This window comes from Streptomyces sp. NPDC093795 (genome assembly GCF_044764665.1).
GTDB lineage: Bacteria > Actinomycetota > Actinomycetes > Streptomycetales > Streptomycetaceae > Streptomyces.
The window spans coordinates 56,835-111,830 of the sequence record NZ_JBIWIO010000015.1 but is presented as its reverse complement, the minus strand read 5'-3'; the positions used below and the strand labels follow the sequence as shown (position 1 = coordinate 111,830).

Below are 54,996 nucleotides of genomic sequence, written 5' to 3'. Positions count from 1 at the left end.
CGGACTACATCGACCCCGGCTACCACGCCCTGGCGACCGGCCGGCCGGGCCGCAACCTCGACGCGTACATGTGCGGTACGGGGCTGGTCGCGCCGCTCTTCGAGCACGGGGCGCGCGGCTGTGACCTGGCCGTGGTCGAGGGCGTGATGGGCCTGTACGACGGGGCCGCCGACCAGGGCGAACTGGCCTCCACCGCGCAGGTGTCGAAGCTCCTCAAGGCGCCGGTGGTGCTCGTCGTCGACGCGTCGTCGCAGTCGCGGTCGGTGGCGGCGCTCGTGCACGGGTTCGCGTCCTGGGACCCGGAGGTGCGGATCGGGGGCGTGATCCTCAACAAGGTCGCGACCGATCGGCACGAGCATCTGCTGCGGGAGGCGCTCGGGGAGTCGGGGGTGCCGGTGCTCGGGGTGTTGCGGCGGGCGCCGGCCGTTGCGACGCCTTCGCGGCATCTTGGGCTTGTGCCGGTGGCCGAGCGGCAGGCTGCGGCGGTGTCCGCGGTGGCGGCGCAGGCGGAGCAGGTTCTTGCCGGGTGCGACATGGAGGCGCTGCTGGCACTTGCTCGGTCGGCGCCGGAACTGCGCGCCGAGCCGTGGGTGCCTGAGGTGGTGGGGCGGCTGCACGCCGGTGGTTCCGGTGTGCCCACCCGTTCCGCCCCGGCGGAACGCATGCCCACACCGGTGATCGCCGTCGCCGGCGGCGCCGCCTTCACGTTCTCGTACGCCGAGCACACGGAGCTGTTGCGGGCTGCGGGTGCCGAGGTCGTCACCTTTGATCCGTTGCGGGACGAGGCGCTTCCCGAGGGGACGAGTGGGCTCGTCATAGGGGGTGGGTTTCCCGAGATGTACGGGGCCGAGCTGTCCGCCAACGAGCCGCTGCGGAAGGCCGTCGCCGAGCTCGCCGCCTCCGGGGCGCCGATCGCCGCCGAGTGCGCCGGGCTGCTGTACCTGGCGCGGTCGCTCGACGGCACGCCCATGTGCGGGGTGCTCGACGCGGACGCGCGGATGTCCTCGCGCCTCACGCTCGGGTACCGGGACGCCGTCGCCGTCAGCGACAGCGTGCTCGCCCCCGCCGGGGCGCGGATGCGGGGGCACGAGTTCCACCGCACGGTGATCGAGCCGGGCTCCGGGGCGCAGGCCGCCTGGGGGCTGCGGCAGCCGGAGCGGCGCGTGGAGGGCTTCGTACAGGGGGGTGTGCACGCCAGTTACGTCCACACGCACTGGGCGGGCGCCCCCGAGGTGGCCGCGCGGTTCGTCGAGCAGTGCGTCGAGCGGTCCGCGGGCGGTCCGGTCGCATGAGGTCAGCCGCCGGAGACGCCCACCACGAGCCAGATGAAGGCCACGCCCGCCACCGTGCACAGCACGGTGGAACGGGCGGGGTGTTCGTGGTGGGCCTCCGGCAGGATCTCGGCGGCCGCCAGATAGAGCAGGGCGCCGCCGAAGAAGCCGAGATAGCTGCCGAGAAGTTCCTCCGGAAGGGTGAACAGCAGGGTGGAGGCGGCGCCGACGATCGGGGCGAGGGCGTCCGCGACGAGCATCCCGACGGCCCTGCGGCGCGCGTTCCCGTAAAGGCTCGTGATCGTGTACGTGTTGAAGCCGTCGGCGAAGTCGTGGGTGATGACGGCGACGGCGACGGTGGCGCCCATGCCGCCGCCGACCTGGAAGGCGGCGCCCAGGGCGATGCCGTCCATGAGACTGTGTCCGACCATCGCCGCGGCCGCGGTGAGACCGACCTGCGGGACCCTCTCGTCGGCCCCGACCCCGTGCGCCGCACGGCGGACGGCGAGCAGGCGCTCCACGACGTGGGCGAAGAGGAAGCCGCCGACGAAGAGCAACAGGGCCTCGGGGACGCCGAAGACCGCGGCGCCCGCGGCCTCCAGCGCCTCCGGCAGCAGGTCGAGTCCGACGACGCCGAGCATGAGTCCGCCGGCGAGACCGAGGACGAGGTGGCGCCGGTCGGTGACGCGCCCCGCGACCCAGCCGCCGAAGAGCGTCATGAGGAACGCGCCGAGCGCGACGACCACAGCCATGGGGCTTTGGTACCGGATCGGGGGGCGTCCGCGCACCTCGGTGTCGGGGCCCGGCCGGGTGCCCCGGTGGACGAGGTGCTCGCCCTGGTCGACGCGGTCCTGCGGGAGGCGGGGCTGAGGCGCGCGGACGTCCGGTCGCTCGCCACGCTCGACGCGCGGGCGGCGGAACCGGGCCTGGCGGGGGCGGCGGCGCTTCTCGGCGTTCCCGTACGGGGGTTCGCGGCCGAGGAGCTGGCGGCCGTGTCCGTACCGCATCCGTCGGCGCTGCCGCTGGCGGCGACGGGCACGGCGTCGGTGGCGGAGGCGGCGGCGCTCCTTGCAGCGTCGGCGGCGGAGAGCGACGGGGGCACGCGGGCGCGTGGGGGTGGCGGGGGCGGGCCCGGCGGCGGGGCCGTGGGCGGGGCGGTCGTCAGGGCCGGCGGCGGGGGCACCCGCAGAATCGTCGGCGGGGCCGTCCTGCTCGTGCCGAAGCGGAAATCCCGGCGCGTAACGTGCGCCCTCGCCGCTTCCGTCCCGTTTCGTCCGAACGAAGACGCCTCAGGCGTACGGTTGTTGCCCCTGGCGCACGGGTACATCGCAGGCGAGCCTGGCTCACCCCCCACCATCCCCACCCCCCACACGACGGCGGCCATGGACATGCATACGCATACCGACGCCCACGACCTGCGCCACCACGGTGACGCCGAGGTCCGGGACGACAAACTCATCGATCTGGCGGTCAACGTCCGGACGAACACCCCACCGGACTGGCTGCGGGAGCGCATCGCCGACTCCCTGACCGGACTCGCCGCCTATCCCGACGGCCGGGCCGCGCGGGCGGCGGTCGCCGAGCGGCACGACCTGCCGTCGAACCGGGTGCTGCTCACGGCCGGCGCGGCGGAGGCCTTCGTGCTGCTCGCCCGGGCGCTGCCGGTGCGGCGGCCCGTGGTGGTGCATCCGCAGTTCACCGAGCCGGAGGCGGCGCTGCGGGACGTCGGTCACGACGTGGGGCGGGTGCTGCTGCGCGAGGAGGACGGTTTCCGGCTGGATCCGGCGGCGGTCCCCGAGGACGCGGATCTGGTGGTGGTCGGGAACCCCACGAACCCGACGTCCGTGCTGCACCCCGCCGCCTCGATCACCGCGCTCGCCCGCCCTGGCCGGATCCTGGTGGTGGACGAGGCCTTCATGGACGCGGTGCCGGGCGAGCGCGAGTCGCTGGCCGGGCGGACCGACGTGCCGGGCCTCGTGGTGCTGCGCAGCCTCACCAAGACGTGGGGGCTCGCGGGGCTGCGGATCGGGTACGTACTGGCCGAACCGGACACGGTCGCGGCCCTGGAGCGGGCCCAGCCGCTGTGGCCGGTGTCGACGCCGGCCCTGGTGGCGGCGGAGGCGTGCATGTCGCGGGGGGCGCTCGCGGAGGCCGAGCACGCGGCGCACCGGATCGGGGTGGAGCGGGCCCATCTGCTGGCGGGGCTCGCGGAGTTCGACGAGGTGCGGACGGTGGCGGGGTCGGAGGGCTCCTTCGTGCTGATCCGTATCGACGGGGCGGACGCGGTCCGGGAGCGGCTGCGGTCGCTGGGGTTCGCGGTCCGCCGGGGCGACACGTTCCCGGGGCTCGACCGGAACTGGCTGCGGCTCGCGGTGCGGGACCGGGTGACGACGAACCGCTTCCTCCAGGCCCTCGACCAGGCTCTGTTGATCGGCGGATAACCGCGGACAGCGGGCAGGTGCGGGGAGGGCGACGTCGTCACCGTCGCCCTCCCCGCAGCCGTCCCGCGCCCCCCGGCGCCGTCCCCTTTCGGCCGTCCCCCCTCGGGCCGGTCAGCCCCGGGCCGTCCCTCCTCGGACCGTCATCCCGGGCCGTCAGCCTCGGGAGCGGGCGCGCGAGCGGGTCAGTGCGAGGGCGCCGCCGCCGGCCACGACGAGGGCGAGCGCTCCGGCCGCGATGTACGGGGTGGTGGAGCTGCCGCCGGTCTCGGCGAGGTTCTCGGTGGGCGTGGTGCCGCCGTTGTTGGTCTTGATGCCGCCGGCGTCGCTCGGCCTGGCCGAGGGCTGCTGCGTGGGCTGCTCGGAGGGCCGCTCGCTGGGCTTCTGGGTGGGCCGCTCGGTTGGCTTCTCGGTGGGCTTCTGCGTGGGCTTCTCGGTCGGGGCCGTGCCCTTCGGCGTCTCGCAGGTCGCCTCGGCCAGCGTCACGGTGCCGTTGACCTCGGCCACGCCGAGCTTCAGCGGGTCGACCTCCACCTTGAGTTCGAGGGCCGTCGCCGCGGCCGTACGGGAGGTCGTGGAGTTACGGGAGAGGTCCAGGGTGACCTGGCCGATGCCGGGCACGGTGACCTGGGTCCGGCCGCCGGTGGACAGGGTGGTCTTCTTGCCGAAGACCGTCACATGGCCGAGGACGTTGGACTCGGCGACCGGCCGCTCGCCGACCTCGCACAGCGCCTTGGACGTGACCTTCTCGACCTCGATGAGCGAGAGCAGCGGGATGCCGGGGACGTGCACCCGCGCCTTGACGAGGTTGACGTACCCCTCGGCCTTCTCCTTGTCCACGGTGGCCTTCGAGGTGGCCACGTCGGCGGCGAGGATGTCGATCGGCTTGCCGCCCTCGGCTCCCTGCACCTTCACGGAGAGCGCGGTCTCGCTCTCGGTCTCCGGCGCCTTGACCTCGTTGAGGGAGGCTCGCACGGGCACGTCGACGGTCTTGCCGAGGAGGGAGACGTCGAGGGCGGTCCGCAGGACGACGGCGGTGGCGCGTCCTTCGTCGCCCGTGGCGTGCGCCGCCGGCGCCACGAGGAGCACGGGGCCGACGGTCAGGGCGGCGACGGTCGCCGCGGCGGCGGTACGACGTACGGGCAGGCGGAAGGTGTTGCTGTTCAAGGTGGTGGAACCCCCACAAGAGACATGGCGTCGCCGGCCGCTCACCACGGGGACGGTGGGTCGGCGCGGCCTCGGCGACTTGAGACACCGGAATCTTTACGCACGGAGAGTGAACCGGCAGTCGCCTGGCGTGAGTTCACTCCAAAGGGGGGTTTCCGTGTTCATATTCGATTTTTCTCGGCACAACCGTTCACCGGCGCCCCGCGTCTCTCGCACGAGCGAGCGGGAGCGGGGGCGCGCGGGAGAAGTGAGAACGATCCGCACTCCGCCGGAGTAACGGATCGTCAACGCGATGCGTTCAGCTCGCGCGCCAGTACCCGAGCGCGTGGACACGCTCCTTGGGCAGGGCGAGCTCCTTGCGCGCGTACGTGGCGAGGGTGCGGGTGGTCGCGGTGTCGCAGGCGATCCAGACGTACGAGGTGGGGTCGGCGAGCGCGGGGAGCTCGGCCTTCACCCGGGCGACGAGGTCGGCGCCGCCGTCCCGGCGGGGCACCCGGCGCAGTTCGTGCCGTGCCGCGTCGAGCCGGACCGGCAGGTCCTCGTCCGAGGCGTGCTGGGTCTCGAACCAGACGGTGGCCGGGACGTCCGGAAGCGCGTCGAGGAGGGAGTTCACGGCGGGCAGGGAGGCCGGGTCGCCGACCACGAGCAGCCGGCTCGGAAGCGGGTCGGGGGCCTCGAAACCGGTGCCCTGGAGGGTCGCGTCCACGGTGTCACCGGGGGCGCAGGTACGGGCCCAGTGGCTGGCGACGCCGTCGTGGAGGGCGAACTCCAGGCTGAACGTGCCGGCCTCCGGGTCCGGGTCGACCAGGGTGTACGCCCGCTGGTGCGGCTTGCCCGCGTCCTCGAACCAGAGCCGTACCCACATCGTCGGATGGACCCCGGCGGCGGCGAGCAGGCCGCCGTCCGTGAAGTGCACCCGGCGGTAGTCCTCCGTGACCTGCTCGGCGCCCGTCACGGTGAACGTGAAGTCCTTGCCGCGCATCAGCTTGAGAACGGCACCCTGCCAACCGTGACCCACCGCGATCCCCTCCCCTGAACTCCTGTAGATTAATTTAGGTCAGCCTAACCTAAGAAAATCTCAGCGGACATGGACGGGATCGGGGTCTGTCGTGAGCATCGAGGTCTACCGGGACGCCTGGGGCGTCCCTCATCTGCGCGCCGCGGACCCGGACGAACTCGCCTTCGCGCAGGGCCGGGTCACCGCCCGCGACCGGGCCTGGCAGCTGGAGGTCGAGCGGCACCGGGCCCAGGGCACCACGGCCGCCTTCCTCGGCGCCGCCGAACTCGGCTGGGACACCTTCGCCCGCCGCTCCCGGCTCGCGGACACCGCCCGCCGCTGCTTCGAGCGGCTCGCACGCGAGGACGCGGAGACGGCCGCGTGGGTACGCGCGTACGTGGACGGGGTCAACGACGGTCTGGCGGAAGGGGCGCGGCGCGCACCCGAGTTCGCGGAGACCGGCCTCGCGCCCGGACGATGGGAGCCGTGGACCCCGCTCGCCGTCTGGCTCTCGACCCACATCCTGTTCGCCGGCTTCCCCACCAAGCTGTGGCGCGAGGAGGTCGCCCGGCGGCTCGGCGAGGAGTGGACGGAGCTCTTCGCGACCGACGGGCCCGGGACCGCCGGCTCCAACGGCTGGATGGTCGCGGGCGAGCGGACCGCGAGCGGGGCGGCCCTGGTGGCCGGCGACCCGCACCGGTTCATCGAGGCGCCCGGCGTCTACCAGCAGATCCGGCTCGCCTGCGACGCGTACGACGTGGTGGGCATCGCCGTGCCCGGCATCCCCGGGCTCGCCCACTTCGGCCACACCGGTCCGGTGGCGTGGGCGATCACCAACGCCATGGCGGACTACCAGGACCTCTACCGGGAGCGGCTGCGACGCCTCCCGGACGGCGGGGTGGAGGCGTACGGCCCCGAGGGCTGGCGCACGGCGGCCGCGCACACCGAGACGATCGAGGTCGCGGGCGGGGAGCCGGTCGTGGTCGAGGTGGTCGAGACGGACCGGGGCCCGGTGATCATCGGCGTCGACGACGCGCCCGAGGGCGGGGCGGGGGCCGGGGTCGGGGACAGGCTCGGGGACGCGCCCGAGGACGGGCCTGAGGGCGGCTCCTCCCCGTGGGAGGCCGTCAGCCTCCGCTACCCGCCCCGCGTCACCGGCGAGCTCGGCTTCGGCGTGCTGCCCGCGCTGCTGCGCGCCCGGACCGTCGCCGACGTGGACGCGGCACTCGACGGCTGGGTCGAGCCCGTGAACGTCGTCCTGGCCGCCGACACCCAGGGCGGTCTGCTGCACCGGGTCGCCGGCCACGTACCCGTACGGGACCGGGCCAACTCCCTGCGGATCGTGCCCGCCTGGGACCCGGCGCACGCCTGGGAGGCCGCTCCGGCGCCGCTGCCCCGCGCCGAGGTGCGCGGGCACGCCGTGATGGCCAACGCCCGGGGCCTGGCCGCGCCCCTGGGCATCGAGTTCGCCCCGCCGCACCGCGCGGCACGGATCGACGCGCTGCTCGGCGCCTCGGCGGAGTGGACCCCTGAGACCACGGCCGCCGTCCACCGGGACACCGACAACGCGTCGGCGGCCCGTCTCCTGGCGGCGGTGGCACGGGCGGGCGAGGCGCGGGCGGGTGGCTCCGGGGCGGACGGCCCCGGCGCGGACGGCCCCGGCGCAGGCAGCCCCCTCACGGACGGTCCCGGCGCCGAGGCCGTCGGCCTCTCCCCCGCCGCCTCCGCCGTGCGGGACCGGCTGCTCGCCTGGGACCGGCGGATGGACGCGGAGAGCGTCGGCGCCGGGCTCTACGCCGCCGTGCGCGGTGCCGTGGTGCGCCGGCTCGCCGGTCACGAGGCCTTCGCGGCGTTGCGTGAACCCGCCCCGTACCCCGAGGTGTTCCGGCCCTGGCTGGCCCTCGGGCCGCGCGTCGCGTACGCCCTGGAGACCCTGCTCGTGGCCGGGCCCGTGCCCGCCGAGGACGTCGACCGGATCGTACGGGAGGCGCTCGACGAGGTCGGCGCCGGTGAGCCGCCCGCCGCCTGGGGCGTGACGCACCGGCTCGCGCCCTGGCAGGCGCTGCCCGATCCCGACGACGCGCAGTGGCCGGGGCTCGGCGGGGACCACGACTGCGTGCTGTCCTCGTCCAGCGTGCCCGGGTGGACCGACCGCAGCGCCCGCGCCTCCGCCGCGCGTTACGTCTGGGACCTCGCCGACCGCGAACGGAGCGGCTGGATCGTGCCGTTCGGCGCGTCCGGCGTCCCCGGCGACCCGCACCACCGCGACCAGCTTCCCCTGTGGCTGAGGGGCGAGCTCGCCCCCGTCACCACCGACTGGCAGTACCTCACCAAGGAGCAGGGATGACCACCGCCGTATACGTCCACCACGTCGAGGACTTCGGCACCGTCACGGTCCGGCCCGTCGAGCCCGAGCGCGACGCCCCCCTCCTGCACGGCTGGGTCAACGAGGAGCGGGCCGCCTTCTGGGGCATGGTCGGCACCACCGTCGAGCAGGTCCGGGACATCTACGCGCACATCGACTCGCTCACCACCCACCACGGCTACCTGGTCAGCCTGGACGACGAGCCGGTCGCGCTCTTCCAGACGTACGACCCCGAGGCCGACCGTGTCAGCGAGTGCTACGAGGCGCTGCCTGGGGACATCGGCGTGCACCTCCTCGTCGCCCCGGGCACCGCCCCGCGGCCCGGCTGGACGGGCCGGCTGCTCACCGCGCTCGTCGCCTTCGCGCTGCGGGACCGTACCCGGGTGGTGGTCGACCCGGACGCGGCCAACGAGAAGGCGATCGCGCGGATGGTGCGGGCGGGGTTCGAGCTGGGCCCTGAGGTCGTGCTGCCCGAGGTGGACCTGCCGGAGGTCTTCATCCCGGAGAAGAAGGCCCGGCTCGCGTTCCTGAGCCGGTAGACGGTGTACTCGGTGTACTAGCCCACGATCCGCCCGTTGACGACGACCCGGCGCGGTGCCGCGAGGACACGGACGTCCGCGCGCGGGTCCTCGCCGTAGACGACGAGGTCGGCGGGGGCGCCCTCCTCGAGGGACGGGCGGCCCAGCCAGGCCCTGGCCCCCCAGGCGGTGGCCGCGAGCGCGTCGATCGGCGGGATGCCGGCCCGGGTCAGCTCCTCGACCTCCTCGGCGACGAGCCCGTGCGCGAGGGAGCCACCCGCGTCGGTGCCCACGAAGACCGGGATGCCCGCGTCGAAGGCGGCGCGCACGGTGTCGTACCGGCGCTCGTGCAGCCGGCGCATATGGGCCGACCAGCGGGGGAACTTCCCCTGGCCGCCGTCGGCGAGGTGCGGGAAGGTCGCGATGTTGACCAGGGTCGGCACGATGGCGACGCCCCGCTCGGCGAAGAGCGGGATCGTGTCCTCGGTGAGCCCGGTGGCGTGCTCGACGCAGTCGATGCCCGCCTCGACCAGGTCCCGGAGCGAGTCCTCCGCGAAGCAGTGCGCGGTGACGCGGGCGCCGAGCCGGTGCGCCTCCGCGATGGCCGCCTCGACCTCGGGGCGCGGCCAGCAGGCGGTGAGGTCGCCCGCGTCGCGGTCGATCCAGTCGCCGACGAGCTTGACCCAGCCGTCGCCGCGCCGGGCCTCGCGGCCGACGTACGCCACGAGGTCGGCGGGCTCGATCTCATGGGCGTAGTTACGGATGTAGCGGCGGGTGCGGGCGATGTGCCGGCCCGCGCGGATGATCTTCGGCAGGTCCTCGCGCTCGTCGATCCAGCGGGTGTCGGAGGGCGAGCCGGCGTCCCGGATGAGCAGCGTGCCCGCGTCCCGGTCGGTGAGGGCCTGCTTCTCGCTGGTGGCCTCGTCGACGGGGCCGTGCCGGTCGAGCCCGACGTGGCAGTGGGCGTCGACGAGGCCGGGCAGCACCCAGCCCTCGACGGTGACCGCCTCGGTGGCGGGCCGGTCGAAGGTGATCCGCCCGTCGACGCACCACAGTTCGTCCCGTACGTCCTCGGGGCCGACGAGCACCCGTCCCTTCACGTGCAGCACCGCGTGATCACTCATGTCTGCACTGTACGAGGACGGGACCCCGGCCGGGGAGGGCCCCTCGGTACCCTGATCCGGAGTTCCGCCCGCACGAATCCGATCCGAAGAAGGCACCACCGTGACCGTGACGCATCCGCTCCTGGACCTGGCCCCGCTGACCGCCGCGCACTTCGCGTCGATCGAGCGGCGGGTGGCCGCGCTGCTCTCCACGGAGCAGGACGTGGTGATCACCCAGGGCGAGGCGCTGCTGCCCCTCGAGGGGTGCATCCGCAGCGGGGCGCGGGCCGGTTCGACCGCGCTGAACGTCGTCACCGGTCCGTACGGTCAGACCTTCGGCAACTGGCTGCGGGACTGCGGGGCGACCGTCGTCGACCTGGAGGTGCCCTTCCACACCGCCGTGACGGCGGAGCAGGTGGAGCGGGCGCTCGCCGAGCACCCGGAGATCGACTTCGTGTCCCTGGTGCACGCGGAGGCGGCGACCGGCAACACCAACCCGGTGGCGGAGATCGGTGAGGTCGTACGGGCGCACGGCGCGCTGTTCTACCTGGACGCGGTGGCGTCGATCGGCGCCGAGCCGGTGCTGCCGGACGCGTGGGGCGTGGACATGTGCATCATCGGCGCGCAGAAGGCGATGGGCGGGCCGGCGGGGGTGTCGGCGGTGTCGGTGAGCGCGCGGGCCTGGGAGCGGTTCGCCGCCAACCCGGCCGCGCCGCGCCGCTCGTACCTCTCCCTCCTCGACTGGAAGGAACGGTGGATCGACGGCGGCCGGAAGACGCTGCTGCACGCGCCCGCGCAGCTGGAGATGCTGGCGCTCGAGGCGTGCGTGGAGCGGATCGAGGCGGAGGGGCTCGACGCCCTGATGGGTCGGCACGCCTCGGCCGCGGCGGCGACGCGGGCGGGTGCGCTGGCGCTCGGCGGCGGTCTCGGACCGTACGTGTACGAGGCGAAGGACGCGGCCCCGGTCGCGACGACGCTGCGTACCCCGGCCGGGGTGGACGCCTCGGAGCTCGTGGCGAAGGCGCTGGCCGCCGACCCGTCGCTGCCGCTGATCGCGGGTGGCGGGGCGCTCGCCGGGGAGATGATCCGGGTCAACCACTACGGGGTGGACGCGACGCCGGGCGCGGTGCAGTCCTCGCTGGCCGCCCTGGGGGCGGCGCTCGGCGAGACGGGCCGTGCGGTGGACCTGGAGGGCGCGCGCCGGGCGGTCACGGAGGCGTGGGCCTGATCGGCGGTACGGGGAGGGGCGGGGTTCCGGGGTCCGGAATCCCGCCCCTTCGGAGTTCCCGGGTCCGGATCCGCCCCTTCGCCGTGCGCGGGCCCGGCCTGATCCGGAGGGCCGGGTCCTACAGCGCCGGGTAGTCCACGTAGCCGCGCTGGTCGCCGCCGTACATGGTGGCGCCGTCCAGGGGGTTGTAGGGGCCGTCGGTCCGCAGCCGGGCGGGCAGGTCGGGGTTGGCGATGAAGAGCCTGCCGAAGGCCACGAGGTCGGTGGTGCCGTCCTCGATCAGGGCGAGGGACGCGGCGTCGGTCGGGGCCTCGCCGGTGGCCGGGTTGAGGATGAACGTGCCGGCGAACCGCTTGCGCAGGTCGAGGACGTACGGGCGCTGCTCGGGGGTGCTCTCCAGGACGTGGAGGTAGGCGATGCCGACCGGCTCGATCGCGTCGAGCAGGGCGAGGTACAGCTCGTCGGTGTCGGTCTCGGTGATGTCGTTGAAGGTGTTGGCCGGGGAGATGCGCAGGCCGGTGCGCTCGGGGCCGATCTCGGCGGCGACGGCCCTCACGACCTCGACGGCGAAGCGGATGCGGTTCTCGACGGGGCCGCCCCACTCGTCGGTGCGGTGGTTGGAGCCGGAGGCGAGGAACTGCTGCACGAGGTAGCCGTTGGCGCCGTGGATCTCGACGCCGTCGAAGCCGGCCTCGACGGCGTTGCGGGCGGCGGAGGCGAAGCCGGCGACGGCCTCGCGCACCTCGTCCCCGGTGAGTACGCGCGGGGTGACGAAGTCCTTGGGCCCTTCGGGGGTGAAGACCTTGCCGGCGGCGGCGACGGCGGAGGGGCCGACGGGGTGGAGGCCGCCGTCGAGGAGGTCGGGGTGCCCGATCCGGCCGGAGTGCATCAGCTGGGCGAAGATCCGCCCGCCGCGCTCGTGGACGGCGTCGGTGACCCGGCGCCAGGCGGCGATCTGCTCCCGGCTGTGCAGTCCGGGGGTGAAGGGGTAGCCCTGGCCCTCGGGGACCGGCTGGACGCCCTCGCTGATGATGAGTCCGGCGGAGGCGCGCTGGGCGTAGTACTCGGCGACGAGCGCGGTGGGGGTGCGGCTCCCGGCGTCGGCGCGGCTGCGGGTCATGGGCGCCATGGCGATGCGGTTGGCGAGCCGGGTCCCGGCGAGGTCGATGGGGTCGAAGGCGGTGGTCATGGCTGTCCCCTCACATCATTATGTGGTCGGCCAAGTAAATGGGCCGTTGCCACTGTAACCCATTGCTTGGCCGGCCAAGGTAATCTGGGGAGAGCCTCCCGCGGATCCCGGGAGAGCCGTCCCGAGGAGCGCGCATGTCAGGAACGACCGACCCCGTCTGTACGGAGACGACGCCGTCCGCCGCCCGTGGCGGCCCCGTCAGCATCGCGCTCGCCAAGGTGGCCCGGATGCACCGGATCGCCGCCGGACGACGGCTGCGGGAGCTCGGCCTCTACCCGGGCCAGGAGATGATGATGATGCGGCTCTGGGACTGCGGTCCGGTCCGCCAGTCCGAGCTGATCCAGTCCCTCGGCCTCGACGCGTCGACGGTGACCAAGATGGTCCAGCGCCTCGAGCAGTGCGGCCACGTCCGCCGTGGCCCGGACCCGGCCGACCGGCGCGCGGTCCTGGTCGAGGCGACGGACGAGGGCCGGACACTGCGGGCCGGTGTCGAGGGCGTCTGGTCGGACCTGGAGGCGCTCTCGTTGAACGGACTCGCCCCGGACGACCGGGCGGAGCTGGCCCGGCTCCTCGGCCTCGTGGCGGAGAACCTGCGCGAGGAGGCGGGCGAGGCGGGCGCGTGCCCGGCGCCGCCGGGGGGCTGCTGAGGCGGGCGCCTGCCCGGCGCCGCCCGGGGGCCGCTGAGGAGGGCGGGGCCCTCCCCCCCAGCCGGGCGGGTACGCGCTCAGCCCGCCAGGACGTCCAGGGCCCGGTCCACGTCCGCCGCCGTGTTGTACAGGTGGAAGGACGCGCGCAGGTTGCCCGCGCGGGCGGAGAGCAGGATGTCGGCCTCGCGCAGGGCCTCCGCCCGGTCCCCGAGGCCGGGGACGGCGACGACCGTCGAGTCGTCCGTGACCGGCTCGTGGCCCAGGGCGAGGAGCCCGGAGCGGAAGCGGGCGGCGAGCCCCTTGTTGTGGGCCTCGATCCGCTCGATGCCGACCTCTTCGAGGAGCGCGAGCGAGCGGGCCGCGCCGTGGTACGAGAAGAAGGCGACGGGCTCGTCGAAGCGGCGCGCGGTACGGGCCAGTTCGCGGACCGGGCCGTAGCTGTTCACCCACAGCTCCTCGCCCGTGACCCAGTTGGCGTGGATCGCGAGGAGCGAGTCCTGCGCCTCCTCGGTGACGGTGAGGAAGGACGCCCCGCGCGGGCAGAGCAGGTACTTGTAGCCGCCGGCGACCGTGTAGTCCCACTCCCCCGCGCTCAGCGGCAGCCACCCCGCCGACTGTGTGGCGTCGAGGAGCGTACGGGCGCCGTGCGCGGCGGCCGCGGCCCGGATCGCCTCGAAGTCGGCGGTCCGGCCGTCCGCCGACTGCACGGCGGAGAAGGCGACGAGCGCGGTCTCGGGGCGGACGGACTCGGCGAGCCGCTCCAGGGGCACGTAGCGGGTCTTGAGGTCGCCGCGGATCGTGAAGGGGGTGACGACGGAGGAGAACTCGTTCTCGGGGAAGAGGATCTCGGCTCCGGCGGGCATCGACTGGGCGATCATCCCGCAGTGCACGGCGACCGAGCTGCCGACGGCGACGCGCTCGTGCGGGACACCGGCGAGACGCCCGAAGGCGGAGCGGGCCTCGTCGACGATGTCGAAGCTGCCGGCGCCGTCGGCGCGGCCGTCGGCGGTCTGCTCGGCGAGGAGCGTCACGGCCTCGATGGTCCGGCGGGGCAGCAGCCCGCAGGCGGAGGTGTTCAGGTAGGTCTTCTTGGGCGCGAACTCGGCGCCGCCGAGCGGCTGGTCAAGGGAATCCATGCCCTCACCCTGGATTCCCCGCGATCACCCGTCAATGGCGATCGAATCGCGGGAGAACCCAAGGCGCGCTTATCTCCGCAGGTCAGAAGGCCCGGCCAGGCGGTCAGGCCCCCGGAACCTCGCAGGCGCCGTCCGGGCCGCAGACCTCCGCGTCGGAGCCGACCGGCTGGAGGACGCGGCCCTGCCAGGCCTGGTCGAGGGCCTGGGTGAAGACCTCGGCGGGCTGGCCGCCGGAGATGCCGTAGCGGCGGTCGAGGACGAAGAACGGCACGCCGTTCGCACCGAGTTCGGCGGCCTCGCGCTCGTCCTCGCGTACGGCCTCGGCGTAGGCCGAGTCGTCGGCGAGCACGGCCCGGACCTCGGTCTCGTCGAGACCGGCCTCGACGCCGAGCGTCACCAGGGTCTCCGGGTCGAAGACGGAGCGCTCCTCGGCGAAGTTGGCGCGGTAGGCCAGGTCGAGGAGCTCGTTCTGGAGCCCGCGGTCCTTGGCGAGGTGCAGCAGCCGGTGGATGTCGAAGGTGCTGCCGTGGTCGCGGCCCTCGGTACGGTAACCGAGGCCCTCGGAGTGCGCGTTCGAGGCGACGTGCGCCTCCATGGCGCGGGCCTCGTCGAGCGTACGGCCGTACTTCCTGGCGAGCATCTCCAGGACGGGGCCCGAGTCGCCCTTGGCGCGGTTCGGGTCGAGCTCGAAGGAGCGGTGCACGACCTCGACGTCGTCCCGGTGGGCGAAGGCCGCGAGCCCCTTCTCGAAGCGGGCCTTGCCGATGTAGCACCAGGGACAAGCGATGTCGCTCCAGATCTCGACGCGCATGTGACTTCTCTCCGAGGGTTGCCGGTGGGTGTTCGGGCGGGGGTGTCCGGTCGCGACAACGCCCCCACCGGCCGGGTTCATTCCGTTTCCGGTGCCAGTGTGAGCCGGAGCACGAGGTGGCTGCCGTCGCGCGGGTTCTCCGGGTCGGGGGTCCAGCCGTGGGTCGCGTAGAAGGCCTGGGCGCGCTCGTTCTTCTCGAAGACCTCGAGCCGGGCCTCGGTCACTCCGGCGGCCCGCCAGGCGTCGGTGCAGGCCGTGTGGAGCTCGGCGCCGACGCCCGCGCGCCAGCGGGCGGGGAGCACATGGAGCTGGGTGAGGTGCATGAGGCCGTCGCGCTGTCCGTACGCGGCGACCCCGGCGACCTCCCCGTCCCGTACGGCGCAGAGGACGGCCCCGCGGTCGACGGCCGCCGCCCAGCCCGCCCGGGAGCGGGCGACCTCCTCGGGGCCGAGGAAGTCGGCGTCGGGGACGTGGCCCCGGTAGTAGGTGGCGCGGGCCTCGGTGTGGAGGGCGACGATGGCATCCAGGTCGGCGGCGGTCGCGAGTCTGATCATGATCCTTCAGGACGCGCGGGAGGGTGGGGCGGTTGCGGTGCGCGGGTGGGTGGGGCCTCCTGCGGGGCTGCGGAGGGCGCGGGCAGGCGGGTGAAGGACGACCGGTAGGCGCTCGGGGTGAGGCCCGTGCGGCGCAGCAGGTGGTGGCGGAGGGAGTCCGCCGTACCGAGGCCGCCGGCGCGGGCCACCGCGTCCACGGAGAGCGTGGTCGTCTCCAGGAGTTCCTTCGCCCGCTCCACGCGCTGGTGCAGCAGCCACTGGAGCGGGCTGACCCCGGTCTCGGCGTGGAAGCGGCGCGAGAGGGTGCGGACGGAGACCCCGGCGTGCCGGGCGAGGTCGGCGAGGCCGAGCGGTTCGTCGAGGTGTTCCATGGCCCACGCGCGCGTGTCGGCGAAGGAGACCCCGCGCTCGGGCGGCAGCGGGGTCTGGGTGAACTGGGTCTGGCCGCCGGGCCGTACGGGCGCGACAAGGGCCTGGCGGGCCACGGTGTTGGCGACGGCGGCGCCGTAGTCGGTCCGGATGACGTGCAGGCAGAGGTCGATGCCCGCCGCGTACCCGGAGGACGTCAGCACGGGCCCGTCCTGGACGAACAGGACGTCGTCCTGGAGGTCGACGGCCGGGTGGCGGGCGGCGAGCAGCGGCCGGTACGTCCAGTACGTCGTCGCCGCCCGCCCGTCGAGCAGCCCGGCCTCGGCGAGCGCGAAGGCACCGGTGCAGATGGAGGCGATCCGCCGGCCCGCGGCTGCGGCGGCACGCAGCGCGTCGAGGATGCGCGGGTCGGGGTCGGTGGAGGAGCCGCTGCCCGCGAGGACCACGGTGTCGGCCCCGGCGACGGCGTCGAGGCCGTGCGGGACGACCAGGTCGAGCCCGCCGGTGGTGGGCACGGGCCCCGGGTCGGGGGCGCAGATGACCGTCTCGTACCCGGGTGCGCCGTCGATCTCGACCTTGCCGAACAGCATCTCGGGGATGGCCAGGTTGAACATCGAGACGGGCGGGGCGGCGATCACGGCGACGCGCTGGACACGGGACGGGACCGTCATGGCCAGAACCTCCGGACGTATGGCATTCGGGCCGCTACTGTACGGCTCGGCCGATCATGAAGCTGGGGGCATGTCCTCCACGCTCCTCACCGAGACCCCCGTCGACCGGCCCACCTCCCCCCGTCCCGCCCAGGTCGCCGCGATGCTCGGCTTCGCCCTCATCACCCTCGACACCTCCGTCGTGAACGTCGCCCTGCCCGCGATCGGCGCCGACCTGCGGGCCGGGATGTCGGGGCTGCCCTGGGTGGTCGACTCGTACACGCTCGTCCTCGCCGCGCTGCTGCTGTCCAGCGGGGCCCTCGCCGACCGGGTCGGGGCGAGCCGGGCGTACGGGGCCGGGGTCGTCGTCTTCGTCCTCGCCTCCGCGGTCTGCGGTCTCGCCCCGGGTCTTCCGGCGCTCCTGGCGGCCCGGGCGGTGCAGGGCGCGGCGGCGGCGGTGATGCTGCCGGCCTCGCTGGCGCTCGTACGGGAGGCGTACGGCGATCCGGTGCGGCGGGCCCGCGCGGTGTCGCTGTGGGCGGCGGGCGGCACGGTCGCGGTGGCGCTCGGGCCCGTCGTGGGCGGGGCGCTGACCACGGCGTGGAGCTGGCGGGGTGTCTTCTTCCTCAACCTGCCGCTCGGACTGCTCGCGCTCGCCCCGCTGACCCGGGTGGCGCGGTCGGCGCGCGGGACCGCCCCGATCGACCTGCCGGGGCAGCTGACGGCGATGACGGCGCTCGGGGCGCTGACGTTCGCCGCCATCGAGGGCGGTACGGAGGCCTGGTGGGCGCTGGGGGTCGCGGGCGTCTCCTTCGCGGCCCTCCTGGTGATCGAGGCGCAGCGGCGGCATCCGATGGTGCCGCTCGGGCTCTTCAGGAACACGACGGTGGCCGTGGCGGTGGCGGCGGGCTCGGCGAACAGCGTGGCCTTCTACGGGATGCTGTTCGTGTTCAGTCTCTTCTTCCAGCAGGTCCTCGGGCTCTCCGCGCTGGCGGCGGGGCTGATGTTCCTGCCCATGACGGGGCTGCTCGCCGGGGTGAACCTCCTGTCGGCGCGGGTGGCGGCGCGGTACGGGGCGAGGCTGCCGATCGTCCTGGGCCAGGCGGTCGCGGTGGCCGGGCTGCTGGGGTTGCTCACCGTGGACGCGGAGTCCTCCCGGGTGGCGCAGGCGCTGCTGCTCGTGCCGCTGGGGGTGGGGGCGAGTTTCTCGCTGCCGCCGCTGATCGCCTCGATGATGGAGGCCGTCCCCGCGGAGCGGGCGGGCACGGCGGCGGGGCTCCTCAACGCGATGCGGCAGACGGCGGGCGCGCTCGCCGTCGCGGTCTTCGGGTCGCTGGCGGCCCGGTCGATGGAGACGGCGCTGCCGACGAGCATCCTGATCAGCGCGGGCCTGCTGACCCTGACGGCCCTGGCGTCGCTGCGCCTGCCGGGCCGCCGCGCGTGAGCGACCGGGCTACCGGGCCTGCGTCCGCCGGGCCGGCCGGGCTGCCGGGCCTGCGTCTGCCCGGCCACCGGCCCGGGCGGGTTCAGGCGCCCTTGCGGTACTGACCCGGCGCCACCCCGTACTCCCGCTTGAAGGCCTTGGCGAAGGCGAACTCCGAGGAGTACCCGGAACGTTGGGCGACCGCGCGGAGCGGCAGGTCGTCGGTGCGGAGGAGGCGGCCCGCGGCGGTCATCCGCCACCAGGTGAGGTACGCGAGGGGCGAGCGGCCGACGAGGGCGGTGAACCGGCGGGCGAAGGCGGCGCGGGAGAGGCCGCCGAGGGCCCCGAGCTCCTCGACCGTCCAGGACTTCGCGGGGTCGCCGTGGAGCGCGCGGAGGGCCCCGGCGACGGCCGGGTCGCCGAGGGCGGCCGACCAGCCGGTGGACCGGTCGGCGCGCTCGGTGAGCCACCAGGTGCGCAGCAGGTAGAGCAGCAGGGTGTCGAGGAGGGCGGGCACGACGGCGTCGGATCCCGGCTGGGGTTCGGCGAGTTCGGCGCCGAGGAGGTCGACGGCGGCACGCAGCCGGGGGTGGGCCCCGACGCGGGCGGGGAGGTGGACGTACGGGGGCAGCTCGGTGAGGAGGGGGTGGGCGCGGGCGCGGCTGAGCTGGTAGGCGCCGCACAGGAGCAGGGTCTCCTCGGCGCCGACGGGCCCCCGGTCGGGCGGGCTGGGCCAGGAGCCGTCGGCGGCGGGCAGGGCGTCGACGAGGGGCGTGTCGGGGCGGTCGGCGAGGCCGTGTCCGGTGCCGTGGGCGAGGAGGACGACATCGCCGGGGCCGAGCCTGACGGGGGCGGCGTCGTCCGGGGGCAGCAGCCAGGCGGTGCCCTGGAGGACGACGTGGAACCCGGCGCCCTTGCTCGGGAGGAAGCGGAAGCCCCAGGGGGCGAAGCGGACCGTGCGGGAGGAGTGGGGGCGGCCGGTGCGCATGGCGGCGATGGCATCGCTCAGTACGTCCATCAGGGCACCGTACCCGTCGTTCAGCCGCGCGAGACGATCGGACATCGGGGGGAGCCATGGAGACATGGATCGTCTCGCCGCGCCCTCCTAACGTCGAAGCCATGACGACGACACGCGGGACGACGACAGACACGACGGCAGACACGACGACGACGGACACGGCGACAACGGGCATGACCACGAAGGCCGTTCTCTTCCACGAGCTCGGTGGGCCGGAGGTGCTCACGGTGGAGGAGGTGCCGCTGCCGGCCCCCGCGCCCGGTGAGGTGCTCGTACGGGTGGAGGCGATCGGGCTCAACCGCGCCGAGGCGCTGTTCCGCGCGGGCACGTACTACTACCCGCCCACGCTGCCGGGTTCGCGGCTCGGTTACGAGGCGGCCGGGGTGGTGGAGGCGGTCGGGGCGGGGGTCACCGCGTACGCGCCGGGCGATCCGGTGATGGCCGCGGCCAACTTCGACTTCGGGGTGCACGGTGTGTACGCGGAGCGGGTGGTGCTGCCCGAGGAGTACGTGGTGGCCCGGCCCGAGGGCGTGGACGCGGTGACGGCGGCGGCGGTCTGGCTGACGTACTTCACGGCGTACGGCGGCATGGTGCTGACCGGCGGGCTCGGCGCCGGCGACCATGTGGTGATCACGGGGGCGTCCAGCGGGGTGGGGACGGCCGCGATCCAGACCGCCCTGCGGGTCGGGGCCGTGCCGATCGCCACCACGCGCGGCGAGGGCAAGCGGAAGCGGCTCCTGGAGCTCGGGGCGGCGCACGTGATCGTGACGGAGTCGGAGGACGCCGACGACCTGGTCGCGGAGGTGCGGGGGATCACCGGTGGGGCGGGCGCGGACCTGGTGTTCGACGCGGTCGGCGGGCCCGGGTTCGCCCGGCTCGGTGACGCGCTGCGGCCCGGCGGCACGGCCGTGCTGTACGGCTGGCTGGACCCGGAGCCGGTCGCGCTCTCGATGAACTGGCCGCAGACCGTCCACACGTACGCGAACGGCGCGCTCGCCGAGACCGGGGAGGGGCGCCGCCGCGCGGCCGGCTTCATCGGCTCGGGGCTGCGGGACGGCTCCCTCGCGCCGGTGATCGCCGAGACCTTCGACGGTCTGGAGCGGATCACCGACGCCCATCGGCTGATGGAGTCGAACACGCACCTCGGGAAGATCGTGGTGCGCGTGGGGACCTGAGGCCGGGGAGGGTCAGCGTCTCGGCAGCCCCAGCGGATTGCCGTCGCGGAGTTCCGGCGGGAGCAGGTGGTCGGGGGTCGACTGGTAGGTGAACGGGCGCAGCCAGCGCTCGATCGCGGTCGCGCCGACCGAGGTGGCGGTGGACGTGGTGGCCGGGTAGGGGCCGCCGTGGTGCTGGGCCGGGGCGACGGCGACGCCGGTGGGCCAGCCGTTGACGAGGACGCGGCCGGCCAGCGGGGTGAGTTCGGCGAGGAGCGAGGCGGCGTCGGCGTCCCCGCCGGCCTCCGTTGCCCCCGTGGCCTCCGTGGCTTCCGCGGTCTCCGTGGCCTCCGTGGCTCCCGTGGCCTCCGTGGCGATGTGGAGGGTGGCGGTGAGGTTGCCGGGGAGCCGGGACAGGACCTCGGTGATCTCCGTACGGGAGGAGTAGCGGGCGACGACGGTGACCGGGCCGAAGCACTCCTCGAGGAGCAGGTCGTGCCGGTCGCCCTCGGCGAGCAGGGCGGCGTCGACGGCGAGGACGCCGGCGCTGACCGTGTGCGCGTCGCCCGCGCCGGGGGCGACCGGGGTCCCCACCCCGGCGAGCGCGGCGCGCTCGGTGACCCCGGCGACGAAGGCGTCCCGCATCCGCCGGTCGAGCATCACGCCGGGGCCGGTCGCGGAGAGCCCGGCGCCGAGGGCGTCGACGAAGCGGTCGCCCGCCTCGCCCGTGGGGGCCAGGACGAAGCCGGGCTTGGTGCAGAACTGGCCCTGCCCCAGGGTCATGGAGCCGGCCAGGCCCGCGCCGAGCTCCTCGGCCCGCTCGGCCACGGCCGCCGTGGTGAGCACGACCGGGTTGAGGGAGCCGAGTTCGCCGTGGAAGGGGATGGGGACGGGCCGGGCGGCCGCCGCGTCGAAGAGGGCGCGTCCGCCGCGTACCGAACCGGTGAAGCCGGCCGCGGCCACGAGCGGGTGGCGGACGAGTGCCACGCCCGCGTCGAAGCCGTGGACGAGGCCGACGACGTCCTCGGGGAGGCCCGACTTGGCAGCGGCCCCGCGCAGCAGGGAGGCGCAGAGTTCGGAGGTGGCCGGGTGGTCGGGGTGGGCCTTGACCACCACGGGGCAGCCGGCCGCGAGGGCGCTCGCCGTGTCGCCGCCGGGGACGGAGAAGGCGAGCGGGAAGTTGCTCGCGGCGTAGACGGCGACGACGCCGAGCGGGATCTTCCAGCGGCGCATGTCGGGCCGGGGCGGGGTGGCGCCGGGGTCCGGCGCGTCGATCCGGATGTCGAGGAAGGACCCCTCCTCGACGACCTCGGCGAAGGACCTCAACTGGGCCGTGGTGCGGGCGAGTTCGCCGGTGAGGCGGACGGGCCCGAGGGCGGTCTCGGCGTCGGCCGTCTCGACGATCCGCTCGCGCGCCCCGTCGAGGAGGTCGGCCGCGGTACGGAGGAAGGCGGCCCGTACGGCCCGGTCCGCGAGACTCTCGCGGACGCCGTGGGCGGCCCGCACGGCCCGGTCGACGTCCTCCGCCCCGGCCTCCACCGCGACCTGTTCGCGCGGCTTCCCCGTCCGGGGGTCCACACTCCACACTGGTTCTGCCGCCACCGCCACGCCCCTGTTCGCTATTCTGAACACAGTTCCCGTAGATGAACGCATCTGTACGGGACTCTAGGGACGGCCCGGCCGTCTCCACAAGGGGCCCCGTTCAGCCAGGTGGCCCACTCGGACGACCGGACGACGTGAAAAGGGGCGAGGGTCATGGCGACTGCCGACGCGGGCGGAGCGCAGGTGAAGTCCGCGGTGCGGACCGTGGAGCTGCTCGAATACTTCGCCGGGCGCCCCGGGATGCACTCGCTGGCCGCCGTCCAGGAGGCCGTCGGCTATCCCAAGTCCAGTCTGTACATGCTGTTGCGCACCCTGGTCGAGCTGGGCTGGGTGGAGACCGACTCGACCGGCACGCGGTACGGCATCGGGGTACGGGCGCTGCTCGTCGGCACCTCGTACATCGACGGCGACGAGGTGGTGGCCGCCTCCCGGCCCACCCTGGACCGGCTCTCCGACGACACCACCGAGACCATCCACCTGGCGCGGCTCGACGGCACCAACGTCGTCTACCTGGCGACCCGTCAGTCGCAGCACTACCTGCGGCCGTTCACCCGCGTCGGACGCCGGCTGCCCGCGCACTCGACCTCGCTCGGCAAGGCGCTCCTCGCCACCCACACCGACGAGCAGGTGCGCAAGCTGCTCCCGGAGACCCTTCCGGCGCTGACCGAGCACACGATCACCGACCGCGAGCAACTCATCGAGGAACTGCACACCATCCGCGAGCAGGGCTTCTCGGTGGACCGCGAGGAGAACACGCTCGGGCTGCGCTGCTTCGGCATCGCGATCCCCTACCGGACCCCGGCGCGGGACGCGATCAGCTGCTCGGTGCCGGTGGCGCGGCTCACTCCGGCCCACGAACAGATGATCAAGGACGCGCTCTTCGACGCGCGGGACCGGCTGACCCTGGCGACCCGCCGCCTCTGACGGCCGGCGAGGGGGCGGGTCAGCGCTCGGCCAGGGCCGCCTGCCAGACCGGGCTGTCCACGTAGTGGTTGTCGTACTGCTCCGAGGAGGCCTTGATCTCCTCGAAGCTCGCCTCGCCCCGCATGACCCGGCCGAGGAGCCGCAGGTAGTCGAAGCGGGCCATGCCGGGCGTGAAGACGAACAGCACGTCGGCCTCGGCGCCCGGGGCCGCCGCGAAGGCGTGCGGGGTGTGCGGCGGGACGAGGAGGAAGTCGCCCTGCTCCAGGACGGACAGCTCCTCGCCCACGAGGACCTGGAGCGAGCCGCCGAGGACGAAGAACATCTCCGAGGCCTTGGTGTGGAAGTGCGCCGGGGCGCCGACCGCTCCCTTCGCGAAGGAGGAGCGGTAGCTGGTGAGCTGCCCGCCGGTGCTGTCGGAGTCGGCGAGCAGGGTCATCACGCTGCTGGGGTCGGCGGTGGTCTCGGCGTCGGCGGCACGGGTCAGGAGCGGGGCGAAAGTCGCGTTCTCGTTCATGATCACAACTCTAGAGCCTTATTGACCCATACCTATGGGTCAATTGATCATCGAAAACGTGGGTCAATTGCCGGTTGCCGGACGCCCGGCGCCGGTCGCCGGACGCCCGGAGCCGGTTGTCTGCGGCCACGGGGGAGGACCCCGTCTCCCCCGTGCGGCGGAGACGGTTCACCGCTCGGCAGGACGTGGCGCCGGGGGCGCGCACGGGAGCGTGGAGCCATGACAGAGACCGCTCCCCTCCCCCGCGCCGGCCGGCAGGCCGCGCCCCACCGGCCGGCCACGCCCCACCGGCCGACCGCCGCCCGCCGGGCGCTGCGCGCGCTCGCGATCCTCGCCTGTGTCCCGTACGTCTCGCTCAAGGTCGCCTGGGTGGCGGGCAGCGAGATCGGCATCCCGGCCGGGAGCACGCTCCTCGAGCACCCGAGGATGATGGCGATCGCCAACTCGGTGACGGTGGTCGCGGACGTCCTCGTCGTCGTCCTCGCCCTGCTCCTCACCCAGGCCTGGGGCCGGCGGTTCCCCGCCTGGCTGCTCGCCCTCCCCATGTGGGCGGCGACGGGACTGCTCACCCCGATCATGACCGGATACCCGACGCAGCTCGCGGTCGCCGCCTTCAGCGGCGACGAGAAGGCCGCCGCGCCCAGCGAACCCTTCCTGGATCCCTGGGTCTTCGGCGTCGTCTACAGCGGCTTCATCCTCCAGGGCCTCGCCCTCGGCACCCTCTTCGTCCTGTACGCCCGGGACCGCTGGGGCCACCTCTGGCGCGGCCGGCTCGGCGATCTGCCCGGCCGTACGACCGGGCCGTGGGTACGGGCCGCCGCCCTGGCCGGTTCGGTGACCGCGCTCGCGTCGGCCGTGCCGCATCTGCTGTGGGCGGCGGGCGCGATCACCGGCCTGTCCGCACGGCGGATCGCTGACCGCGACGCCGACTTCTACGTCCTCGAGGCCCAGTGGCTCGGCTTCCTCGCCGTCGCCGTCCTCTCCACGCTCCTCCTGGTCCTGCGCCGCCCCGCCCGGCTCCGGGCCCGGCTCCGGGTCCGCACCACGCTCGCCGTGGCCTGGACGACGTCGGCCGCCGTGGGCTGCTGGGGCGCCTACATGTCGCTCGTCGCGGTGCTCCCGGAGACGGATCCCACCAAGCGCGTCCCCGACCTCGTACAGCTGTCCTACGCTGGCGACATGATCACCGGGTTCCTCCTCGCCGCGTGCGTGGCCGTCTTCCTGCGGCGCCGGAGCGCCGAGGCGTGAGGCGGTGCGCGGTCGCCCTCCTCGGGCAGCGGGCCAGACGGCGCTGGCTCCATCTGATCGTGGGCGGCGCGCTGTTCATGCCGTTCTGGATGGTCGGCACCCTGGTCATGGCCCCGTTGCTCGACGCGGGAGGCATGTTCTCCGGGAGTCTCGGGGTGCAGTTCGGGGCGTACGCGGTGGGCCTGCCGCTCGTCGCGGTCAGCGCGCTCTTCCCGCTGGCCCGGCCGATGTCGGTGGCGGCGGCGCGGGCGCTGTGCGGGGTACCGGCGGACCGGTTCGCGGACGGCCCCGCGCAGGGCCGGGAGGCGAGGGCGCGGGCGGCGGGCTGGCTGACCCTGCACCTGGGCGCCGGGGCGCTGGTCAGCGGGGCCACCCTGGCCCTGCCGCCGTTCGCGGTGTCGGTGATGGCGCTGCCGTTCTCGCCGGGGCTCCGCGCGTCGGAGCTCGGCCGGCTCTGGGGCCTCGACCGGCCCTGGTGGAGCTGGGCGGCGCTCCCCGCGGGGATCCTGATGCTGCTCGCGCTCGCCACCGTGGCCGCCGCGACCGGCGCCCTCCTCGCCCGGCAGGCGCCCCGGCTGCTCGGGCCGAGTCCGGCGGACCGGCTCGCGGCGGCCGAGCGGCGCGCGGCGGAGGCGGAGTCCCGCAACCGGCTCGCCCGGGAGCTGCACGACTCCGTCGGTCACGCGCTGAGCGCGGTCACCCTCCAGGCGGGCGCGGCCCGCCGGGTCCTGAGCGGCGGCGACGGGGCGGACCTGGAGTTCGTCCGGGAGGCGCTGACCGCGATCGAGGAGACCACCCGGCGTACGGTCGGCGAGCTGGACTGGGTCCTGGGCCTGCTGCGCGGGGACGAGGAGGTCGAGCAGGGCGTGGGCCCGGGGCTCGACGCCCTGGAGGCCCTGGTGCGGGGCGCGGGACCGAAGGTGGCGCTCACGGTGTCCGGTGACCTCGTCCCCGTACCGGAGGCGCTGTCCCGGGAGGCGTACCGGATCGTTCAGGAAGGGCTGACGAACGCGGCCCGGCACGCGGGCGGGGAGCCCGTCACCGTACGGCTCGACGCCCGTACCGAGAAGGTGGAGATCACCATGGAGAACCCCCTGCCCGAGCGGCCCCCGGTCGCCCGCCCCAACGGCGGGCGCGGTCTGCGCGGCATCGCGGAACGGGCCCGGCTGCTCGGCGGCACCGCGGAGGCCGGCCCGGCGGACGGCGTCTGGCGCCTCGCGGTCAGGATCCCCCGATGAGCGCGTCCGTGGCCGGGGGGCCGGTCATCAGGGTGGTCGTCGCCGACGACGAGCGGATGGTGCGGACGGCCCTGCGGGTCATCCTGGACGCGGAGCCCGGCCTCCAGGTCGTCGGCGAGGCGTCCACCGGCGCCGAGGCGGTGTCGGTGGTGCGGGCGGAGCGGCCGGACGTCGTCCTGATGGACGTGCGGATGCCGGAGATCGACGGGATCCGGGCCACCGAGCAGATCCTCGCGGGGATGGCGGAGCCGCCGCGGATCGTGGTGGTGACCACCTTCGAGAACGACTCCTACGTGTACGACGCGCTGCGCGTCGGCGCGGCCGGCTTCCTGCTGAAGCGGGCGGCGGCGGAGGAGCTGGTGGGCGCCGTCCGGCTGGTCGCGCGGAGCGACTCGCTGCTCTACCCGGCGGCGGTGCGGGGCCTGGCCGCCGAGCACGCCCGCCACCGGGCGCCGGTGGCGCCGCCGTGGGTGGGGCGCCTCACCGAACGGGAGGCGGAGGTGCTGCGCCTTGTGGCGACGGGCCTGACGAACGCGGAGATCGCGGGCCGGATGGGCGTCGGCGCGGCGACGGTCAAGACGCATGTGGCGGCGGTCCTGGCGAAGTCCGGAGCCCGCGACCGTACACAGGCGGTGATCCTCGCGTACGAGTCGGGTTTCGTCCGGGCGGGGTGAGGCGTCCGCGTTGTACGACGAGATGAAGGTTCGCTGAGAAACGGGCCACATCCGGAACCTCCCCCGCCGACCCGTTCGTCCCCCAAGTGCGATGAACAAGACGATCAGGAACACGTCGGTCTTCGTGCTGCTCCTGGTGCTCGCCCTGCTCGGCCGGGCCACCTGGGTGCAGGCGTACGAAGGCACGGCGCTCGCGGACGACTCGAAGAACCGGCGGAAGACCATCGCGCAGTACGCGCAGCCGCTCGGCAACATCGTCGTGGCCGGCTCGCCGGTCACCGGCTCGAAGAAGACGGAGGGAACGGACCTCGAGTACCGGCGCACGTACACCGACGGCGGGCTGTACGCGGCGGTCACCGGCTACAGCTCGCAGGCGTACGGCGCCACCCAGCTGGAGGGCATCTACGGCGATGTCCTCGACGGCACCGACGACCGGCTGAAGAACCCGCTCGACGCCCTCACCCGCAAGCAGCAGGAGCCGGGCACGGTCGTCACCACGATCGACCCGGACGTGCAGAAGGCCGCCTACCGGGCGCTCGGTGACAACAAGGGTGCGGCCGTCGCCGTCGACCCGGCGAGCGGCCGGATCCTCGGGATGGTCTCCACCCCGTCCTACGACCCGTCGAAGATCGCCGGGACGACGGACGGCGACGCGTGGAAGGCGCTGACCGACGACGAGGACAAGCCGCTGGTCAACCGGGCCCTGCGCCAGCCGCTGCCGCCCGGCTCGACCTTCAAGCTGGTCGTCGCGGCGGCGGCCCTGGAGGAGGGTCTGTACGGCTCGGTGGACACGGCGACGGAGAGCCCCGACCCGTACACCCTGCCGAACACCCGGACCGTCCTGAAGAACGAGAACGCCTCGGCGCCCTGCGAGAACGCCACGATCCGCACCGCGCTCCAGTACTCCTGCAACAACGTCTTCGCGAAGATGGCCGCCGACCTGGGGCAGGACAAGGTGAAGGCGACGGCAGAGAAGTTCGGCTTCAACGACGACGAGCTCGACGTCCCGGTCCGCGCCTACCCGAGCGTCTACCCGTCCGGCATGGACGCGGCGCAGACGGCGCTCACCGGCATCGGGCAGTTCGACGTGACCGCCACCCCGCTCCAGATGGCCATGGTGTCGGCGGCCATCGCCAACGACGGTCTGCTCGCGGCCCCGCACATGGTGTCGGAGGTCGTCGACTCCGACGGCGACGCCCTCCAGTCGTACAGGGACGGGGACACCACGCGGATCGTCTCCTCCTCGACGGCCGAGCAGCTGCGGAGCGCCATGCGGACGGTCGTGGAGGAGGGCACCGGCACCAACGCGGCGATCGCCGGCGCCGAGGTCGGCGGCAAGACGGGCACGGCGCAGCACGGCGAGAACAACAGCGAGACGCCGTACGCCTGGTTCACGTCGTACGCGAAGGACCCCTCCACCGGGAAGCAGGTCGCCGTCGCGGTGCTGATCGAGGACTCGGGCGCGGCCCGCTCCGAGGTCAGCGGCAACGGTCTGGCGGCCCCGGTGGCGCAGAAGATGATGGCGGCGGCGCTGAAGTGAGCTGAGGCAGGACGGGGTTGGGCGGGGCCCGATTGGCCGTCGGGCCCCGCCGCGCGATATGCAGGGTCACGCTCGTCTCCGAGCACCCATTCGAATCGTCGAACGATCGAACCACCGATCCTGCTCTCACCTCGCGGAGGACCGCCGTGCGCCTGCCCCGTTCCCTCTCCGGCTGGACCATCGCGGTCTTCGGGGTGCTCGCCGCCGCGCTGGGGGTGGTGGGCCTGGTCGTACCGGACGCGCTCCTCACGGTGATGGGCTTCGAGCCGGTGCCCGAGGGCGGGCGTGCGGACGGCGACCACACGCTCGTCTTCCTCACGGCCTCCTCGATGGCCGCGCTCAACATGGGCGTCTACTACGTCCTGGCCGCGCTCGCCGACTGGAAGCCCTTCTTCCGCTGGACGGTCCCCTTCCGGCTCCTCACCTGCGCGGTCTTCACCCTCGCGGTCGTCACCGGCCGCGCCCCGGCCGGATTCCTGGGCGTGGGCCTGTGGGAGGGCCTCGGCGCGGTGGTGACGGGGGTGGCGTTGCGGTACGAGAGGAGCGGCGCCCGGCCTGGTCGACAGGACGCCGTCCTGGAATCCGCCGAGACATCGAGGCCCGCCCGCTGACGGAGCCGTACCGTCCCCGCGTGCGCCGCTCGCGGTGCGGGGCGCCCGGCGGGCGGCGAGCATGGAAGGAGGCGCGCGCGGCGGGAGGAGGGCAGTGTGACGGCCGGTTCCTTCCCGGGGGCGACGGGGCGGGCGGGTGTGCCCCTGGACCACCGGGGTCTCCTCGACGTGATCGGGGTCGCCGCCATCGTGGTCGACGCGCGGGGCCGGATCGTGCTGTGGAGCCCGCAGGCGGAGGCCCTCTTCGGATTCTCCGCCGACGAGGCGCTCGGCCGGTACGTGGCCCGGCTGATCGTCGGCGATGAGCACCGCGAGGAGGCGATTCGGCTCTTCGGCGAGGTGCTGCGCGAGGGCACGTCCTGGGCCGGCACCTTCCCCGTACGGCACAAGGACGGCAGCGTCCGGCGCGTGGAGTTCCGCAACATGCGGCTCACCGACGACCTGGGCGGCCTGTACGCGCTCGGGATCGCCGCCGACCGCGCCGCCGTCGAGCGGGTCGAGACCGAGCTCGCCCTCTCCGACCGGCTCGTCTCCCAGTCCCCGATCGGCCTGGCCGTCCTGGACACCGACCTTCGCTACGTCCTGGTCAACCCGGCCCTGGAGCGGATCAACGGCATTCCGGCCGCGCAGCACATCGGGCGGCGGGTCGGCGACATGCTGCCGCTGGTCGACGCGCGGGCCTTCGAGACCTCGCTGCGCACCGTACTGGCCACGGGGATCCCGCTGCTCGACCAGCCGCTCGTCGGGCAGACCCCGGCGGACCCGGACCGCGAGCACGCCTGGTCGGTGTCCCTCTACCGCCTCGAAGGGGCCGAGGACCGGGTCCTGGGGGTCGCGGCCTCGGTGATCGACGTGACCGCGCGGCACCGGGCGGACGCGATCGCGGACCGGTCCCGGCGGCGGCTCGCGCTCATCGCGGACGCCTCGGCCCGGGTGGGCACCACCCTGGAGGTGGAGCGGACCGCCGACGAACTCGCCTCCGTGGTGGTGCCGGAACTCGCGGACATCGCCGCCGTCGACGTCCTCGACTCCGTCCTGACCCTGCGCAGGCCCGGCGCGCCCGAAGAGGGGCCCGAGCTGTTCCGGGCGCTCGCGGTGAAGGCGGGGTCGCAGACGGAGGCGCTGCCGGCGGCGGACCCGCCGGGGGCGGTCGCGATGTACGGGGCGGACCGGCTCGTCACCCGGTGCGTGCACACCGGTCTGCCGGTCCTGGTGGAGCACGTCGGCCCCGGTGACCTGTCGCGGATCGCGCGGAGCCCCGAGGCGGCGGAGCTGCTCGCCCGGGCCGGGGTGCACTCGTATCTCGCGGTGCCGCTGATCGCGCGCGGCGAGGTGCTGGGGGCGCTCGACCTCAAACGGGACCGGAACGCGCTGCCCTTCGACGGCGACGACGTGCTGCTCGCGACGGAACTCGCGGCGCGCGCCGCGGTCAGCATCGACAACGCGCGCTGGTACCAGAGCGTGCGGAACTCGGCGGTGACGCTCCAGCGCAGTCTGCTGCCCGGCACTCCGCCGAAGCGGGCGGGTCTCGAGGTCGCGGCCCGCTACCAGCCGGCGCAGGCGTCGAGCGAGGTCGGCGGCGACTGGTACGACGTGATCCCGCTGCCCGACGACAAGACAGCGCTCGTCGTCGGGGACGTCATGGGCAGCGGGATCGACGCGGCGGCGACGATGGGGCGGCTACGGACGGCGACCTGCGCGTTCGCGGACCTCGATCTGGCGCCGGCGCAGGTGCTGCGGCATCTGGACCGGATCACGGCCGGCCTCGAGCACTACATCGCGACCTGTCTGTTCGCCGTGCACGACCCGGCCCGTGCACGGTGCCGGATCTCGAACGCGGGCCATCTCCCGCCGGTACGGGTCCCGGTGGACGGGCCGGCCGAGCTGGTGGCGGTGCCGCCGGGGCTGCCGCTCGGGGTGGGCGGTGCCACCTTCCGTACGACCCGGGTGTCCTTCCGGCCCGGGGACGTGCTCGTGCTGTACACGGACGGTCTGGTCGAGACCCGCCACGAGGCGATCGACGAGCGGCTCGCCCTGCTCGTGGGCCTGCTCGACGAGGCGCGCGGGCCCCTTGAGGAGACCTGTGACCTGCTGCTGCGGGCACTGCGCCGGCCGGGCGCCGCGGACGACGTGGCGCTGCTCATCGCCCGGAGCACGGAATGACGGCCCGGGACCGGAACCGGGACCGGGACCCGAACCGAAAGCGGGACCGGGACCGGCGGCCGGGTGCGCGGGAGCGCAACACCGGGCTCCGGAGTGTCGCCGGGCAGGTGTTCGCCCTGGAGGCGCTGATCGCGCTCCTGGTGATCGCGGCGGCCGTGTTCGTGACCCTGCACCAGGCGCGCAGCGACACCGAGCACGACGCCCGGATCCGTTCCCTCGCCGTCGCGGAGGCCTTCGCGAAGTCGCCGGGCGTCGACGAGGCGCTGACCTCGCGCGATCCGACGGCGGAGCTCCAGGACCGGGCCGAGGCCACCCGGCGGGCGACGGGGGTGGACTTCATCGCGGTCCTGAGCCCGGCCGGGGTGCGGTACACCGACTCGGAGCCGCAGCTGATCGGCCGCAGGGCGACCGGCGACCTCACGCGCGCCACGGTGGACGGCGAGTCCTTCACCGAGCTGTTCCGTGGCGCCCCCAACGACGCCGTACGGGCCGTGGTCCCCGTCGTGGACGACCGGGGCAAGATCGTCGGCATGGTCACCAGCGGCATCGAGCTGGAGAGCGTCGCGGACGCGGTGGAAGGACGGCTACCGCTGCTCGTGGGCGCGGCGGCGGGCGCCCTCGTGGTCGCCGTGGGCGGGGCCGCGCTCGTCAGCCGGCGGCTGCGGCGGCAGACACACGGCCTCGGCCCGGCCGAGATGACCCGGATGAAGGAGCACCACGAGGCGGTCCTGCACGCGGTGCGCGAGGGCGTCCTGATCGTGGGCGCGGACCGCCGGCTGCTGCTCGCCAACGACGAGGCGCGCCGGCTCCTCGGTCTCACGGCGGACGCGGAGCGGCTGCACGTGTCGGAGCTCGGCCTCGACCCGCGGACGGTCGAGCTCCTGGAGTCGGGCCGGTCGGCGACGGACGAGGTGCACCGGGCGGGCGACCGGCTGCTCGCGGTGAGCGTGCGGCCCACGATCCCGGACGGGCACGAGTCCGGTTGTGTGATGACGATGCGGGACACCACCGAGCTGGCCGCCCTCACCGGCCGGGCGTCGGTGGCCCGTGGCAGGCTCCAGCTGCTGTACGAGGCGGGGGTGCGGATCGGTACGACGCTGGAGGTCGTACGGACGGCGGAGGAGCTCGCGGAGGTGGCGGTGCCGCGGTTCGCGGACTTCGCGACGGTGGAGCTGCTCGAACCGGTGCTGCGTGGCGAGGAGCCGCCGGAGGCCGCGACGGCGACGACGGAGATGCGGCGGACGGCGCTATGCGGGCTGCGTCCCGACCAGCCGCTCCAGCCGGTCGGGGACATCGTGCGTTTCGATGTCCCCAGCACCCCGATGGCGACGGCGCTCGGCGCCGGCCACGCGGTGGTGCAGGCGGAGCTGGCGGCGGCGGAGGGCTGGCGGGCGCAGGACCCGGAGGGGGCGGCGCAGGCCCTCGCCTTCGGGATGCACTCGCTGCTCACGGTGCCGCTCCTGGCGCGCGGGGTGGTCCTGGGGATGGCCAACTTCTGGCGGGCGGACACCCCGGAGCCGTTCGGGGAGGAGGATCTGTCGTTCGCGGAGGAGCTGGCGGCGCGGGCGGCGGTCGCGATCGACAACGCGCGCCGGTTCACCCGGGAGCACACGATGGCGGTGACGCTCCAGCGGAGCCTGCTGCCGCGGGTGCTGCCCGAGCAGAGCGCGGTGGACGTGGCGTACCGCTATCTCCCGGCGAAGGCGGGCGTGGGGGGCGACTGGTTCGACGTGATCCCGCTGCCGGGGGCGCGGGTGGCGCTCGTGGTGGGGGACGTGGTGGGGCACGGGCTGCACGCGGCGGCGACCATGGGGCGGCTGCGGACGGCGGTGCACAACTTCTCGACGCTCGATGTGCCGCCGGACGAGCTGCTCGGCCATCTGGACGAGCTGACGGCCCGGATCGACGACCGGTCGGAGGGGCCTGAGGGCGAGGGGCGGCGGCGGGAGGAGGGCATCACCGGCGCGACCTGTCTGTACGCGATCTACGATCCGGCGTCCGGCCTGTGCACGGTGGCGAGCGCGGGGCATCCGGGTCCGGCGCTCGTGAATCCCGACGGGCGGGTCGAGTTCCCCGAGCTCGCGCCGGGGCTTCCGCTCGGGCTCGGTCTGGGCGACGTGCCGTTCGAGGTGACGGAGCTGCGGCTGACGGAGGGCAGCAAGCTGGTGCTCTACACGGACGGCCTCCTCGAGGACCGGGGCCGGGACCTGGACACGGGGCTCGGGCTGCTGGGGTCCACGCTGGCCCGGCCGGACCGGAGCCCGGAGCAGATCTGCGCGGACGTGCTGGCGACGCTGCTCTCTCCCTCGCCGCGTGACGACATCGCGCTGCTCGTGGCCCGGACCCGGCTCCTGGAGCGGGACCGGATCGCCGAGTGGGAGGTGGCGCGGGACCCGTCGGCGGTGTCGCCGGTACGGAACGCGGCGGCGGCGAAGCTGGCGGAGTGGGGCCTTGAGGACCTGGCGTTCACGGCGGAGCTGATCCTCAGCGAGCTGATCACGAACGCGGTGCGGTACGGGGCCGATCCGGTCCGGGTACGGCTGCTCCACGACCGGGCGCTGATCTGCGAGGTGTCGGACGGCAGCAGCACCTCCCCGCATCTGCGGCACGCGGCGACGACGGACGAGGGCGGGCGCGGACTGTATCTGGTGGCGCAGTACGCGGAGAGCTGGGGCACCCGGTACGGCCGGCGCGGCAAGACGATCTGGGCGGAGCTGCGGCCGGGCGCGGCCGGGGAGCCCGCGCCGGCGGCGCTGCCGGACATGGACGCGCTGGAGGACCTGGCCTGGTGAGACGGCGGCCCGCCGCCCCCGGGGGGAGCGGCGAGCGGCCCAGGGTGTGTCCGGCGGATCAGGGCCGGACACGCCCTAGCCGAGTTTCCGCAGGGCCGTCCGAACGGCGCCGAGGTCCTCGTCGGAGGCGAGACCGGCGTGGTAGAGCCGCAGTTCGGTCGCGCCCGCCTCGCGGGCCCGCTCGGCGTCCTCGGTGAGCCGGTCGGGGGCGCCGCCCATCCCGGCGACGACGGACAGGTTCGCGGCGAGGACGGTGTCCGGGCGGGCGTGGGCGGCGAAGTCCGCGACCCGGTGCGGGCGGGCGACCACCCCGTCGCCGAGGCCGAGGACGTGCGCCGGGTCGGTGCCGGCGTCGGCGCCGCAGCGGTACGGGTCCGGGTCGGCGTGCAGCAGGACCCGGAAACCGGGCGGCGCCGCGGCCCGTACGGCGGCCACGGCGGCCTCCTGGAGGGTACGGGCGGTCCCGGCGCGCCAGGCGAGGGCGGGGGCCTCGAGGGCGCCGAGTCCGCCCGCCGGTCCCGTCCCGGCCCACACGGGCTCCAGGGCGCGGCGCACGGCGGCGGCGAGCTCGTCGGGGTCGGCGCCCCCGTCCCCGTACCCCTGACGGCAGGAGGGGCAGAAGCAGAGCGACATCAGGTACTGCTCGCGCTCCCCGAGCGTGACGCCGCCGGTCTTGTCGTGGGCGTGGAGGTGGGCGAGGCCGTACCAGCCGCAGGACTCCAGTTCGGTGCCGGCCGCGCCGGGCCGTACGGCGGCCTCGGCGGCCAGGTCGACGAGCAGGGCGCGGACCTCGGGGCGGGCGATGCAGGGGGCCCAGGGGTAGCGGTCGCCGTAGGCGTTGACGACGGAGGTCTCCGGGTGCTCCGCGCCGAGCCGGGAGTTGTGGGCGAGGACGACCCAGCTGTGCACGTCGAGACCGGTGGCGGCGAGGGCCTCGGCCGCCCGCCCGAAGGAGTCGCCGGGCGCCCATTCCCCCGCCGGGTACGGGCGGAGCGGGCGGCCCGCCCAGCGGTCCGGGTCCGGCGGGTAGAGCACGGCGGCGTACTCGGCGGTGACGATCCGGTGGCCGGGGTGGCGGGGGGTCAGCGCCCGGGTGGAGTGGTAGGCGGCGGCGAGCGTGACCTGCGCGAGGCCGAGCCCGGCGAGGAGCGCGGGCGCGGCGGGGTCGCCGTCGACGTCCCAGGGGTAGACGAAGGCTCCCGCTCTCATGCGCCGGCCTCCTTGAGGAGGGCGCGGCCGTGCTCGACGAGCCGGACGAGTTCGTCGACGTGCTCGGGGGCGGGCTCGCTCAGCGGGGGCCGTACCTCGCCGACGTCCAGGCCTCCCCTGCGTACCGCCGCCTTGACGAGCGAGACGGCGTATCCACGGCCCTGGGAGCGGAGTTCGACGAGGGGCCGGTAGAAGCCGTCGACGAGGAGGTTCACGGTGGTGTCGTCGCCGGTGGCGAGGGCGCGGTGGAAGGCGAGGGCGAGGTCGGGGGCGAAGCAGAAGACGGCGGAGGAGTAGAGGGTGACGCCGATGCCCCGGTAGGCGGCGCCGGTGAGTTCGGCGGTCGGCAGGCCGTTGAAGTAGAGCAGGTCGAGGCCCTCGGCGCGGACGGCGCTGACGATCCGCTGCATGAGGTCGAGGTCGCCGAGGCCGTCCTTGAGGCCGATGATCCCGTCGGTGCGGGCGAGGGCGACGGCGGTGGCGGGGGTGAGGATCGCGTTGTCCCGCTGGTACACGATGACGTCGAGCGAGGTGGCGGCGGCGAGTTCGGTGTAGTGGCGGAGCAGGCCTGCCTGGTCGGCGACGACGAGGTAGGGCGGCATGGCGAGGAGTCCGTCGGCGCCGGCCTCCTCGGCGAGCCGGGCGTACCGGACGGCGAGTGCGGTGCCGTAGCCGGCGCCCGCGACGACGGGGACGCGGCCGGCGGCCTCCTCGACGGCGGCGGCGACGCAGTCCCTGAACTCCTCGGGGGTGAGGGCGTGGAACTCGCCGGTGCCGCAGCAGGCGAACACGGCGGCGGCGCCCGCGTCGATCCCCGCGCGTACGTGCGCGCGGAAGGTGTCGAGGTCGACGGAGCCGTCCGGCGCGAAGGCGGTGACGGGGAAGAACAGCAGGCCGTCGAGCCGGCCGGCCAGCGGGGCAGTGGTCACGGGCGCTCCCAGGGAAGTCCGTCGTGCACAGTTCTGACTGTCATCCATATGCATGAACGTTGACCCGAGGCACGCTAGAACAGGGCGATCCGCCGGTCAAGAAGAAGACCAGCCGTATGCCACTCCCTTGACGGTCCGTCGACCCGCTCCCTAGCGTGTCCATGGTTGTGAATGCCGCTCAGCAGAGGAGACCCGCTCCATGTCCGCACCCCGCACCGTCCTGCTCACCGGCGCCGCCGGGGGCGTCGGCACGCTGATGCGGGAGCTGCTGCCCCCGTACGGCTACGAGCTCCGTCTCCTGGACGTCGCCCCGGTACCGGGAGCGCCGGACGCGATCGTCGCCGACCTCGCGGACCGCGCGGCGCTGCGGGAGGCGGTCCGGGGCGTCGACGCGATCGTGCACCTGGCGGGCATCTCCCTGGAGTCGAGCTTCGAGAAGATCATGGCCACCAACATCGCCGGGACGTACCACCTCTACGAGGCCGCCCGCGAGGAGGGCGTCCGGCGCGTGGTGTTCGCCTCCAGCAACCACGCCGTCGGCTTCACCCGCCGCCCCCGCGAGGGCGAACCGCTCGTCCCGGTCGACACCCCGCACCGCCCCGACACCTTCTACGGCCTCTCCAAGTGCTTCGGCGAGGACCTGGCGCAGCTCTACTGGGACCAGCACGGCATCGAGACCGTCTCCGTCCGCATCGGCTCCTGCTTCCCCGAGCCCACCTCGGTACGGATGCTGTCGATGTGGCTCAGCCCCGCCGACTGCGCCCGCCTCCTGCACACCACGCTCACCGCCCCGGACGTCGGCCACACGGTGGTGTACGGCTCCTCCGCCAACACGCGCGCGTGGTGGGACCTCTCCACGGCCCGGGCGCTCGGCTTCGAGCCGGAGGACGACTCGGAGGCGTACGCGGAGAAGCTCATCGCCGAGAAGGGCCTGCCGCCCGAGGGCAGCGCCGACGACCTCTACCTGGGCGGCCACTTCTGCGTGGACCCGCCCCGGTGGCCGCACTGACGGTGGGAGAGCGAAGGTACGCAGGACCCGGCCGGACTGATACGGGGGAGCCGGCCGGGGCCCGGGTCACGGGTGCGCGCTGGCAGACCGGACCTGCTCACCGTAGGCCCGGACGAAGATCATCGCGAGCCGCTGAACGCGGCTCCTGTCCGGATTGCGCGGTGGGTCGCCGCGGTCAGGGCGACGCGCGCAGGGTCCGGGACGGCGACTCCCCGAACTTCTCCCGGTAGCGGGCCGCGAACCGGCCCTGATGGGCGAAGCCCCAGCGCCAGGCCACCTCGCTCACGCTCACCTCGTCCGGCGCGGCCGCCCGCAGCTCCTCGCGGACCCGGTCGAGACGGACCTCCCGTACGTACGCCATCGGTGACATCCCCACGTACTCCCGGAACGACTCCTGGAGGCGGCGCACGCTCACCCGGGCCAGGGCCGCGAGCTCGGTGGTCGTGAAGGGGTGCTCGGGGCGTTCCCGTACCGCGTCCATCGCGCGTTTGACCGGGGCCGGGCGCCGTGGCTCGCCCGGGTGGGCCAACGCCTCCCGCCAGGGGTGCTCGGCGGCGAGCAGCAGCCCGTTGAGCAGCGCCTCCTGCAAAGGGCGCGCCACCAGCTCGTGCCGGGCGAGACCCTCGCCCGCGAGAGCCTCCGCGGCGACCTGACGGGCGAAGCGCACCCAGCTCAGACCGGGACCGCGGCTGATGTCCAGGCCGGGCGCGAAGACCAGCGACCCCCGGGGCGCGCGGCCGATCAGCTGCTCCAGGCGGTCGCGCAGCTCGGCCGCCCCGACCTTCACCGACAGCGTCCGGCAGTCCCCGCTCCAGCGGTCGAGGAAGGTGTCCCCCGCCGGGTCGAGGAGCAGTGCCTCCGCGGCCGTCGCGACGATCGGGGCCCCGCCCTGGCGCATCTCCATCCTGCCGCTGAGCGGCGCGTTCAGGTGGTACGCGCCGAGTTCACCGAAGCTCATCCGCACATCGGCCCCGCAGCTCAGGTCGCCGATGACGAGCGGGCCGAGCACGACGGTGTCGAAACGCGCCGCGAAGGGGCGCCGCTCCCGGTCGACGACGTCCATCCGGTTCGCGTAGTAGCGGACGTCGAGCTCCTCGCGCGCCTCGTCCACGTCCCGCGTCCGGAAACAGTTCCCACCCACAGCGCCCACCGCGCCCCCTGCACCCATGGGGCGAAAGAATATTCATATGACGGATCTGACCGGGAACGGCAGGATGCCCGGCATGCCACGACCCCATGGATTCACGTACGAGCGGCGCCATGACGGCTCCGTCGTCCTCACCCACCTCGGCCGCGCCGCGGGCGTCCTTCGCGGCGGCCGGGCCGGGAAGTTCCTGGCGGAGGTCGAGTCGGGCGACGCCCAGCTGGTGATGGCCCGGTGGACGGGCTCGTACCGCTTCGGCAACGAACGGCAGGCCGGAAGCCACCCCCGTAATCAAGGTGGCCGAACCCGGCGAGGGTAAGGGAACGGCAAAGGGGCCCGGATCGTTAGCCTTGGCATGACCGCTATGACCCCCGGCTCGAACATCCCTCTCACCGTCGCTCGCGTGGCGGTGGACGTCGCCGCCCCCGTGCGGCTCGACGTCTCGGGCCTGCTGCTCGGCGCCAACGGCAAGGTGCGCTCGGACGACGACTTCATCTTCTACAACCAGCCGTCCGGGCCCGGTGTCTCCTACCGCTCCGGCGGCGGTGCCGCCCCCGACGCGATCCTGGTGGACACCGGCGCCCTCCCGCCCGGCATCGAGAGGATCGTCGTCACCGCGAGCCCGGACGCCGCGGGCCAGACCTTCCAGGGCATCGAACCCACGGCGACCCTGCGCAACGCGGACGACAACAGCGTCCTCGCCACCTTCACCCCGCCCCAGCTGGCCACCGAGACCGCGCTCGTCGTCGTCGAGATCTACCTGCGCAACGGCGCGTGGAAGGCCCGCGCCGTGGGCCAGGGCTACGCGAACGGGCTCGCGGGCATCGCGACGGACTTCGGCGTCTCCGTGGACGACGCGCCCGCCGCGGCCCCGGCAGCCGCCGCGCCCGCCCCCGTCGCCCCGCCCGCGCCGGTCGCGCCCCCGGCCGCCCCGGTGGATCCCCGCATCGCGGCCGTGACGCCGCCCGCTCCCCCGGCCGCCGCGCCCGCCGCCCCCGTCTCCACCGGCAAGATCAACCTCGACAAGGGTCGGGTCAGCCTCCAGAAGAACCAGACCGTGTCCCTGGTCAAGGGCGGCCGTCCGCTGCTCTCCCAGGTCAAGATGGGCCTCGGCTGGGAGCCCGCCTACCGGGGCAAGGACATCGACCTGGACGCCTCCGTCATCGCGTACGGCCCCCAGCGCAACCACCTGGACAGCTGCTACTTCGGCAAGCTCTCCATTCTCAACGGCTCTGTGAAGCACTCCGGCGACAACCTCACCGGCGAGGGCGCGGGCGACGACGAGGTGATCGTCGTCGACCTCGGCCGGCTGCCGGCCGACACCACTGGTCTGGTCTTCACGGTCAACTCCTTCTCCGGCCAGAAGTTCACCGAGGTCGCCAAGGCCTACTGCCGGCTGATGGACGCGGCGACCGGCGAGGAGCTGGTCCGCTTCGACCTGACCACCGCCGAGCCGCAGACCGGCGTGATGATGGCCAAGCTGATCAAGCAGTTCTCCGGTGAGTGGGAGATGACGGCCATCGGCGAGTTCGTGAAGTCCCGGACGGTCCGGGGCATGGTGAAGCCGGCCGCCCAGGCACTCTGAGCGACCGGCCGCGGCCCGCGGCTAGAAGAGCGCGCTGTAGGCGTTGAGGGCGGGCTGGCCGCCGAGGTGGACGTAGAGCACGGTCGAGTCCCGGCCGATCTCTCCCCGGTCCACCAGATCGACCAGACCCGCCATCGACTTCCCCTCGTACACGGGGTCGGTGACCATGCCCTCGGTGCGGGCGGCGAGCCGCATCGCGTCGAGGGTGGTCTCGTCCGGGACGCCGTACACCCCGGCGTGGTAGCGCTCGTCCAGCTCGACGTCGGCCGCCGTCACCGGCCGCTCGACCCCGATGAGGGCGGCGGTGTCCCGGGCGATCCGGGTGATCTGCTCATGCGTCGGACCGGGCTTCGCGGACGCGTCGACGCCGATGATCCGGCGCGCCGGACCGCCCTCCTCGGCGAGCGCGGCGAAGCCCGCGACCATGCCGGCCTGGGTGGAGCCGGTCACCGAGCAGACCACCACCGTGTCGAAGAAGACGCCGAGCGCGCGCTCCTGCTCGGCCACCTCGTACGCCCAGTTCGCGAAGCCGAGACCGCCGAGCCGGTGGTCGGAGGCGCCCGCCGGGATCGCGTACGGCTTCCCGCCGCTCTCCTCGACCTCCCGCAGGGCCTGCTCCCAGCTCTCCTTGAAGCCGATGCCGAAGCCGGCCCGGACCAGCCGGACGTCGGCGCCCGCGAGACGGCTGATCAGGATGTTGCCGACCTTGTCGTAGCCGGGGTCGGGCCAGTCGACCCAGCTCTCCTGGACGAGGACGCAGCGCAGTCCGGCGCGGGCGGCGACGGCGGCGACCTGGCGGGTGTGGTTTGACTGGACGCCGCCTATGGAGACGAGGGTGTCGCAGCCCCGCGCGAGGGCGTCGGCGACCAGGTACTCCAGCTTGCGGGTCTTGTTCCCGCCGTACGCGACACCGGAGTTGCAGTCCTCGCGCTTGGCCCAGAGGGTGGCGCCGCCGAGGTGGTGACTGAGCCGTTCGAGCGGGTGGACGGGCGAGGGCCCGAAGAGGAGCGGATAGCGGTCGAAGTCGGTGATCGGCAAAGCGGCTCCCGGTGGGTGACGGCTGCTGGACGACGTTCCTGGACGCTGCTACGGGTGGTCCCCGGCGCCGCTACGGAACCGCCGGTCCCGGGATGCCCGTGACCTCGGCCACCTCGATCGCGTCGTCCGCGAGCTGTTCGAGGGCCGCCCAGATCTCCGTGGTGACCCGTACCGCCTCCGCCGCGTCCCCCGCCTCGCAGGCGTCGATGAGCCGGGCGTGCAGCTCGGCCGATCCGCAGCTTCCGGCGTCACCGAAGAGCCGCCGCTCCACGCGGCGGATCAGAGGGGTGTACCGCTCGATCGTGGCGGCGGCGGCGTGGTTGCCGCTGGCGACGACGAGGACCTGGTGGAGCTCGTCGTCGGCGGTCAGGGCGGCTTCCACGTCGGAGGCCCGCACGGCCGCGGCGAAACGCTCGTTGGCCTCGCGCATGGCCCGGATGCCCTCGGGCCCGAGAAGGGGTACGCCGGTCCTGGCGGCGAGTTCGTGCATCACCCGCACCACCGAGGCGGCGTCCCGGACGACCCGGCTGACCGGCCGGGTGACCCGGGTGTAGCTCTGCGGCTTGGACTCGACGAGCCCCTCGCCGCAGAGCCTGGCCAGGGCCTCGCGCACGGGTGCGCGCGAGAGCCCGAGCCGTCCGGCGAGGTCGGCGTCCTTGAGCGGTGCGCCGGGGGCGAGGTCGCCGCGCACGATGGCCTCGCGCAGCGCCTCGTACGCCCGGTCACGCAGCAGGGTCCGGCCCACGGGCCGTAGAGCGTCCATGGGCTGGCATGTTAGATGTCAGGCCAGGGAACTGACCAGGGGTCAGCATTCGTCTCAGCGGCGCGGCTGGCGCCGCCAGGGGCCGGTGATCGCGACCATGATGCCCGGGTTCTGGATGCTGGCGAACAGCGTGTCGCCGTCGGGCGAGAAGGTGACGCCGGCGAACTCGCTGTCATTGAGGTCGTTGCGGGCGATCGGGTAGGTGCGGCCCGAGTCGGTGGCGCCGAAGAGGTGCTGGACGCCCTCGCCGTCCTCGGCGATGACGAGCCCGCCGTACGGGGAGACGGTGATGTTGTCGGGGCCGTCGTAGGCGCCGTCCGCGTCCGGGTTCGCGTTCACCCCGAGCAGCACCTTCAGGGTGAGGGTGCGGCGCTTGGGGTCGTAGAACCAGACCTGGCCGTCGTGCGCGGCGCCGGGGCTCTCCGCGCGCGCGTAGGAGGAGACGACGTAGGCGCCGCCGTCGGCCCACCACATGCCCTCCAGCTTGCGGGCGCGGGTGACCTGGCCGTCCGTGAACTGCTTGCGGACGGAGGTGGTGCGGCCGTCGCGGTCGGGGACGTCGACCCAGTCCACGCCGTAGACGGTGCCGATCCGGCTCGCGCGGGAGAGGTCGTCGACGAAGCGGCCGCCGGAGTCGATGCACTTGGCGGCCTGGAGCACACCGGCGTCGTCGGCGAGGGTACGGAGTTTGCCGCGGCCGTGCTCGAAGCCCTTCGGCGGCACCCAGCGGAAGAGGAGCCCGTTGGGGTTGGAGGCGTCCTCGGTGAGGTAGGCGTGGCCCCGCCTGGGGTCGATGACGACGGCCTCGTGGTCGTACCGGCCGAAGGCCTTGACCGGCTTCGGGTCGCGGTTGGCGCGGCGGTCGCGCGGGTCGACCTCGAAGACGTAGCCGTGGTCCTTGGTCATGCCGTTGACACCGGCGCGGTCGGAGTTCTCCTCGCCGGTCAGCCAGGTGCCCCAGGCGGTGCTGCCGCCCGCGCAGTTGGTGGAGGTGCCGGCGATGCCGACCCACTCGGCGACGGTGCCGTCGCGGTGCACCTCGACGACCGTGCAGCCGCCGGCCGCGGCCGGGTCGTAGACGAGCCCCTCGGTGAGCGGGACGGGGTGGGCCCACTTGTCGCGGGTGCCCTTGAGCTCGTGGTTGTTGACGAGGTACGTGGTGCCGCGCGGCCCGGCGAAGGCGGCGGTGCCGTCGTGGTTGGAGGGCGTGAACTCGCCGGACTCCAGGCGGGTCACGCCGGTGCGGGTGACGACGCGGTAGGTGAACCCGGCGGGCAGGGCGAGGATCCCCTCGGGGTCCGCGACGAGCGGTCCGTAGCCGAGCCGGTGGCCGTGACCGTGCCCATGGCCGTGGTCGTGGCCGCCGTACGCCTCCGGGTCGTCGGAGGCGAGCGCCTCGGGCGCGGTGGCGAGCGCGCCGACGACACCGGTGAGGGCGAGCCCCGCACCGGCGACGGCGGACTGCTTGCTGAACTCTCTGCGGTTGAGGGGCATGGTGTGGCGTTCTCCCTGTGCTGGCCGGGTGTCGCGGGTCACCCTCCCGCGCCGCCACGAACACCGCCTGAACGCCACGGGAACACCGCCGGGCACGAGCCGCCGGGCCCCGGTCCACGCACGCCCCAGCTGTCGCCGCGCTCGTACGGGCCCCGCGTCAGGACCCCGAACGGGAGCGCGCCTTGAAGGCGGACTTGCGGGCCTCCTTGGCCACGGTCTTGTCCCGGTGGAGGCGTCCCATCGCGTCCAGGACCTCCGCCGTCGCGGGGTGCTCCACCCGCCAGGCCGCCTCGAAGAAACCGCTGTGGCGGCCGGTGAGGCCCTCGATCAGCTCCTGGAGCTCCTCCAGGTCACCGTCCGCGTCGAGCTGGGCCGCGATCGTGTCGATCGCCAGCCAGAAGATCATCGACTCCGGCGGCGCGGGCACGTCCGTCGCGCCCCGCTCGGCGAGCCAGACCCGCGCCAGGCCGCCGAGTTCGGCGTCGTCCAGGACCTCCCGTACCGCCGGCTCCGCCTCGGCGCCGACCAGGGAGAGCGTCTGCTGGCAGTGGAGGCGGCGCAGCGGCGAGCCCGCGTCCGCGCCGCGCGCGGCGTGGAGCAGCTCCCGGGCCGCACCGAGCGCGTCGCGCCCGGCCAGCCAGCCGGCGGTCTCCTCCCGCGCCGCGGCCTCCGGGTAGCCGGCGATCCCGTCGAGGAGCGCGTCGGCGCCCTTGTCCGCGAGGTCACCGACGGCGGGGGCGTCCACGCCGGCCTCCAGCATCCTGACCCGGATGCCGTAGAGGCCGAGCGGGGTGAGCCGGACCATGCCGTACCGGGTGACGTCCTCGTCGTCGACGGGCGGTGCGGCCTCCTCGCCCTCCTCGGCCATCAGGGCCTCGTCGACGGGCTGGTACTCGACGAGGCCGATCGGCTCCAGGAGCCGGAACTGCTCGTCGAGCCGCATCATCGCGTCCGAGACCTGCTCCAGGACGTCGTCGGTGGGTTCGCCCATGTCGTCGGGGACGACCATCGAGGCGGCGAGCGCGGGCAGCGGCACCGGTCCCTCGCCGGGACCGCCCTCGCTGACGGTCAGCAGGTAGAGGTTGCCGAGGACGCCTTCCAGGAACTCGGCCTCCGCCTCCGGGTCCCAGTCGAGGGACTCGATGTCGATCTCGCCGTCCTCGCCGACGATGGCGTCCAGGTCGTCGAGGACGGGGGCGACGGCGTCGGCGAAGACGGTGTCGAAGGCTTCGAGCCAGAGCGTGAGGACGTCCTGGGGGGAGCCGCCCTTGACGATCGCCAGGTTCTCGCCGGGCGCGGCCCGCCCGGGGGTGTCACCGTCCTCCGCCTCCTGGCCGTCCTCCACGGCCACCAGGCCGGTGTCGACGGCGAGCCGCCAGGCGTCGCCCGCCCACATCTCGCCGTCCTCGTCGTCGTCGAGGCCCAGCACCCCGACGGCCTCGGGCAGCTGCTCGTCGACGAGTTCGCCGCCCGCGTCGACCCGGGTGTGGGGTCCGGCCCAGCGGGCGAGCCGTACCGCCTGGGCGAGGAGGGGGGCGGCCAGGGCGTCCCGCGCCAGCTCCGCGTCCGCAAGGAGCCGAACGGGGGGAAGGGTGGGGTGCTCCGCTGACATCTGGGGGGTCTCCTCGGCGCGTGGGTGGGTGAAGGGGGCTCCAACAGCGGCTCTCAGCGTAGACGCATCCGGGGGGAGGTCCGGCGGTTCACGGACCCGTCAGCCTTCGTACACCCGTCGACTCTTGACAAGTTGGGCGCTCTGCCAAGAGATTGACGCGCGTAGATGCTTCTGTCGTTCCTCCAGCACCCTCGGAGTACCCCTGATGCCTTCCTCCATACCGAGATCTGCCGGCCGTACCGTCGCGCGATCCGCCGCGGTCGCCGCTGTCGTCGCCTCGGCCATCGCCGCGGGTCTGCTCGCCGGTTCGTCGAGCGCCGCCGCCGAGGACGCCGCCGTTGTCCGCGTCCACGACATCCAGGGCACGACCCGCGTCTCGCCGCTCGTCGGCAAGCAGGTCACCGGCGTCACGGGCATCGTCACCGGTGTGCGTACCTACGGCTCGCGCGGATTCTGGATCCAGGACCCCGAGGCCGACGCGAACCCGGCCACCAGCGAGGGCCTCTTCGTCTTCACCAGCTCCGTCCCGACGGTCGCCGTCGGCGACGCGGTCAGCCTGAACGGCACGGTCACCGAGTACGTCCCCGGTGGTCTGAACTCGGGCAACCAGTCGCTGACGCAGCTCTCCAAGCCGGTCGTCACCGTGGTCTCGAAGGGCAACGCCGTCCCGGCCCCCGTGACGATCTCGGCCTGGTCCGTCCCCGACGCGTACGCCCCCGAGGGCGACCCGGCGGCCGCCGGCTCGATCAACGGCCTGACGCTGGACCCGGAGACGTACGCCCTGGACTACTACGAGTCCCTGGAGGGCACCAACGTCCGGATCGGCTCCTCGCGCGTGGTCGGCGCCACCGACCCTTACGCGGAGCTGTGGGTGACGGTGAAGCCGTGGGAGAACCGCAACTGGCGCGGGGGCACGGTCTACGGCTCGTACGAGTCGCAGAACACCGGGCGGCTCCAGATCCAGTCGCTGACCCCGCTCGCCCAGCAGCCGTTCCCCAAGGCGAACGTGGGCGACCAGCTGACCGGCACGACCGAGGGCCCGCTCGACTTCAACCAGTTCGGCGGCTACACGCTGACGGCCCGCACCCTCGGCACGGTCACCGACCGGGGCCTCGAGCGCGAGAGCACGGACAGGCAGCACAAGAACGAGCTGGCCGTGGCCACGTACAACGTGGAGAACCTCGACCCGAGCGACCCGCAGGCGAAGTTCGACGCGCTCGCGAAGGCGGTCGTCGACAACCTCGCCTCGCCCGACATCCTCGCCCTGGAGGAGATCCAGGACAACACCGGCGCCAAGAACGACGGCACGGTCGCCGCCGACCTGACGGTGAAGAAGTTCACGGACGCGATCCTGGCGGCCGGCGGCCCAACGTACGAGTGGCGCTCGGTCGACCCGGAGAACAACAAGGACGGCGGCGAGCCCGGCGGCAACATCCGTCAGGTCTTCCTCTTCAACCCCGAGCGGGTCTCCTTCACGGACCGCGCGGGCACCGACGCGACCTCCGCCACCGCGGTGACGGGCAGCAAGGGCCACGCCGCGCTGACCGTCTCCCCCGGCCGTATCGACCCGGCGAACACCGCCTGGGAGAGCAGCCGCAAGCCGCTCGCGGGCGAGTTCGTCTTCCGCGGCCGTACGGTCTTCGTCATCGCCAACCACTTCGGTTCGAAGGGCGGCGACGAGGGCCTGACCTCGCACCACCAGCCGCCGAACCGTTCCTCCGAGGCGAAGCGACTGCTCCAGGCGCAGGCGGTGAACGCCTTCGTGAAGGACATCGTCGCGCTGGAGAAGCAGGCCGACGTCCTCGTCGTGGGCGACATCAACGACTTCGAGTTCTCCGGGACGACGGAGGCGCTGACGGACGGCGACGTGCTGTACCCGGCCGTGAAGTCGCTGCCGCGCGGTGAGCGCTACTCGTACGTCTACCAGGGCAACAGCCAGGTGCTCGACCAGATCCTGACCAGCCCCGGCGTGCGTCACTTCGAGTACGACAGCGTCCACATCAACGCCGAGTTCGCCGACCAGGACAGCGACCACGACCCGCAGGTGCTGCGCTTCCGCCCGTAGGACGTAGGACGCAGGACCGTCCGGTCTCGTCCGGTCTCGTCCGCTCTCGTCACACGCCCGCGCTCAGGCTGAGCGCGGGCGTGTACCGCCGCACCCGGCTGGCGGCGAGCCCCGGGTAGCGGTGCACCCGCGCCCAGGCCCCGTCGAGCGGCGCGTCCAGCCACTCCGTGTGGGCCTCCTCGCTCTCCCACTCGGCCATGTTCAGGACGCGGGTGCCGTCGGTGGACAGATGGAAGTGCGCGCCGATCCCCCCGTGGGCGGGCCGCTTCCCCGCGTCGCCGTCCATGGCGGTGAACACGGTGTCCACCCAGTCCTTCTGACGCTCGTGGTCGGGCCCTTCGAAGTCGACCTCGACGACCGCGACGGCCCCGGGCAGTGCCCGCGCGCTCGGCTCGTCGAGGACGCGGGAGCGGTACGGCGGCGCGTAGCGGTGGAGCACCACCCGCTCGATGCCGGGCACGGCCGCGTCGATCTCGGCGTTCCGGTCGCCGCGGTAGGTCAGGACGAAGTCCTCGTAGGCCTGCTCGGTGGTCCACTGCGAGTAGTGCAGGAGCGTGTCCCCGTCCGTGCCGGTGTACACGCTGTACGAGAGCAGCCCCAGGGCGGGCCACTCCCTGCTCTCCCAGGTCGTGCGGATCGCCTCGACGGCGGCGCGCTGGCGCTCGGGGGTGCCGACCCGCCAGGTACTGGCGAGGACGGCGCCGACTCCGGGGCGGTGGAAGTCGGTGCGGGCGTCGGGGTGTGCGACGGCGTTCATGAAGGGGCTCCTCTTCTCGTTCTCGGAATGCCTCCACCGTCGCCCCTCAACCAAGCTTGAGGTCAAGCCTCCGCCCCGTGCGAGACTGCGGACCATGATCCTTCGCCCCGCCACCCGCGCCGAACTGCCGTCCGTCCTCGCCCTCCTGGCCGACGAACGGACGGTGGTGGACCCCGCCTCGATCACCGTCACCGAGGCGTACGAGCGGGCCTTCGCGGCCATCGAGGCCGATCCGCGCAACGAGATCCTTGTCCTGCTCGACGGGGACCTCGTCCTGGGCTGCCTCCAGGCCACGTACATCCCGGGGCTGGGCAAGGGCGGAGCCGAGCGGGCCCTGATCGAGGCGGTCCGGATCAGGGCGGACCGGCGCGGCGGCGGTCTCGGCCGGGAGCTGATGGAGCGGGCCGTGGCGCGGGCCCGGGAGCGCGGCTGCGCGCTGGTCCAGCTCACCAGCGGCAAGGAGCGGACGGAGGCCCACCGCTTCTACGCCTCCCTGGGCTTCACGCGCAGCCACGACGGCTTCAAGCTGGCGCTCTGAACGGGCTTGGAGCCAGCGCTCCGAACGGGCTTCGAGCCGGCGCTCTGAACGGCTTCGGGCCGGCGCTCCAGAGACCGGTCACCCCACCCCACCCTTCAGTCACGCTTACCTCTCGAACCAAGCAGATCTAAGTGGACCTTCACCATCCGGTGCGGCCAGACTTCCGGGATGAGCACTCAACGCCCCTTCGGCCGCGCCCTCTGCGCGATGATCACCCCGTTCACCCCCGCCGGCGCGCTGGACCTCGACGCGGCGGGGGACCTCGCCGTCCGTCTCGTGGCGCAGGGGTGCGACGGGCTGGTCCTCAACGGCACCACGGGCGAGTCCCCGACCACCAGCGACGCCGAGAAGGCCGCGCTCGTCCGGGCCGTCCGGGAGGCGGTGGGGCCCGGCCCCTCGGTCCTCACCGGTGTCGGCACCGCGGACACCCGGCACACCGTCGAGCTGGCCCGCCAGGCCGAGCGGGCGGGGGCGGACGGGCTGCTCGTCGTCACGCCGTACTACAGCCGCCCGCCGCAGTCGGCCGTCGAGGCGCACTTCCTGAAGGTCGCGGACGCGACCGGCCTGCCGGTGATGGTCTACGACATCCCCGGGCGCACCGGCACCCGGGTCGAGCCGGCGACGATGCGGCGTCTCGCGGAGCACCCGCGGATCGTGGCCGTGAAGGACTGCTCGTACGACCTCCTGGCCTCGGCCCGGCTGATCGCGGAGACCCCGCTCGCGTACTACTCGGGCTGCGAGGAGCTGAACCTGCCGCTGTACGCGGTCGGCGGCGCCGGCTACGTCAGTACGGTGGCGAACGTGGCGCCACGGCAGCTCCGTGCCGTCCTCGACGCCTTCGACGCGGACGACCCGGCGGAGGCGATCCGGCTCAACGCCCTGACGCTGCCGCTGGCCGAGCTGATGATGGCCTCGGGCCTGCCCGGCACGGTGACCGCCAAGGCGCTGCTCGGCGGACCGCTGCGCGAACCGCTGCAGCCCGCCGACCGGGAGACGGTCGACGGGCTGCGGGCGGCGCACGAGAGGCTGGTTCAGGCGGCGTCGGTGGTGTAGGTCCTGCCGAGGATCGCCGCGTGCTCCAGGACGTCCTCCAGCGGGTCGTCGATCTGCCCGGTGTGGAGGACGATGCTGGGGCCGTTGTTCACGGTGGGCCCACTGTTGGTGTGCGTCTCGTCCGCGCGGGCCGCGCCGGCCTGGAGCAGCACCGCCGCCACCGTGAGCACCCCGATGGCTGTGGGCTTGATCCTCATGTCGACTCCTCGCCTTGCCTGCGTGCAGTGACTCTGCGCCTGTCTAACGGAGACATTGACGCAGAGTCACCAGCTCAGTTGTGGCTGTGGAGAACCTCGTTGAGTCCGCCCCAGACCGCGTTGTTCGGGCGGGCCTCGACGGCGCCGGTGACCGAGTTGCGGCGGAAGAGGATGTTCGAGCCGCCGGAGAGCTCGCGGGCCTTCACGATCTGGCCGTCCGGCATCGTGACCCGGGTGCCCGCGGTGACGTACAGACCGGCCTCGACGACACACTCGTCGCCGAGCGCGATGCCGACGCCCGCCTCGGCCCCGATCAGGCAGCGCTCGCCGATCGAGATGACGACGTTGCCGCCGCCCGAGAGGGTGCCCATGGTGGAGGCGCCGCCGCCGATGTCGGAGCCGTCGCCGACGACGACACCGGCGGAGATCCGGCCCTCGACCATGGAGGTGCCGAGGGTGCCGGCGTTGAAGTTGACGAAGCCCTCGTGCATGACGGTGGTGCCGGCGGCGAGGTGGGCGCCGAGGCGGACCCGGTCGGCGTCGGCGATCCGGACCCCGGCGGGCGCGACGTAGTCCGTCATCCGCGGGAACTTGTCGATGCTCGTCACGGCGAGGTGCAGGCCCTCGGCGCGCGCGTTGAGCCGCACCTTCTCGATGTCGTCGACGGCGACCGGCCCGAGCGAGGTCCAGGCGACGTTGGCGAGGAGGCCGAAGACGCCGTCCAGGCTCTGGCCGTGCGGCTTGACGAGGCGGTGGCTGAGCAGGTGCAGACGCAGGTAGGCGTCGTGGGCGTCGAGCGGCTTCTCGTCGAGCGAGCCGATGACGGTACGGACGGCGACCACCTCGACGCCACGGCGGGCGTCGACGCCGAGGGCCTTGGCGGCGCCTTCGCCGAGGGCGTTGACGGCCTCGTCGGGGGTGAGCCGCTCGGTGCCGGCGGGGCCGGGCGCGTCGGTCAGCTCGGGAGCGGGGAACCAGGTGTCGAGAACGGTGCCGTCGCCGGCGATGGTGGCGAGGCCGGCGGCGACGGCGCCGGTGGTGCGAGGAGCAGTGGTCATGACGGAAAACCTAACCGGCGGGGCCCCGCGCGGGCCAACCGGTCTCAGGTGTCGGTCGACCGCGTCGGCGGTTCCGACAGGTCCCGGGCCGGGGAGTTCGGTGGTTCGTTCAGGATCCGCGTCAGCATCACGCGCGCGTACTCCTCGTCGTAGGAGCCGCCGGTGAGCAGGGCCTGGAGGCAGATGCCGTCCATGAGGGCGACCAGGGCCCGGGCAGTGGCGGGGTCGGTGCGGTGGGCCAGGGCGGCGACGACGGACTCGGTCCACTCGGCGGCGACGGGGCGGAGCGCGGGGCGCCGCAGGGCGGCGAGGTAGAGCTCGTACTCCAGCTCCACGCGGGCGCGTTCCCCGCCCGTCCACTCCCCCAGGAGGCGGGCGAGCACGGCCCCGAGGTCGGTGTCCCGCGCGGCGAGGGCGGGGCTCTCGCGCAGCAGCCGCCCGAAGCCCTCGTTGGCCTTGCGGAGCGCGGCGACGAGGAGTTCGTCGAGGGAGGCGAAGTGGTACGTGGTCGAGCCGAGCGGCACGTCCGCCTCCGCGGCCACCGTGCGGTGGCTGAGCCCGGCGATCCCGGACCGCCCGGCCACCCGGAGGGCCGCGTCGACGATCCGCTCCCGCCGGTCGGGGTCGTGACGGCGGGGCCGGCCCATCAGTGCGCGCCGCCGAGGTTGAGGACGGCGACCCCGGCGACGATGAGGACGATCCCGGCGACCTTGGCGAGGCTGAGGGTCTCGCCGAGGAAGAGGATGCCGATGGTGGCGACGGCGGCGGTGCCGACCCCCGACCAGATGGCGTACGCGGTGCCGACCTGGAGCGTCTTGAGGGCCTGCGCCAGGAGCGCGAAGGCGATCAGATAGCCGGCGCCGGTGACGATCGAGGGCCAGAGCTTGGTGAAGCCCTCGCTGTACTTCATCGAGGTGGTGGCGAGTATCTCGGCCGCGATGGCGCCCGCGAGAAGTCCGTAACCCATGTGTACGAGCGTACACAGGACTGCGTACGGGCGTACACATCGGCGGCCTATACGGTGTCCCGCATGACGTTCCCCCCAGGCCCGCCCTACGGCTACGGCTATCCGCCGCCACCCCCGCCGCCGAAGCCGGGCGTGATACCCCTGGCGCCGCTCGATTTCGGCTCGATCCTCGGCGGCGCCTTCATCACCTTCGGCCGTTACTGGAAGCAGCTCCTCGGCGTCACGGCCGCCGTCTACGGCGTGGCGCTCGTGTTCCTGGGCGCGGCCATCGGCATCGCGTTCGCGGCCGTGGGCGACCTCTTCCCGGCCGTGTTCGACCTCCCGGCCGGCCAGGAACCGCGCTGGGAGGACGTCCGCCCGCTGATCGTCGCGTTCGCCTGCGTCTGGGTCGCCGGCCTGATCGCGATCCTCTGCGCCGGCGCCGTGATCGCCGCCGCCAGCCCGGCCGTGGTCCAGGAGGCCGTCCTCGGCCGGCCGACCTCCTTCGGCGCGCTGTGGCACCGGTCCTGGGCCCGGATGCCGGCCGTCCTCGGCACGGTGATCCTGACGAGCCTGCCGATGCTGCTCATGGCGGCGGTGTTCACGGCGGTGTTCATCGCCCTGCTGGCCTCCCTCGGGGGCGGCCCGCTGACCCTGGTGCTCACGGCCTTCGTCGGCGCGGCGTTCGCCGCTCTGCTCGTCGCCCCGCTCGTGCTCTGGCTCTGGGTGAAGTTCAGCCTGGCCCCGGCGGCGGCGGTGATGGAGGGCCGGGGCGTGATCGCCTCGATGCGCCGTTCCTCGGCCCTGATCCGCGGTTCCTGGTGGCGCTCCTGCGGCATCCTGCTGCTCGTCGGTCTCGCGGCCGCCTTCGTCAGCTGGTTCATCCAGCAGATCCTCTCGCTGGTGGCGTCGGCACCGTTGGCGGCCGTCGACTTCTCCGGCGACAGCCCGGGCGCGGTGATCGCCGCCTTCGCGGTGGTCTTCGCGTTCCTGCTCGTCGGGCAGCTGGTCAGCCAGCTGGTCGTGTCCGTCTTCCCCCCGCTGGTGACGGCCCTGCTCTACGTCGACCTGCGCATCCGCAAGGAGAACCTGGCCCCGGACCTCGCCCGGGCCGCGGGCCTGTACTGATCCCGGACACGCGAAACGGCCGTGCCCCGAAGGGCACGGCCGTTCCACACGTCATGGATCAGCGGATCAGACGTTGAAGCCGAGCGCGCGGAGCTGCTCGCGGCCGTCGTCCGTGATCTTGTCCGGGCCCCACGGGGGCATCCAGACCCAGTTGATCTTCAGTTCGTTGACGATGCCGTCCGTCGCGGACTTCGCCTGGTCCTCGATCACATCGGTCAGCGGACAGGCCGCCGACGTCAGGGTCATGTCCAGCGTCGCGACGTTCGAGTCGTCGATGTGGATGCCGTAGATCAGACCCAGGTTGACGACGTCGATGCCCAGCTCGGGGTCGACGACGTCGTACAGCGCCTCGCGGACTTCTTCCTCGGAGGCCGGCTTCATCGTGGCCTCGGCGTTCTCGGTCATGCCGACTTCCTCGCAGACTTCTCGTCGTCGCCCAGCGCCTGGGCGGTCGCGTCCTTCCACGCCATCCAGCTGAGCAGCGCGCACTTCACCCGGGCCGGGTACTTGGACACCCCGGCGAACGCGACCGCGTCCTCCAGGATCTCCTCCATCGCGTCGTCCGGCTCGATCCGGCCCTTGGACTGCATCAGCTCCAGGAAGGTGCCCTGGATCTTCTGCGCCTCGGCCAGCTCCTTGCCGACGAGCAGCTCGTTGAGGACGGAGGCCGAGGCCTGGCTGATGGAACAGCCCTGGCCCTCGTACGACACGTCCTCGATCCGCGAGCCGTCGTACTTCACGCGGAGCGTGATCTCGTCGCCGCACGTCGGGTTGACGTGGTGCACCTCGGCGTCGCCGTCCCGAAGACCGCGCCCGTGGGGGTGCTTGTAGTGGTCCAGGATGACGTCCTGGTACATCGAATCCAGCTTCACGAGAATCCCCTACCCGAAGAAGTTCCGTACGTGCTCCAGACCCGCGACGAGGGCGTCGACCTCACCGGGGGTGGAGTACAGATAGAACGACGCTCGCGTGGTCGCGGGAATTCCGTACCGGAGGCAGACCGGCCGCGCGCAGTGGTGGCCGACCCGGACCGCGATGCCCTCCTCGTCGAGGACCTGGCCCACGTCGTGCGGGTGGATGTCGCCCAGCGTGAAGGAGATCGCCGCGCCGCGGTCCTCGGCCGTGGTGGGGCCGATGATCCGCAGGTCCGGGACCTCTTGGAGGCGCCGGACGGCGTACTCGGTGATCGCGTGCTCGTGGCGCGCGATGTTCTCCATGCCGATCGCCGACAGGTAGTCCACGGCCGCGCCGAGGCCGACGGCCTGGGCGATCGGGGGCGTACCCGCCTCGAACTTGTGCGGGGCCGGCGCGTACGTCGAGGAGTGCATCGAGACGGTCTCGATCATCTCGCCGCCGCCGAGGAAGGGCGGCAGGTCCTCCAGGAGCTCCTGCCGTCCCCACAGCACGCCGATGCCGGTCGGGCCGCACATCTTGTGGCCGGTGAAGGCCACGAAGTCGGCCTGGAGCGCCTGCACGTCCAGGACCATGTGCGGGGCCGCCTGCGAGGCGTCGATGCAGACGAGCGCACCGACCTCCTGGGCGCGGCGGATGATCGTCTCGACCGGGTTGATCGTGCCCAGCAGGTTCGACACCAGCGTGAACGAGACGATCTTGGTCTTCTCGGTGATGACCTCTTCGATGTTCGAGAGGTCGAGACGGCCGTCGTCGGTGAGGCCGAACCACTTCAGCTTCGCGCCCGTGCGCTGCGAGAGCAGCTGCCACGGCACGATGTTGGAGTGGTGCTCCATCTCCGTGATGGCGATCTCGGTCTCGTGGTCCACGCGGTAGGGCTCGTCGGCCCAGCCCAGCATGTTGGCCACGAGGTTGAGCGACTCGGAGGCGTTCTTGGTGAAGATCACCTCGTCGCGGCTCGGCGCGTTGATGAAGGCCGCGACCTTGTCACGGGCGCCTTCGTACAGCGCCGTCGCCTCCTCGGCGACCGTGTAGACGCCGCGGTGGACGTTGGCGTTGTGACGCTCGTAGTACGTGTTGAGCGCGTCGAGGACCTGCCGCGGCTTCTGCGAGGTCGCCGCGGAGTCGAGGTACACGATCTTCTTGTTGTCGTGGACCACGCGATCCAGGAGCGGGAAGTCCTTGCGGATCGCCTCGGTGTCGAGGAGGCCGGAGAGCCCCTGATGGGCAGATGTCACGCGGATGCGCCACCCTTCGTGCTGTAGGCCTCGTAGCCCTCGTTCTCCAGCTTGTCGGCGAGCTCGGCGCCGCCGGACTCGACGATGCGGCCGCCGGAGAAGACGTGCACGAAGTCGGGCTTGATGTAGCGGAGGATCCGGGTGTAGTGCGTGATCAGCAGCGTGCCGACCTCGCCGGTCTCGCGGACACGGTTGACGCCGTCGGAGACCTGACGCAGCGCGTCGACGTCCAGGCCGGAGTCCGTCTCGTCGAGGATCGCGATCTTCGGCTTGAGGAGCTCCATCTGGAGGATCTCGTGGCGCTTCTTCTCACCGCCGGAGAAACCCTCGTTGACGTTGCGCTCGGCGAAGGCCGGGTCCATCTGGAGCTGCTCCATCGCGGACTTGACCTCCTTCACCCAGGTGCGCAGCTTGGGGGCCTCGCCGCGGATCGCCGTCGCCGACGTGCGCAGGAAGTTGGAGACCGAGACGCCGGGGACCTCGACCGGGTACTGCATGGCCAGGAACATGCCGGCGCGGGCGCGCTCGTCGACCGACATCTCCAGGACGTCCTCGCCGTCGAGCGTGACGGTGCCGCTGGTGATCGTGTACTTGGGGTGCCCCGCGATCGAGTACGCGAGGGTCGACTTGCCGGACCCGTTGGGGCCCATGATGGCGTGGGTCTCGCCCTGCTTCACGGTCAGGTCGACGCCCTTGAGGATCTCCTTGGTGCCGTTCTCGACGACGACGGAGACGTGCAGGTCGCGGATTTCAAGCGTTGCCATGGGTGACTCAGGACTCCTGGGTGACGGAGACGAGCACATCGTCCCCTTCGATCTTTACGGGGTATACGGGGACGGGGCGCGTCGCGGGAAGGCCGGAGGGCTTGCCGGTGCGCAGGTCGAAGCTCGACCCGTGCAGCCAGCACTCGATGGCGCAGTCCTCGACCTCGCCCTCCGAGAGGGAGACGTTCGCGTGCGAGCAGATGTCGTTGATCG

Annotated in this window: 52 protein-coding genes (2 of these 52 running past the window's edge); 23 read left to right on the top strand and 29 right to left on the bottom strand. The window is 73.5% G+C overall.

What is annotated here, in order from left to right; translation table 11 throughout:
- Positions 1 to 1,292 carry the 3' portion of a cobyrinate a,c-diamide synthase gene (locus tag ACIRB7_RS31940; protein ID WP_403605750.1) on the top strand. The gene continues 121 nt to the left of window position 1, outside the view, so 1,292 of the gene's 1,413 nt are visible here — the last part of the coding sequence; the start codon falls outside the window, past its left edge; the stop codon is at positions 1,290 to 1,292.
- A gap of 2 nt (positions 1,293 to 1,294) precedes the next feature.
- On the opposite strand, the gene ACIRB7_RS31935 is transcribed toward ACIRB7_RS31940, so the two are convergent.
- A complete protein-coding gene (locus ACIRB7_RS31935) occupies positions 1,295 to 2,023 on the bottom strand; it encodes a ZIP family metal transporter (protein WP_403605747.1) in 729 nt (242 codons plus the stop codon).
- 66 nt (positions 2,024 to 2,089) lie between these two features.
- On the opposite strand from ACIRB7_RS31935, the gene cobC reads away from it, so the two are divergent.
- On the top strand, positions 2,090 to 3,712 hold the full coding sequence (gene cobC / locus ACIRB7_RS31930) for an Rv2231c family pyridoxal phosphate-dependent protein CobC (RefSeq protein ID WP_403605744.1): 1,623 nt from the start codon (positions 2,090 to 2,092) through the stop codon (positions 3,710 to 3,712).
- Between the two features lie 153 nt (positions 3,713 to 3,865).
- On the opposite strand, the gene ACIRB7_RS31925 is transcribed toward cobC, so the two are convergent.
- Complete coding sequence (locus tag ACIRB7_RS31925) at positions 3,866 to 4,876, bottom strand: SCO1860 family LAETG-anchored protein (RefSeq protein WP_403605741.1); 1,011 nt, start codon at positions 4,874 to 4,876, stop codon at positions 3,866 to 3,868.
- Between the two features lie 298 nt (positions 4,877 to 5,174).
- Positions 5,175 to 5,894 carry a siderophore-interacting protein gene (locus ACIRB7_RS31920; RefSeq protein ID WP_403605738.1) on the bottom strand — a complete coding sequence of 240 codons (720 nt, stop codon included), beginning with the start codon at positions 5,892 to 5,894 and terminating at the stop codon, positions 5,175 to 5,177.
- 91 nt (positions 5,895 to 5,985) lie between these two features.
- Between ACIRB7_RS31920 and ACIRB7_RS31915 the strand changes: the two genes are divergently transcribed.
- Positions 5,986 to 8,220, top strand: coding sequence for a penicillin acylase family protein (locus tag ACIRB7_RS31915; protein WP_403605735.1), 2,235 nt, complete (start codon positions 5,986 to 5,988; stop codon positions 8,218 to 8,220).
- Complete coding sequence (locus tag ACIRB7_RS31910; protein ID WP_403605732.1) at positions 8,217 to 8,777, top strand: GNAT family N-acetyltransferase; 561 nt, start codon at positions 8,217 to 8,219, stop codon at positions 8,775 to 8,777. The genes ACIRB7_RS31915 and ACIRB7_RS31910 overlap by 4 nt, the downstream gene beginning before the upstream one ends.
- A gap of 17 nt (positions 8,778 to 8,794) precedes the next feature.
- On the opposite strand, the gene ACIRB7_RS31905 is transcribed toward ACIRB7_RS31910, so the two are convergent.
- Positions 8,795 to 9,880 (bottom strand): amidohydrolase family protein, encoded by a 1,086-nt coding sequence (locus ACIRB7_RS31905; protein ID WP_403605728.1) that lies wholly within the window; start codon positions 9,878 to 9,880, stop codon positions 8,795 to 8,797.
- A 106-nt stretch (positions 9,881 to 9,986) separates the two neighbouring features.
- Here ACIRB7_RS31905 and ACIRB7_RS31900 point away from each other — a divergent pair, with 106 nt between their 5' ends.
- Positions 9,987 to 11,087 (top strand): pyridoxal-phosphate-dependent aminotransferase family protein, encoded by a 1,101-nt coding sequence (locus tag ACIRB7_RS31900; protein WP_403605952.1) that lies wholly within the window; start codon positions 9,987 to 9,989, stop codon positions 11,085 to 11,087.
- Between the two features lie 118 nt (positions 11,088 to 11,205).
- Here ACIRB7_RS31900 and ACIRB7_RS31895 read toward each other — a convergent pair whose 3' ends face one another.
- A complete protein-coding gene (locus tag ACIRB7_RS31895; RefSeq protein WP_403605725.1) occupies positions 11,206 to 12,276 on the bottom strand; it encodes an alkene reductase in 1,071 nt (356 codons plus the stop codon).
- A 134-nt stretch (positions 12,277 to 12,410) separates the two neighbouring features.
- On the opposite strand from ACIRB7_RS31895, the gene ACIRB7_RS31890 reads away from it, so the two are divergent.
- Complete coding sequence (locus ACIRB7_RS31890) at positions 12,411 to 12,923, top strand: MarR family winged helix-turn-helix transcriptional regulator (protein ID WP_403605722.1); 513 nt, start codon at positions 12,411 to 12,413, stop codon at positions 12,921 to 12,923.
- 77 nt (positions 12,924 to 13,000) lie between these two features.
- Here the strand turns inward: ACIRB7_RS31890 and ACIRB7_RS31885 are convergent, their stop codons facing one another.
- The 4 genes from ACIRB7_RS31885 to ACIRB7_RS31870 form a co-directional block, all read right to left on the bottom strand.
- A complete protein-coding gene (locus ACIRB7_RS31885; RefSeq protein ID WP_403605719.1) occupies positions 13,001 to 14,059 on the bottom strand; it encodes an aminotransferase class V-fold PLP-dependent enzyme in 1,059 nt (352 codons plus the stop codon).
- A gap of 103 nt (positions 14,060 to 14,162) precedes the next feature.
- Entirely contained in the window at positions 14,163 to 14,870 is a 708-nt protein-coding gene (locus tag ACIRB7_RS31880; RefSeq protein WP_403605716.1) for a DsbA family oxidoreductase, read from the bottom strand.
- A gap of 77 nt (positions 14,871 to 14,947) precedes the next feature.
- The gene (locus ACIRB7_RS31875) at positions 14,948 to 15,424 is read right to left on the bottom strand and encodes a GNAT family N-acetyltransferase (RefSeq protein WP_403605713.1); all 477 of its coding nucleotides are present in this window, start codon (positions 15,422 to 15,424) and stop codon (positions 14,948 to 14,950) included.
- A complete protein-coding gene (locus tag ACIRB7_RS31870; RefSeq protein WP_403605710.1) occupies positions 15,421 to 16,464 on the bottom strand; it encodes a GlxA family transcriptional regulator in 1,044 nt (347 codons plus the stop codon). The genes ACIRB7_RS31875 and ACIRB7_RS31870 overlap by 4 nt, the downstream gene beginning before the upstream one ends.
- Positions 16,465 to 16,534: 70 nt before the next feature.
- Between ACIRB7_RS31870 and ACIRB7_RS31865 the strand changes: the two genes are divergently transcribed.
- Complete coding sequence (locus tag ACIRB7_RS31865) at positions 16,535 to 17,887, top strand: MFS transporter (RefSeq protein WP_403605707.1); 1,353 nt, start codon at positions 16,535 to 16,537, stop codon at positions 17,885 to 17,887.
- A gap of 82 nt (positions 17,888 to 17,969) precedes the next feature.
- Here the strand turns inward: ACIRB7_RS31865 and ACIRB7_RS31860 are convergent, their stop codons facing one another.
- On the bottom strand, positions 17,970 to 18,884 hold the full coding sequence (locus tag ACIRB7_RS31860; RefSeq protein WP_403605704.1) for an AraC family transcriptional regulator: 915 nt from the start codon (positions 18,882 to 18,884) through the stop codon (positions 17,970 to 17,972).
- Positions 18,885 to 19,057: 173 nt separating this feature from the next.
- On the opposite strand from ACIRB7_RS31860, the gene ACIRB7_RS31855 reads away from it, so the two are divergent.
- Complete coding sequence (locus ACIRB7_RS31855) at positions 19,058 to 20,059, top strand: zinc-dependent alcohol dehydrogenase family protein (RefSeq protein WP_403605949.1); 1,002 nt, start codon at positions 19,058 to 19,060, stop codon at positions 20,057 to 20,059.
- 12 nt (positions 20,060 to 20,071) lie between these two features.
- Here ACIRB7_RS31855 and ACIRB7_RS31850 read toward each other — a convergent pair whose 3' ends face one another.
- Positions 20,072 to 21,640, bottom strand: coding sequence for an aldehyde dehydrogenase (NADP(+)) (locus tag ACIRB7_RS31850; protein ID WP_403605701.1), 1,569 nt, complete (start codon positions 21,638 to 21,640; stop codon positions 20,072 to 20,074).
- A gap of 153 nt (positions 21,641 to 21,793) precedes the next feature.
- Here ACIRB7_RS31850 and ACIRB7_RS31845 point away from each other — a divergent pair, with 153 nt between their 5' ends.
- Positions 21,794 to 22,564, top strand: coding sequence for an IclR family transcriptional regulator (locus ACIRB7_RS31845; RefSeq protein WP_351212834.1), 771 nt, complete (start codon positions 21,794 to 21,796; stop codon positions 22,562 to 22,564).
- A gap of 19 nt (positions 22,565 to 22,583) precedes the next feature.
- Here the strand turns inward: ACIRB7_RS31845 and ACIRB7_RS31840 are convergent, their stop codons facing one another.
- Entirely contained in the window at positions 22,584 to 23,078 is a 495-nt protein-coding gene (locus ACIRB7_RS31840; protein ID WP_403605698.1) for a cupin domain-containing protein, read from the bottom strand.
- Between the two features lie 219 nt (positions 23,079 to 23,297).
- Here ACIRB7_RS31840 and ACIRB7_RS31835 point away from each other — a divergent pair, with 219 nt between their 5' ends.
- The 7 genes from ACIRB7_RS31835 to ACIRB7_RS31805 all read left to right on the top strand — a co-directional run bounded on the left by ACIRB7_RS31835 (position 23,298) and on the right by ACIRB7_RS31805 (position 33,344).
- Positions 23,298 to 24,326 carry a hypothetical protein gene (locus tag ACIRB7_RS31835; RefSeq protein WP_403605695.1) on the top strand — a complete coding sequence of 343 codons (1,029 nt, stop codon included), beginning with the start codon at positions 23,298 to 23,300 and terminating at the stop codon, positions 24,324 to 24,326.
- Positions 24,323 to 25,564 carry a sensor histidine kinase gene (locus tag ACIRB7_RS31830; protein WP_403605692.1) on the top strand — a complete coding sequence of 414 codons (1,242 nt, stop codon included), beginning with the start codon at positions 24,323 to 24,325 and terminating at the stop codon, positions 25,562 to 25,564. The genes ACIRB7_RS31835 and ACIRB7_RS31830 overlap by 4 nt, the downstream gene beginning before the upstream one ends.
- Complete coding sequence (locus ACIRB7_RS31825; RefSeq protein ID WP_403605689.1) at positions 25,561 to 26,238, top strand: response regulator; 678 nt, start codon at positions 25,561 to 25,563, stop codon at positions 26,236 to 26,238. The genes ACIRB7_RS31830 and ACIRB7_RS31825 overlap by 4 nt, the downstream gene beginning before the upstream one ends.
- Positions 26,239 to 26,329: 91 nt before the next feature.
- Complete coding sequence (locus ACIRB7_RS31820; RefSeq protein ID WP_403605686.1) at positions 26,330 to 27,778, top strand: peptidoglycan D,D-transpeptidase FtsI family protein; 1,449 nt, start codon at positions 26,330 to 26,332, stop codon at positions 27,776 to 27,778.
- A 146-nt stretch (positions 27,779 to 27,924) separates the two neighbouring features.
- A complete protein-coding gene (locus tag ACIRB7_RS31815) occupies positions 27,925 to 28,389 on the top strand; it encodes a hypothetical protein (RefSeq protein WP_403605683.1) in 465 nt (154 codons plus the stop codon).
- A gap of 96 nt (positions 28,390 to 28,485) precedes the next feature.
- On the top strand, positions 28,486 to 30,552 hold the full coding sequence (locus ACIRB7_RS31810; RefSeq protein WP_403605680.1) for a SpoIIE family protein phosphatase: 2,067 nt from the start codon (positions 28,486 to 28,488) through the stop codon (positions 30,550 to 30,552).
- Positions 30,549 to 33,344, top strand: a complete 2,796-nt coding sequence (locus ACIRB7_RS31805; protein ID WP_403605677.1) for a SpoIIE family protein phosphatase — start codon at positions 30,549 to 30,551, stop codon at positions 33,342 to 33,344. Before ACIRB7_RS31810 ends, ACIRB7_RS31805 begins: the two co-directional genes overlap by 4 nt.
- Before the next feature lie 75 nt (positions 33,345 to 33,419).
- Here ACIRB7_RS31805 and ACIRB7_RS31800 read toward each other — a convergent pair whose 3' ends face one another.
- Together ACIRB7_RS31800 and ACIRB7_RS31795 are read right to left on the bottom strand one after the other, a co-directional pair.
- Entirely contained in the window at positions 33,420 to 34,553 is a 1,134-nt protein-coding gene (locus ACIRB7_RS31800) for a hypothetical protein (RefSeq protein WP_403605674.1), read from the bottom strand.
- Entirely contained in the window at positions 34,550 to 35,482 is a 933-nt protein-coding gene (locus ACIRB7_RS31795) for a 5-dehydro-4-deoxyglucarate dehydratase (RefSeq protein WP_403605671.1), read from the bottom strand. Before ACIRB7_RS31795 ends, ACIRB7_RS31800 begins: the two co-directional genes overlap by 4 nt.
- Before the next feature lie 199 nt (positions 35,483 to 35,681).
- Between ACIRB7_RS31795 and ACIRB7_RS31790 the strand changes: the two genes are divergently transcribed.
- Positions 35,682 to 36,491: an NAD-dependent epimerase/dehydratase family protein gene (locus tag ACIRB7_RS31790; protein WP_403605668.1), complete on the top strand. Its 810-nt coding sequence runs from the start codon at positions 35,682 to 35,684 to the stop codon at positions 36,489 to 36,491.
- Positions 36,492 to 36,666: 175 nt separating this feature from the next.
- On the opposite strand, the gene ACIRB7_RS31785 is transcribed toward ACIRB7_RS31790, so the two are convergent.
- Positions 36,667 to 37,602: an AraC family transcriptional regulator gene (locus ACIRB7_RS31785; RefSeq protein ID WP_403605665.1), complete on the bottom strand. Its 936-nt coding sequence runs from the start codon at positions 37,600 to 37,602 to the stop codon at positions 36,667 to 36,669.
- Between the two features lie 112 nt (positions 37,603 to 37,714).
- Between ACIRB7_RS31785 and ACIRB7_RS31780 the strand changes: the two genes are divergently transcribed.
- On the top strand, positions 37,715 to 37,954 hold the full coding sequence (locus tag ACIRB7_RS31780; protein WP_403605662.1) for a hypothetical protein: 240 nt from the start codon (positions 37,715 to 37,717) through the stop codon (positions 37,952 to 37,954).
- A gap of 36 nt (positions 37,955 to 37,990) precedes the next feature.
- Positions 37,991 to 39,220 (top strand): TerD family protein, encoded by a 1,230-nt coding sequence (locus ACIRB7_RS31775; protein WP_403605659.1) that lies wholly within the window; start codon positions 37,991 to 37,993, stop codon positions 39,218 to 39,220.
- A gap of 21 nt (positions 39,221 to 39,241) precedes the next feature.
- Here the strand turns inward: ACIRB7_RS31775 and ACIRB7_RS31770 are convergent, their stop codons facing one another.
- From ACIRB7_RS31770 to ACIRB7_RS31755, 4 genes are all read right to left on the bottom strand, one after another.
- The gene (locus ACIRB7_RS31770; protein WP_403605656.1) at positions 39,242 to 40,258 is read right to left on the bottom strand and encodes a 1-aminocyclopropane-1-carboxylate deaminase; all 1,017 of its coding nucleotides are present in this window, start codon (positions 40,256 to 40,258) and stop codon (positions 39,242 to 39,244) included.
- 70 nt (positions 40,259 to 40,328) lie between these two features.
- On the bottom strand, positions 40,329 to 41,021 hold the full coding sequence (locus ACIRB7_RS31765) for a GntR family transcriptional regulator (protein ID WP_351212867.1): 693 nt from the start codon (positions 41,019 to 41,021) through the stop codon (positions 40,329 to 40,331).
- A 54-nt stretch (positions 41,022 to 41,075) separates the two neighbouring features.
- On the bottom strand, positions 41,076 to 42,515 hold the full coding sequence (locus ACIRB7_RS31760) for an alkaline phosphatase PhoX (protein WP_403605653.1): 1,440 nt from the start codon (positions 42,513 to 42,515) through the stop codon (positions 41,076 to 41,078).
- Positions 42,516 to 42,672: 157 nt separating this feature from the next.
- Entirely contained in the window at positions 42,673 to 44,127 is a 1,455-nt protein-coding gene (locus tag ACIRB7_RS31755; protein ID WP_403605650.1) for a hypothetical protein, read from the bottom strand.
- Positions 44,128 to 44,332: 205 nt separating this feature from the next.
- Here ACIRB7_RS31755 and ACIRB7_RS31750 point away from each other — a divergent pair, with 205 nt between their 5' ends.
- The gene (locus ACIRB7_RS31750; protein ID WP_403605647.1) at positions 44,333 to 46,192 is read left to right on the top strand and encodes an endonuclease/exonuclease/phosphatase family protein; all 1,860 of its coding nucleotides are present in this window, start codon (positions 44,333 to 44,335) and stop codon (positions 46,190 to 46,192) included.
- Between the two features lie 49 nt (positions 46,193 to 46,241).
- Here ACIRB7_RS31750 and ACIRB7_RS31745 read toward each other — a convergent pair whose 3' ends face one another.
- Positions 46,242 to 46,949 (bottom strand): antibiotic biosynthesis monooxygenase, encoded by a 708-nt coding sequence (locus ACIRB7_RS31745; RefSeq protein WP_403605644.1) that lies wholly within the window; start codon positions 46,947 to 46,949, stop codon positions 46,242 to 46,244.
- 94 nt (positions 46,950 to 47,043) lie between these two features.
- On the opposite strand from ACIRB7_RS31745, the gene ACIRB7_RS31740 reads away from it, so the two are divergent.
- Both ACIRB7_RS31740 and dapA read left to right on the top strand, forming a co-directional pair.
- A complete protein-coding gene (locus ACIRB7_RS31740; protein WP_403605641.1) occupies positions 47,044 to 47,487 on the top strand; it encodes a GNAT family N-acetyltransferase in 444 nt (147 codons plus the stop codon).
- 168 nt (positions 47,488 to 47,655) lie between these two features.
- Entirely contained in the window at positions 47,656 to 48,540 is an 885-nt protein-coding gene (gene dapA, locus ACIRB7_RS31735) for a 4-hydroxy-tetrahydrodipicolinate synthase (protein WP_403605638.1), read from the top strand.
- Here dapA and ACIRB7_RS31730 read toward each other — a convergent pair.
- The 4 genes from ACIRB7_RS31730 to ACIRB7_RS31715 all read right to left on the bottom strand — a co-directional run bounded on the left by ACIRB7_RS31730 (position 48,519) and on the right by ACIRB7_RS31715 (position 50,762).
- Positions 48,519 to 48,737 (bottom strand): hypothetical protein, encoded by a 219-nt coding sequence (locus ACIRB7_RS31730; protein WP_403605635.1) that lies wholly within the window; start codon positions 48,735 to 48,737, stop codon positions 48,519 to 48,521. The genes dapA and ACIRB7_RS31730 overlap by 22 nt on opposite strands.
- A 74-nt stretch (positions 48,738 to 48,811) precedes the next feature.
- Positions 48,812 to 49,795 (bottom strand): 2,3,4,5-tetrahydropyridine-2,6-dicarboxylate N-succinyltransferase, encoded by a 984-nt coding sequence (gene dapD, locus ACIRB7_RS31725; RefSeq protein WP_403605632.1) that lies wholly within the window; start codon positions 49,793 to 49,795, stop codon positions 48,812 to 48,814.
- A 44-nt stretch (positions 49,796 to 49,839) separates the two neighbouring features.
- Positions 49,840 to 50,442, bottom strand: a complete 603-nt coding sequence (locus ACIRB7_RS31720; protein ID WP_403605629.1) for a TetR/AcrR family transcriptional regulator — start codon at positions 50,440 to 50,442, stop codon at positions 49,840 to 49,842.
- On the bottom strand, positions 50,442 to 50,762 hold the full coding sequence (locus ACIRB7_RS31715) for a DMT family transporter (protein ID WP_403605626.1): 321 nt from the start codon (positions 50,760 to 50,762) through the stop codon (positions 50,442 to 50,444). The genes ACIRB7_RS31720 and ACIRB7_RS31715 overlap by 1 nt, the downstream gene beginning before the upstream one ends.
- A 63-nt stretch (positions 50,763 to 50,825) precedes the next feature.
- Between ACIRB7_RS31715 and ACIRB7_RS31710 the strand changes: the two genes are divergently transcribed.
- Positions 50,826 to 51,869: an oxidoreductase gene (locus ACIRB7_RS31710; protein WP_403605623.1), complete on the top strand. Its 1,044-nt coding sequence runs from the start codon at positions 50,826 to 50,828 to the stop codon at positions 51,867 to 51,869.
- A gap of 66 nt (positions 51,870 to 51,935) precedes the next feature.
- Here the strand turns inward: ACIRB7_RS31710 and ACIRB7_RS31705 are convergent, their stop codons facing one another.
- The 5 genes in view from ACIRB7_RS31705 to ACIRB7_RS31685 are tightly spaced (at most 9 nt apart) and all read right to left on the bottom strand, a layout consistent with a single transcriptional unit that may run on beyond the window.
- On the bottom strand, positions 51,936 to 52,274 hold the full coding sequence (locus ACIRB7_RS31705; protein WP_017238620.1) for a metal-sulfur cluster assembly factor: 339 nt from the start codon (positions 52,272 to 52,274) through the stop codon (positions 51,936 to 51,938).
- Positions 52,271 to 52,741 (bottom strand): Fe-S cluster assembly sulfur transfer protein SufU, encoded by a 471-nt coding sequence (gene sufU, locus ACIRB7_RS31700; RefSeq protein WP_403605620.1) that lies wholly within the window; start codon positions 52,739 to 52,741, stop codon positions 52,271 to 52,273. The genes ACIRB7_RS31705 and sufU overlap by 4 nt, the downstream gene beginning before the upstream one ends.
- Before the next feature lie 9 nt (positions 52,742 to 52,750).
- Positions 52,751 to 54,019: a cysteine desulfurase gene (locus ACIRB7_RS31695; protein WP_360782725.1), complete on the bottom strand. Its 1,269-nt coding sequence runs from the start codon at positions 54,017 to 54,019 to the stop codon at positions 52,751 to 52,753.
- Positions 54,016 to 54,783, bottom strand: coding sequence for a Fe-S cluster assembly ATPase SufC (gene sufC, locus ACIRB7_RS31690; protein ID WP_351212893.1), 768 nt, complete (start codon positions 54,781 to 54,783; stop codon positions 54,016 to 54,018). The genes ACIRB7_RS31695 and sufC overlap by 4 nt, the downstream gene beginning before the upstream one ends.
- A gap of 7 nt (positions 54,784 to 54,790) precedes the next feature.
- Positions 54,791 to 54,996: the 3' portion of a bifunctional 3-phenylpropionate/cinnamic acid dioxygenase ferredoxin subunit gene (locus ACIRB7_RS31685; protein WP_030692512.1), read on the bottom strand. Its footprint extends 112 nt past the window's final position; the window shows 206 of its 318 coding nt (coding positions 113-318); its start codon lies off the right edge, out of view; its stop codon occupies positions 54,791 to 54,793.

Bases quoted from the DNA above. Each gene is read 5' to 3' on its own strand.
- ACIRB7_RS31895 (WP_403605725.1), bottom strand. From the start codon at position 12,276: ATGACCACCGCCTTCGACCCCATCGACCTCGCCGGGACCCGGCTCGCC.
- ACIRB7_RS31750 (WP_403605647.1), top strand. From the start codon at position 44,333: ATGCCTTCCTCCATACCGAGATCTGCCGGCCGTACCGTCGCGCGATCC.
- ACIRB7_RS31775 (WP_403605659.1), top strand. From the start codon at position 37,991: ATGACCGCTATGACCCCCGGCTCGAACATCCCTCTCACCGTCGCTCGC.
- ACIRB7_RS31705 (WP_017238620.1), bottom strand. From the start codon at position 52,274: ATGACCGAGAACGCCGAGGCCACGATGAAGCCGGCCTCCGAGGAAGAA.
- ACIRB7_RS31745 (WP_403605644.1), bottom strand. From the start codon at position 46,949: ATGAACGCCGTCGCACACCCCGACGCCCGCACCGACTTCCACCGCCCC.
- ACIRB7_RS31760 (WP_403605653.1), bottom strand. From the start codon at position 42,515: ATGCCCCTCAACCGCAGAGAGTTCAGCAAGCAGTCCGCCGTCGCCGGT.
- ACIRB7_RS31715 (WP_403605626.1), bottom strand. From the start codon at position 50,762: ATGGGTTACGGACTTCTCGCGGGCGCCATCGCGGCCGAGATACTCGCC.
- ACIRB7_RS31890 (WP_403605722.1), top strand. From the start codon at position 12,411: ATGTCAGGAACGACCGACCCCGTCTGTACGGAGACGACGCCGTCCGCC.
- sufC (WP_351212893.1), bottom strand. From the start codon at position 54,783: ATGGCAACGCTTGAAATCCGCGACCTGCACGTCTCCGTCGTCGTCGAG.
- ACIRB7_RS31740 (WP_403605641.1), top strand. From the start codon at position 47,044: ATGATCCTTCGCCCCGCCACCCGCGCCGAACTGCCGTCCGTCCTCGCC.
- ACIRB7_RS31870 (WP_403605710.1), bottom strand. From the start codon at position 16,464: ATGACGGTCCCGTCCCGTGTCCAGCGCGTCGCCGTGATCGCCGCCCCG.
- ACIRB7_RS31935 (WP_403605747.1), bottom strand. From the start codon at position 2,023: ATGGCTGTGGTCGTCGCGCTCGGCGCGTTCCTCATGACGCTCTTCGGC.
- ACIRB7_RS31720 (WP_403605629.1), bottom strand. From the start codon at position 50,442: ATGGGCCGGCCCCGCCGTCACGACCCCGACCGGCGGGAGCGGATCGTC.
- dapA (WP_403605638.1), top strand. From the start codon at position 47,656: ATGAGCACTCAACGCCCCTTCGGCCGCGCCCTCTGCGCGATGATCACC.
- ACIRB7_RS31790 (WP_403605668.1), top strand. From the start codon at position 35,682: ATGTCCGCACCCCGCACCGTCCTGCTCACCGGCGCCGCCGGGGGCGTC.
- ACIRB7_RS31910 (WP_403605732.1), top strand. From the start codon at position 8,217: ATGACCACCGCCGTATACGTCCACCACGTCGAGGACTTCGGCACCGTC.
- ACIRB7_RS31875 (WP_403605713.1), bottom strand. From the start codon at position 15,424: ATGATCAGACTCGCGACCGCCGCCGACCTGGATGCCATCGTCGCCCTC.
- ACIRB7_RS31885 (WP_403605719.1), bottom strand. From the start codon at position 14,059: ATGGATTCCCTTGACCAGCCGCTCGGCGGCGCCGAGTTCGCGCCCAAG.
- ACIRB7_RS31905 (WP_403605728.1), bottom strand. From the start codon at position 9,880: ATGAGTGATCACGCGGTGCTGCACGTGAAGGGACGGGTGCTCGTCGGC.
- ACIRB7_RS31840 (WP_403605698.1), bottom strand. From the start codon at position 23,078: ATGAACGAGAACGCGACTTTCGCCCCGCTCCTGACCCGTGCCGCCGAC.
- ACIRB7_RS31765 (WP_351212867.1), bottom strand. From the start codon at position 41,021: ATGGACGCTCTACGGCCCGTGGGCCGGACCCTGCTGCGTGACCGGGCG.
- ACIRB7_RS31780 (WP_403605662.1), top strand. From the start codon at position 37,715: ATGCCACGACCCCATGGATTCACGTACGAGCGGCGCCATGACGGCTCC.
- ACIRB7_RS31835 (WP_403605695.1), top strand. From the start codon at position 23,298: ATGACAGAGACCGCTCCCCTCCCCCGCGCCGGCCGGCAGGCCGCGCCC.
- ACIRB7_RS31730 (WP_403605635.1), bottom strand. From the start codon at position 48,737: ATGAGGATCAAGCCCACAGCCATCGGGGTGCTCACGGTGGCGGCGGTG.
- ACIRB7_RS31860 (WP_403605704.1), bottom strand. From the start codon at position 18,884: ATGGACGTACTGAGCGATGCCATCGCCGCCATGCGCACCGGCCGCCCC.
- ACIRB7_RS31845 (WP_351212834.1), top strand. From the start codon at position 21,794: ATGGCGACTGCCGACGCGGGCGGAGCGCAGGTGAAGTCCGCGGTGCGG.
- ACIRB7_RS31800 (WP_403605674.1), bottom strand. From the start codon at position 34,553: ATGAGAGCGGGAGCCTTCGTCTACCCCTGGGACGTCGACGGCGACCCC.
- ACIRB7_RS31820 (WP_403605686.1), top strand. From the start codon at position 26,330: ATGAACAAGACGATCAGGAACACGTCGGTCTTCGTGCTGCTCCTGGTG.
- ACIRB7_RS31880 (WP_403605716.1), bottom strand. From the start codon at position 14,870: ATGCGCGTCGAGATCTGGAGCGACATCGCTTGTCCCTGGTGCTACATC.
- ACIRB7_RS31710 (WP_403605623.1), top strand. From the start codon at position 50,826: ATGACGTTCCCCCCAGGCCCGCCCTACGGCTACGGCTATCCGCCGCCA.
- ACIRB7_RS31865 (WP_403605707.1), top strand. From the start codon at position 16,535: ATGTCCTCCACGCTCCTCACCGAGACCCCCGTCGACCGGCCCACCTCC.
- ACIRB7_RS31825 (WP_403605689.1), top strand. From the start codon at position 25,561: ATGAGCGCGTCCGTGGCCGGGGGGCCGGTCATCAGGGTGGTCGTCGCC.
- ACIRB7_RS31805 (WP_403605677.1), top strand. From the start codon at position 30,549: ATGACGGCCCGGGACCGGAACCGGGACCGGGACCCGAACCGAAAGCGG.
- ACIRB7_RS31755 (WP_403605650.1), bottom strand. From the start codon at position 44,127: ATGTCAGCGGAGCACCCCACCCTTCCCCCCGTTCGGCTCCTTGCGGAC.
- dapD (WP_403605632.1), bottom strand. From the start codon at position 49,795: ATGACCACTGCTCCTCGCACCACCGGCGCCGTCGCCGCCGGCCTCGCC.
- ACIRB7_RS31855 (WP_403605949.1), top strand. From the start codon at position 19,058: ATGACCACGAAGGCCGTTCTCTTCCACGAGCTCGGTGGGCCGGAGGTG.